General features: G+C 45.3%; 47 protein-coding genes and 1 tRNA gene (2 of these 48 cut by a window edge). 28 read left to right on the forward strand and 20 right to left on the reverse strand.

All coding sequences use genetic code 11. From position 1 onward, the window contains the following. The 3 genes from leuC to leuA form a co-directional block, all read right to left on the reverse strand. Nucleotides 1–551, reverse strand: partial view of a 3-isopropylmalate dehydratase large subunit gene (leuC, locus tag RH89_RS10805; protein WP_004401789.1) — the 5' portion only. 853 nt of this gene lie to the left of the window's left edge; 551 of the gene's 1,404 nt are visible here — the first part of the coding sequence; it begins with the start codon at nt 549–551; the stop codon falls past the left edge of the window. 116 nt (nt 552–667) lie between these two features. Then, on the reverse strand, nt 668–1,759 hold the full coding sequence (gene leuB, locus RH89_RS10810; RefSeq protein ID WP_004401790.1) for a 3-isopropylmalate dehydrogenase: 1,092 nt from the start codon (nt 1,757–1,759) through the stop codon (nt 668–670). 113 nt (nt 1,760–1,872) lie between these two features. Beyond that, nucleotides 1,873–3,426 carry a 2-isopropylmalate synthase gene (leuA, locus tag RH89_RS10815; RefSeq protein WP_004401791.1) on the reverse strand — a complete coding sequence of 518 codons (1,554 nt, stop codon included), beginning with the start codon at nt 3,424–3,426 and terminating at the stop codon, nt 1,873–1,875. Between the two features lie 446 nt (nt 3,427–3,872). On the opposite strand from leuA, the gene RH89_RS10820 reads away from it, so the two are divergent. The 4 genes from RH89_RS10820 (at nt 3,873) to RH89_RS10835 (ending at nt 10,052) form a co-directional block, all read left to right on the forward strand. After that, nucleotides 3,873–4,529, forward strand: coding sequence for a TetR/AcrR family transcriptional regulator (locus tag RH89_RS10820; RefSeq protein WP_004401792.1), 657 nt, complete (start codon nt 3,873–3,875; stop codon nt 4,527–4,529). Nucleotides 4,530–4,532: 3 nt separating this feature from the next. Then, nucleotides 4,533–5,843 (forward strand): efflux RND transporter periplasmic adaptor subunit, encoded by a 1,311-nt coding sequence (locus RH89_RS10825; RefSeq protein ID WP_004401793.1) that lies wholly within the window; start codon nt 4,533–4,535, stop codon nt 5,841–5,843. Beyond that, on the forward strand, nt 5,840–8,950 hold the full coding sequence (locus RH89_RS10830; RefSeq protein WP_004401794.1) for an efflux RND transporter permease subunit: 3,111 nt from the start codon (nt 5,840–5,842) through the stop codon (nt 8,948–8,950). The genes RH89_RS10825 and RH89_RS10830 overlap by 4 nt, the downstream gene beginning before the upstream one ends. A 301-nt stretch (nt 8,951–9,251) precedes the next feature. Further along, nucleotides 9,252–10,052, forward strand: coding sequence for an SH3 domain-containing protein (locus RH89_RS10835; RefSeq protein ID WP_004401795.1), 801 nt, complete (start codon nt 9,252–9,254; stop codon nt 10,050–10,052). Between the two features lie 42 nt (nt 10,053–10,094). Here RH89_RS10835 and RH89_RS10840 read toward each other — a convergent pair whose 3' ends face one another. Together RH89_RS10840 and RH89_RS10845 are read right to left on the reverse strand one after the other, a co-directional pair. Next, complete coding sequence (locus tag RH89_RS10840) at nt 10,095–11,612, reverse strand: ABC transporter transmembrane domain-containing protein (protein ID WP_004401796.1); 1,518 nt, start codon at nt 11,610–11,612, stop codon at nt 10,095–10,097. Then, nucleotides 11,609–12,667, reverse strand: coding sequence for a P-loop NTPase family protein (locus tag RH89_RS10845; protein ID WP_004401797.1), 1,059 nt, complete (start codon nt 12,665–12,667; stop codon nt 11,609–11,611). Before RH89_RS10845 ends, RH89_RS10840 begins: the two co-directional genes overlap by 4 nt. Nucleotides 12,668–12,934: 267 nt before the next feature. On the opposite strand from RH89_RS10845, the gene RH89_RS10850 reads away from it, so the two are divergent. The 12 genes from RH89_RS10850 (at nt 12,935) to RH89_RS10905 (ending at nt 27,211) form a co-directional block, all read left to right on the forward strand. Further along, complete coding sequence (locus tag RH89_RS10850; RefSeq protein ID WP_004401798.1) at nt 12,935–13,384, forward strand: hypothetical protein; 450 nt, start codon at nt 12,935–12,937, stop codon at nt 13,382–13,384. Next, nucleotides 13,385–14,047 carry a response regulator transcription factor gene (locus RH89_RS10855; protein WP_004401800.1) on the forward strand — a complete coding sequence of 221 codons (663 nt, stop codon included), beginning with the start codon at nt 13,385–13,387 and terminating at the stop codon, nt 14,045–14,047. Next, the gene (locus tag RH89_RS10860; protein WP_004401801.1) at nt 14,034–15,395 is read left to right on the forward strand and encodes an ATP-binding protein; all 1,362 of its coding nucleotides are present in this window, start codon (nt 14,034–14,036) and stop codon (nt 15,393–15,395) included. The genes RH89_RS10855 and RH89_RS10860 overlap by 14 nt, the downstream gene beginning before the upstream one ends. A 1-nt stretch (nt 15,396) precedes the next feature. Then, nucleotides 15,397–16,197: an SH3 domain-containing protein gene (locus tag RH89_RS10865; RefSeq protein WP_004401802.1), complete on the forward strand. Its 801-nt coding sequence runs from the start codon at nt 15,397–15,399 to the stop codon at nt 16,195–16,197. A 110-nt stretch (nt 16,198–16,307) separates the two neighbouring features. Continuing rightward, nucleotides 16,308–17,348, forward strand: a complete 1,041-nt coding sequence (locus RH89_RS10870; protein WP_004401803.1) for a porin — start codon at nt 16,308–16,310, stop codon at nt 17,346–17,348. A 136-nt stretch (nt 17,349–17,484) separates the two neighbouring features. After that, nucleotides 17,485–18,009 (forward strand): phosphatase PAP2 family protein, encoded by a 525-nt coding sequence (locus RH89_RS10875; RefSeq protein WP_004401804.1) that lies wholly within the window; start codon nt 17,485–17,487, stop codon nt 18,007–18,009. A 35-nt stretch (nt 18,010–18,044) separates the two neighbouring features. Further along, nucleotides 18,045–19,097 carry an MJ1255/VC2487 family glycosyltransferase gene (locus RH89_RS10880; protein WP_004401805.1) on the forward strand — a complete coding sequence of 351 codons (1,053 nt, stop codon included), beginning with the start codon at nt 18,045–18,047 and terminating at the stop codon, nt 19,095–19,097. Between the two features lie 344 nt (nt 19,098–19,441). Beyond that, entirely contained in the window at nt 19,442–20,401 is a 960-nt protein-coding gene (gene leuO / locus RH89_RS10885; protein ID WP_004401806.1) for a transcriptional regulator LeuO, read from the forward strand. A 311-nt stretch (nt 20,402–20,712) separates the two neighbouring features. Further along, the gene (locus RH89_RS10890; protein WP_004401808.1) at nt 20,713–22,521 is read left to right on the forward strand and encodes an AMP-dependent synthetase/ligase; all 1,809 of its coding nucleotides are present in this window, start codon (nt 20,713–20,715) and stop codon (nt 22,519–22,521) included. A 413-nt stretch (nt 22,522–22,934) separates the two neighbouring features. Further along, entirely contained in the window at nt 22,935–24,656 is a 1,722-nt protein-coding gene (locus RH89_RS10895; protein WP_004401811.1) for an acetolactate synthase 3 large subunit, read from the forward strand. Nucleotide 24,657: 1 nt separating this feature from the next. Continuing rightward, on the forward strand, nt 24,658–25,152 hold the full coding sequence (gene ilvN / locus RH89_RS10900; protein ID WP_004401813.1) for an acetolactate synthase small subunit: 495 nt from the start codon (nt 24,658–24,660) through the stop codon (nt 25,150–25,152). Nucleotides 25,153–25,336: 184 nt separating this feature from the next. After that, nucleotides 25,337–27,211 (forward strand): sensor domain-containing diguanylate cyclase, encoded by a 1,875-nt coding sequence (locus RH89_RS10905; protein ID WP_004401815.1) that lies wholly within the window; start codon nt 25,337–25,339, stop codon nt 27,209–27,211. Between the two features lie 57 nt (nt 27,212–27,268). Here the strand turns inward: RH89_RS10905 and RH89_RS10910 are convergent, their stop codons facing one another. Together RH89_RS10910 and pykF are read right to left on the reverse strand one after the other, a co-directional pair. Beyond that, complete coding sequence (locus RH89_RS10910) at nt 27,269–27,934, reverse strand: GntR family transcriptional regulator (protein WP_080563996.1); 666 nt, start codon at nt 27,932–27,934, stop codon at nt 27,269–27,271. 198 nt (nt 27,935–28,132) lie between these two features. After that, nucleotides 28,133–29,545 (reverse strand): pyruvate kinase PykF, encoded by a 1,413-nt coding sequence (pykF, locus tag RH89_RS10915; RefSeq protein WP_004401817.1) that lies wholly within the window; start codon nt 29,543–29,545, stop codon nt 28,133–28,135. A gap of 436 nt (nt 29,546–29,981) precedes the next feature. Here pykF and RH89_RS10920 point away from each other — a divergent pair, with 436 nt between their 5' ends. Continuing rightward, on the forward strand, nt 29,982–30,746 hold the full coding sequence (locus RH89_RS10920) for a DeoR/GlpR family DNA-binding transcription regulator (protein ID WP_004401818.1): 765 nt from the start codon (nt 29,982–29,984) through the stop codon (nt 30,744–30,746). Between the two features lie 54 nt (nt 30,747–30,800). After that, the gene (gene glmS / locus RH89_RS10925; RefSeq protein WP_004401819.1) at nt 30,801–32,636 is read left to right on the forward strand and encodes a glutamine--fructose-6-phosphate transaminase (isomerizing); all 1,836 of its coding nucleotides are present in this window, start codon (nt 30,801–30,803) and stop codon (nt 32,634–32,636) included. 66 nt (nt 32,637–32,702) lie between these two features. Here glmS and RH89_RS10930 read toward each other — a convergent pair whose 3' ends face one another. The 6 genes from RH89_RS10930 to RH89_RS10955 form a co-directional block, all read right to left on the reverse strand. Then, nucleotides 32,703–32,942: an HP1242/YdcH family protein gene (locus RH89_RS10930; protein ID WP_004401820.1), complete on the reverse strand. Its 240-nt coding sequence runs from the start codon at nt 32,940–32,942 to the stop codon at nt 32,703–32,705. A 72-nt stretch (nt 32,943–33,014) separates the two neighbouring features. Further along, entirely contained in the window at nt 33,015–33,983 is a 969-nt protein-coding gene (locus RH89_RS10935; protein WP_004401821.1) for an LLM class oxidoreductase, read from the reverse strand. Between the two features lie 148 nt (nt 33,984–34,131). Next, nucleotides 34,132–35,169, reverse strand: a complete 1,038-nt coding sequence (locus RH89_RS10940) for a TRAP transporter substrate-binding protein (RefSeq protein ID WP_050811521.1) — start codon at nt 35,167–35,169, stop codon at nt 34,132–34,134. 339 nt (nt 35,170–35,508) lie between these two features. Continuing rightward, on the reverse strand, nt 35,509–36,381 hold the full coding sequence (locus RH89_RS10945; protein ID WP_004401826.1) for a hypothetical protein: 873 nt from the start codon (nt 36,379–36,381) through the stop codon (nt 35,509–35,511). 116 nt (nt 36,382–36,497) lie between these two features. Beyond that, on the reverse strand, nt 36,498–37,652 hold the full coding sequence (locus RH89_RS10950) for a histidine decarboxylase (protein ID WP_004401828.1): 1,155 nt from the start codon (nt 37,650–37,652) through the stop codon (nt 36,498–36,500). A 167-nt stretch (nt 37,653–37,819) separates the two neighbouring features. Beyond that, a complete protein-coding gene (locus tag RH89_RS10955) occupies nt 37,820–39,592 on the reverse strand; it encodes a lysophospholipid acyltransferase family protein (protein WP_004401830.1) in 1,773 nt (590 codons plus the stop codon). 661 nt (nt 39,593–40,253) lie between these two features. Here RH89_RS10955 and RH89_RS10960 point away from each other — a divergent pair. The 4 genes from RH89_RS10960 to RH89_RS10975 all read left to right on the forward strand — a co-directional run bounded on the left by RH89_RS10960 (nt 40,254) and on the right by RH89_RS10975 (nt 47,228). Further along, nucleotides 40,254–43,046 (forward strand): methyl-accepting chemotaxis protein, encoded by a 2,793-nt coding sequence (locus RH89_RS10960; RefSeq protein ID WP_004401834.1) that lies wholly within the window; start codon nt 40,254–40,256, stop codon nt 43,044–43,046. 124 nt (nt 43,047–43,170) lie between these two features. Next, nucleotides 43,171–44,778 (forward strand): S1 family peptidase, encoded by a 1,608-nt coding sequence (locus RH89_RS10965; RefSeq protein WP_004401835.1) that lies wholly within the window; start codon nt 43,171–43,173, stop codon nt 44,776–44,778. Beyond that, entirely contained in the window at nt 44,775–45,140 is a 366-nt protein-coding gene (locus RH89_RS10970; RefSeq protein WP_004401837.1) for a hypothetical protein, read from the forward strand. Before RH89_RS10965 ends, RH89_RS10970 begins: the two co-directional genes overlap by 4 nt. A gap of 171 nt (nt 45,141–45,311) precedes the next feature. Continuing rightward, a complete protein-coding gene (locus RH89_RS10975) occupies nt 45,312–47,228 on the forward strand; it encodes a hypothetical protein (protein WP_004401839.1) in 1,917 nt (638 codons plus the stop codon). A gap of 56 nt (nt 47,229–47,284) precedes the next feature. On the opposite strand, the gene RH89_RS10980 is transcribed toward RH89_RS10975, so the two are convergent. The 5 genes from RH89_RS10980 to rpsU form a co-directional block, all read right to left on the reverse strand. Next, nucleotides 47,285–47,360 (reverse strand) — tRNA-Ile (locus tag RH89_RS10980). A gap of 143 nt (nt 47,361–47,503) precedes the next feature. After that, nucleotides 47,504–49,345 (reverse strand): RNA polymerase sigma factor RpoD, encoded by a 1,842-nt coding sequence (gene rpoD / locus RH89_RS10985; protein WP_004401840.1) that lies wholly within the window; start codon nt 49,343–49,345, stop codon nt 47,504–47,506. Nucleotides 49,346–49,474: 129 nt separating this feature from the next. After that, nucleotides 49,475–51,229, reverse strand: a complete 1,755-nt coding sequence (gene dnaG / locus RH89_RS10990; RefSeq protein WP_004401842.1) for a DNA primase — start codon at nt 51,227–51,229, stop codon at nt 49,475–49,477. Nucleotides 51,230–51,329: 100 nt separating this feature from the next. Further along, a complete protein-coding gene (locus RH89_RS10995; RefSeq protein ID WP_004401843.1) occupies nt 51,330–51,773 on the reverse strand; it encodes a GatB/YqeY domain-containing protein in 444 nt (147 codons plus the stop codon). Between the two features lie 24 nt (nt 51,774–51,797). Beyond that, entirely contained in the window at nt 51,798–52,013 is a 216-nt protein-coding gene (gene rpsU, locus RH89_RS11000) for a 30S ribosomal protein S21 (protein ID WP_001145625.1), read from the reverse strand. A 209-nt stretch (nt 52,014–52,222) separates the two neighbouring features. On the opposite strand from rpsU, the gene tsaD reads away from it, so the two are divergent. Further along, nucleotides 52,223–53,239, forward strand: coding sequence for a tRNA (adenosine(37)-N6)-threonylcarbamoyltransferase complex transferase subunit TsaD (tsaD, locus tag RH89_RS11005; protein ID WP_004401865.1), 1,017 nt, complete (start codon nt 52,223–52,225; stop codon nt 53,237–53,239). Between the two features lie 65 nt (nt 53,240–53,304). After that, the gene (locus tag RH89_RS11010; protein ID WP_004401867.1) at nt 53,305–54,120 is read left to right on the forward strand and encodes an alpha/beta fold hydrolase; all 816 of its coding nucleotides are present in this window, start codon (nt 53,305–53,307) and stop codon (nt 54,118–54,120) included. On the opposite strand, the gene plsY is transcribed toward RH89_RS11010, so the two are convergent. Then, nucleotides 54,117–54,722, reverse strand: a complete 606-nt coding sequence (plsY, locus tag RH89_RS11015) for a glycerol-3-phosphate 1-O-acyltransferase PlsY (RefSeq protein WP_004401868.1) — start codon at nt 54,720–54,722, stop codon at nt 54,117–54,119. The two genes, RH89_RS11010 and plsY, sit on opposite strands and share 4 nt — an antisense overlap. A 112-nt stretch (nt 54,723–54,834) precedes the next feature. On the opposite strand from plsY, the gene folB reads away from it, so the two are divergent. Genes folB through RH89_RS11030 form a run of 3 tightly spaced genes read left to right on the forward strand, consistent with a single transcriptional unit; the run spans nt 54,835 to nt 56,485 of the window. Next, complete coding sequence (gene folB / locus RH89_RS11020) at nt 54,835–55,194, forward strand: bifunctional dihydroneopterin aldolase/7,8-dihydroneopterin epimerase (RefSeq protein WP_004401869.1); 360 nt, start codon at nt 54,835–54,837, stop codon at nt 55,192–55,194. Then, nucleotides 55,191–55,685, forward strand: a complete 495-nt coding sequence (gene folK, locus RH89_RS11025; protein WP_004401870.1) for a 2-amino-4-hydroxy-6-hydroxymethyldihydropteridine diphosphokinase — start codon at nt 55,191–55,193, stop codon at nt 55,683–55,685. The genes folB and folK overlap by 4 nt, the downstream gene beginning before the upstream one ends. Then, nucleotides 55,682–56,485: an undecaprenyl-diphosphate phosphatase gene (locus tag RH89_RS11030; RefSeq protein WP_004401875.1), complete on the forward strand. Its 804-nt coding sequence runs from the start codon at nt 55,682–55,684 to the stop codon at nt 56,483–56,485. The genes folK and RH89_RS11030 overlap by 4 nt, the downstream gene beginning before the upstream one ends. A gap of 78 nt (nt 56,486–56,563) precedes the next feature. Here RH89_RS11030 and can read toward each other — a convergent pair whose 3' ends face one another. Then, nucleotides 56,564–57,217, reverse strand: coding sequence for a carbonate dehydratase (gene can / locus RH89_RS11035; RefSeq protein ID WP_004401877.1), 654 nt, complete (start codon nt 57,215–57,217; stop codon nt 56,564–56,566). Between the two features lie 290 nt (nt 57,218–57,507). Here can and RH89_RS11040 point away from each other — a divergent pair, with 290 nt between their 5' ends. Beyond that, a protein-coding gene (locus RH89_RS11040; protein ID WP_004401879.1) for a SulP family inorganic anion transporter crosses the window boundary here: on the forward strand, nt 57,508–57,671 show its start. 1,498 nt of this gene lie beyond the right edge of the window; 164 of the gene's 1,662 nt are visible here — the first part of the coding sequence; its start codon is at nt 57,508–57,510; its stop codon lies off the right edge, out of view.

The following is a 57,671-nucleotide window of genomic DNA, read 5'->3' on the forward strand; positions in this document are numbered from 1 at the left end:
ACGATATCTTTTGCGGTAATGCCTTCTGCAACTTTCCCTTTCACCTCAATCTTCATGGTTTTAGCACGAGCTTGCTTTAGGGTTTGAGTTGCCAGAACGTGCTCAACTTCAGAAGTCCCGATACCAAAAGCCAATGAACCAAAAGCACCGTGAGTCGCGGTATGAGAGTCACCACAAACGATGGTCATACCCGGCAAGGTAATCCCTAGCTCAGGACCCATAACGTGCACAATACCTTGGTATTTGTGGTTAATGTCATAAAGGGTGACACCAAACTCTTCACAGTTCTTAGACAGCGTTTCCATCTGAATACGCGCCATTTCACCAGAGGCATTGATGTCCTTGGTTTGAGTCGACACATTGTGATCCATTGTGGCAAACGTTTTGCCGACTTGACGAACCGGACGTCCCTTTTCACGCAGACCATCAAAAGCTTGCGGAGAGGTCACTTCGTGAACCAAATGGCGGTCAATGTATAAGATAGGGTTTTCGCCCTCTGCCGCAACTGCGACGTGGGCGTCATAAATTTTTTCGTATAATGTTTTCGACATTGCTTCTTCCTTGAGCGAAGCGCTCAGTATTTCAATTTGTACGTGAGCCCGATTCAGCGATGAACGGCTCATCGCTGTATTTTAAATTCAATCTGTACTCACGCTTTACCTGTCTGTTATGAGTTGATGATGTACTCGGCGATTTTGTCGCCCATTTCGGACGTTGAAAGTGCTGGCTTATCTCCTGCCAAATCACCTGTCAGTTCACCCGCTGCGAGCGCTTTTGAAACTGCAGCTTCAATATCTTGCGCGGCTGCTTCTTCATTCAGGCTGTAACGTAGCATCAGTGCAGCAGAAAGGATCTGAGCCACTGGGTTCGCAATGTTCTTACCTGCGATATCTGGTGCACTGCCGCCAGCAGGTTCGTATAAGCCAAACTTGCTTTCATTAAGGCTAGCAGATGGCAGCATACCCATGGAGCCAGTGATCATGGCACATTCATCAGAAATGATGTCGCCAAAGATGTTTGAACAAAGCATCACATCGAATTGAGAAGGATCTTTGATGAGCTGCATAGTCGCGTTGTCGATGTACATGTGTGAAAGCTCGACATCTGGGTAGTCTTTCGCAATTTCTTCAACCACTTCACGCCATAAAATAGAGCTTTGAAGTACGTTAGCTTTGTCGATAGAGCAGACTTTTTTGTCTCTAAGGCGAGCAGATTCAAAAGCAATCTTAGCGATTCTTTCAATCTCATAGCGATGATAGATCTCTGTATCGAACGCTTTTTCGTTTGGACCTTCACCTTCGCGACCTTTTGGCTGACCGAAGTAGATTCCACCAGTTAGTTCGCGAACCACAACAATGTCGAAACCACGTTCAGAAATATCCGCTCGAAGAGGAGAGAAGGCTTCTAGCCCTTGGTGAATTTGCGCTGGGCGTAAATTACAAAATAGTTGGAAGTGTTTACGCAGTGGAAGTAATGCACCACGCTCAGGTTGATCATTCGGTGGAAGATGTTCCCACTTTGGACCACCAACCGAGCCAAACAAAACGGCATCCGCATCTTCGCAGCCTTTTACCGTACTCTCTGGTAGCGGGCAACCATGGTTGTCAATCGCAATGCCGCCGACGTCATGCTCTTCACGTTGAAAGGTAATACCGTGTTTCTTTTCAATCGCATCCAGTACCTTGTGAGCCTGTTGCATGACTTCCGGACCAATTCCGTCGCCCGGTAATACGGCAATGTTGTAGCTTGAGCCTGCCATGGTTAAATATTCCTTGTTGGTTAAGTTGTGTTTGAATTTAAAATCGAGAGCGAACGGTCTGTTTATTCTGTGCTAAAAGCACTGTGCTTATTTATGTTGCTCTCGTTGTATTTTTATACTGTCTCTATCTTATCTTTTTTCTGCTTAATGTCAGCAATTTGGTCTGCACGATGAATACTATTAATTACATGCAATAGAGCCTGACCAGAGGCTTCAATAATATCGGTAGATACCCCAGTTCCGTGGTATTTTCTGCCTTTATAGTTAGCGATGATGTCTGCCTGACCTAAGCCATCTTCACCTTCACCTTTGGCAGTGAGATCGAATTTATCCAGAACGATGTCGTAACCCGTTACTCGGTAAATGCATTGGTAAAGCGCATCGACAGGACCATTACCAACCGCAGCTTCGCTCTTTTCTTCATCGCCACATTGCAGCTTGATGCTAGTGGTCGCCATGACACTGCCAGATTGCACGCTTAGGTAATTCAACTTGAAGTAGTCGTCTTCTTCGCGCAAGTTCGCAAAGTGCATCAATGCTTCCAGGTCGTAATCGAAAACCTGACCTTTGCGATCGGCAAGTTTTAGGAAATCGGCGTAAAGCGTGTCTAGGTTATATTCGTCTTCTTTGTACCCCATGGTATCCATGTGGTTCTTAACCGCGGCACGTCCGCTTCGGCTGGTTAGATTAAGCGCCTGATTCTTTAGACCGACAGATTCTGGAGTCATGATCTCGTAAGTGTTTTTACTTTTGATCATGCCATCCTGGTGGATACCTGAGGAGTGGCTGAATGCGTTCGCTCCTACCACCGCTTTGTTACTCTGGATTGGCATATTACAAAGCTGGCTCACCAACTTACTGGTGCGGTAAATTTCTTCGCTCTTAATATTGGTTGTGACATTCAACAAATCGGCGCGTGTTTTAAGGATCATCGCCACTTCTTCTAGCGCACAGTTACCCGCACGTTCACCAATACCGTTAATGGTACCTTCAATCTGGCGTGCGCCAGCCTGAACGGCCGCAATTGAGTTGGCCACTGACATACCTAAGTCGTCGTGACAATGCACTGAAATCACCGCTTTATCGATATTCGGAACTCGATTAAACAGGGTTTCAAAGATTGCACCAAACTCACCTGGAACCGTGTAGCCCACAGTGTCTGGGATATTGATGGTGCTTGCACCTGCATCAATGGCAGCTTCCACCATACGGCACAAGTTATCGATGGGTGTGCGTCCTGCATCTTCACAAGAAAACTCAACATCGTCGGTGTACTTACGAGCTCGCTTAACTGCTTGAACGCCCATTTCTATGACGTCTTCATAGTCACGACGCAATTTGTTCTGAACGTGAACGGTAGAAGTTGAGATAAAGGTGTGAATACGGAACGCTTCGGCGACTTTCAAAGCTTCGGCAGCTACATCAATGTCTTTCGCAACGGCACGCGAAAGACCACAAATACGGCTGTTTTTAACATTTTTAGCAATGGTCTGTACGGATTCGAAATCGCCAGGAGAAGATACTGGGAAGCCCGCTTCAATCACGTCGACACCCAATCTTTCGAGTGCATAAGCGATCTGCAGTTTTTCTTTCACAGTTAAACTTGCTGACAATGCCTGCTCGCCATCACGCAAAGTTGTATCGAAAATAATGACCTGATCGCTCATGTTTGCTGTCCTTTTCCTGTTGGTTAATCGTTTTCTGTCCGCAGATGCCGATTTTTTATTTTCTTAAGTTATAAAAAAACCCGCATTTGAATGCGGGTTTTAAGAATCTGTGTGGTTATTTTTCTTCCACTGCCTACCCGCGCGATCGAATCACGATAAGGAGGAGGCTAAGCAGGATAGAAAAACGAGATGTCATGTAAAAACATTTCCACAAAATTAAGTTAACAAATTAGTACCGTACTCCTGATGGTGCGTCAACCCTTTCGTTGATTTTTTCTTCATATCGGATCAGTTAGTAGGAGAAATCCTCAAAAAGAAGCATGTTGTATAAGTGAATCGCTCAAGGAGGAAATTAATCAAATGATTAAATACTGATTAATTATTCTGCTGTTTTGTTTAAATTTTGGCTCCTATAATTATTCGAATGATTAATTCTGGAGATAGAAATGAGCCGTAAAGTCGGGCGTCCTGCAGAAAAAACCAATGCAAGAGAAAAGCTTATTCTCAAAGCGCGTGAACTCTTTACTCAGCATCCTTATGAGAAAGTGTCCACTCGCCTGCTGGCAGAAAAAGCAGGCGTGAACATGGCGATGATTCGCTACTACTTCGGTAGCAAGGATGGATTGTTTGAAACCATGTTGCGAGAAACCTTAGCGCCAATGAAGGAACACATTGGACAAACCATCAAGGAAACAAGCAGTGACGAAGATTTCCTCGGCATCATGAAAACCTACTACGGCATGATGTCAAAAATCCCTGATTTTCCGAGGTTGGTCTGCAGAATCATGATGATGGAAGAAAGTGCAGTACAGCGAAAACTGATGGAAAAAGTATTTATGGAAATCGCTATGCCAGCGCAGCAACTGATATTTCATAAATTTCAAAGTAATGGTGTATTAAAACCGGACCTTGATCCTTTGCTTTGCAAAGTCAGTTACATCAGCTTAATGGTGTTCCCGTTTATTGCCCCTCCCCAATTGTTAAAAATTCACGAAGTGTCGTTGGACGAAGACTTTCTAGCGCGGCTGCTAGAGCACAACCTGCAGTTATTGTCCCGAGGCTTTTTAATTTCACCTTCTGAAAATCAAAATCACGAGGAGTAACTTATGGCTTTAAAACGCAAGTTGCTGTTTTTCCCAGTACTGGCTGTTGGCATTGTCATCCTTATTCTGGCGATTAACTTACGCCCAACACCTTCAACCAAGCCAGCAGGTGATCGCTCTCGTCTGGTTGAAACGATGCCACTGGAACTCAAATCAATGGCGCCTGCTGTTATCGGTTTCGGAACTGTCACACCGAAACTGGAGTGGAAAGCCATTGCAGAGGTGTCTGGAAAAGTGGTGTACCGTCATCCGCAGCTTGAAAACGGCAGAATGCTAAAAGCAGGAACCGAAATTTTGCGAATCGACCCTCTCGACTACGAGCTGAAACTTGCTCAGGCAGAGGCTGATCTCAGTTCCAGTCAGACAAAGTTAGCAAAACTCGATCTTGAACAGACCAATTTGACCAGCACTTTAAAGATCGAAGAAAACCGACTGGCGATCAGTAAGACTGAACTTGAACGTAAGAAAAATCTAAGAAAGAAAGGGCTGACTTCGCAATCTGATGTGGACCAGCAAAACCAATCTTATTTGTCTCAGCAAAAACTGGTTCAGGATATTCAAAACCAACTGGCATTGTTTCCTGATGAAAGAAAAGTCTCTCATGCACTGGTAAAAGTGAATCAATCCAAGTTGAAAGAAGCGCAACGCTCACTGGAAAAAACCTCGGTAATTCTGCCTCAGGATATGAGAATTTCCAAAGTCGATATTGAAGTGAACCAAGTGGTTAACTTACAGCAGACAATGGTTGTGGCTCACGGTGTGAAAACCATGGAAGTGGAAGCCCAGCTGGCAATTCACGACATGCGAACTTTGATTTACAGCTTGGGTGAATTTGAACGGGATGAAAATGGTGTTCCAAACCCGGATACGGATGCGGTTTCAGCCAGTATCGAGCTGACGAGCGGAAGCTTAGCCGCGAAATGGGACGCGAGACTAACGCGAGTCAGCGAAACCGTTGACCCAAATCAGGCTACCGTAGGCGTCATACTAGAAATCGAGCAAGACTATCGAGATCTCAAACCCCAAAATTCGCCCCCTCTGGTGAATGGCATGTTCGTCAAAGCAGAAATTATCGGGCAGGAAAACCCAAGCTGGGTGATCCCTGAACGTGCGCTTCATGGCTCTCGAATCTACCTCAAAGATCAAAACAGTACTCTCAGGATTCAACCTGTCACTGTATTGTACCGTCGTGATAATAAGGTGGTGATCGAAGGAGACATTGAACAGGGAGAGTTGCTCATTTTGAACGACTTGCTTCCCGCTATTGAAGGCATGCAACTGAAATCCAACAGTAATTCGGAGGCAAGAGAATGATTCGATTTTTTGCCAGACACCCGACTGCCGCTAACCTGTTGATGCTCGCTCTATTGATCATTGGGTTAACGTCACTGCCTAAATTGAAGCGAGAAACCTTTCCGGAATTTTCTCCTCCTTACATTATGGCGGGGGTGGTTTATCCCGGGGCTTCCCCTCAGGAAGTGGAAGAAAGTCTCTGTGTACGTATGGAAGATGCCGTTGACGGGCTTGCCAATATTGAAGAAACTCGGTGTGAAGCGATTGAGGGTTCTGCTCGCTTAATTCTAAAACTTGATGAGCGGGCAGACATTGGGCGCATGCTGGTGGACGTTCAGACTCAGATCAATTCCATTAACGATTTCCCAGACGAAATTGAATCGCCTGTCGTACGTGAAATGGACTGGAATGAGCCGGTGGTTGATGTGGCGATCACCGCAGACACGACCTGGCCAGAATTGAAAGCTTATGCAGAGCAGCTCAAACGCACTCTCAAACTGGATTACGGTGTGTCCTTAGTGGATGTCAGCGGTTTTTCAGACCACCAGTACCGAGTTGAACTGGATACGATTGCCATCAGGCAGTTGGGGTTGAGTGTTGGGGAAATTGCCGATCAAATTGGTCGACAAAACGTCAAGTTACCCAGCGGCAACATTGAAACGCCAGATAAAAACTTCCTGATTCGCTTTGACGAGCGCCGAGTCACCCCAGAGGAACTCAGCCAGATTGTGGTTGGTTCAGCCTCAAACGGCAGTGTGATTCGCTTGGCGGATATTGCCACTATTACAGATCGGTTCGAACTGGATGAGCAGAAGATCCTGTTTGATGGAAAGCCGTCCGCAGTGTTGAAAATCAGTAAAAACAAAGCCGACGATGCGTTAAGAATCAAAGATCAGGTAGTGAAGTTTGTTGAAGATCAGCGATTGATTGCGCCAGATGGCGTGACACTGGAACTGACGAATGACATGTCTTCCGTACTTTGGGATCGTCTTAGTATGATGCTGAATAATGGTTGGCAGGGGATCATTCTGGTGTTCGCGACCATGTGGCTGTTTTTCAGCTTTCGGTATTCTTTCTGGGTGGCAGCCGGTCTTCCGGTAGCATTCCTCGGCGGAATGTTCTTAATGGCAAACCTTGGTCTTTCCATCAATATTATGTCTTTGGTCGGGTTACTCATGGCAATCGGGATAATGATGGATGATGCTATTGTGATCGCAGAGTCAATAGCGTCTCACCTCGATCGCGGTCAAAGTGTCGATGAAGCCGTCTATAACGGTGTGCGCAAAGTTTTCCCTGGTGTATTGTCTTCCTTCCTGACCACGGTGTGCATCTTTGGTAGCCTCCTATTTTTGGAAGGCGAGATGGGAGCCGTACTACGAGCGGTTCCACAAGTCTTGATTCTGGTTCTTTGCCTGAGTTTGGTGGAAGCTTTCCTGATACTCCCCAATCATCTCTCTCATTCGTTGCACAAACAGAAAAACGATCGCCCGTCACTCAGATTCAAACGCGTTTTGCTGGAGCGATTTGAACATTTTCGCAATACAAAATTGGTGACCGCAGTTTCGAAAGTGGTGGAATGGCGATACGCTTTTCTTGGGGGAGTGTTGGCAACTTTACTTGCCTCCATCGCTCTGATAGCCGGTGGGGTAGTGAAATTTGTCCCGTTCCCGGATCTGGACGGAGACATCGCGGAAGCCCGAATTATTCTTCCTCCGGGTGCTTCACTGGGCCAGACAGAAGCAGTGGTCGATAAAATCGTACTTGCTGCTGAAAAGCTGAATGAAGACTGGAGCGAACGGGTGGAAGGCGGACGCACATTAGTTCAGCACATTACCAGCAGTTACAACATGAACGCCGATGCGGATGAATCCGGGCCGCATTTAGCAACCGTTCGTCTGGATCTTTTGGGAGCAGAGACCCGAAACGCGCTGATTGATGATTTTGTTGACGCCTGGCGTAACGAAGTTGGAGAACTGGCGCAGCCTGTTTCGCTTGTCTTTAAACAGCCAACAGTGGGACCGGGTGGTCGCGCCATCGAAATTCGCGCTAAGCATGACGATCTGGAAGCACTAAAAGCTGCGTCTGTCGAAATCCAGAATTACCTGAACGAATTTGATGGCGTTCACGGCGTGCTCGATGATATGAGGCTTGGCAAAGAAGAAGTGCTGGTGAAGCTTCGCCCCGGCGCTGAAACCTTTGGAATAAACGGGCAGATGATTGCGGGTCAGCTTCGCGCCGCTTTTTTCGGGCAGACTGCCGATGAAATCCAGATTGGTGTAGAAAACATCAAAATAGAAGTTCAGCTTGATAAGAAACAGGCTGGGGATTTGCAGCAGCTCGCGAATTTTCCGATCATAAAGTCGGATGGCTCCCAAATTCCGCTGGGTGCTATCGCAACGTTAAGTTTTCAGCGTAATTATGTTCGAATCCAGCGCATAGATGGGTTGAGAACCATCAGTGTGTATGGCGATGTCGATAACGCGAAAGCCAGCTCATCTGAAATTATTAATCAGTTCCGAGCGGATGAGGCTCCTTTGTTGATGAGTAAGTACCCAGGGTTGAGATTCGACTTTGAAGGGGAAGCAAAAGACGCAGCCAAAACCGGAAGCTCTATTGCGAGTGGCTTCTTGCTGGGACTTTTCGGTGTATTCGTGATTCTGAGTTATCAGTTCCGCAGTTACCTGGAGCCATTTGTGGTGATGATCGCGATCCCATTAGCTCTCATCGGTGTGATTTGGGGGCATTTCCTACTGGGTCACTCATTGAGCATGCCAAGCATTATGGGATTTGTCTCTTTAGCGGGCATTGTGGTGAACGACTCGATTCTTCTGGTTCAATACATACGGCATCATGTCGATGAAGGAGACAGCGTTCATGAGTCCGTCGTGAAAGCCAGCCGGGAAAGATTTCGAGCTGTATTCTTAACTTCGATGACAACGGCAGCTGGCTTACTTCCTTTGCTCACAGAGACCAGTTTACAGGCACAGGTAATCCAGCCACTGGTGATATCAATCGTGTTTGGTATATTTGCGTCTACCTTATTGGTTTTATTTATGATTCCAGCCGCGTATGCCGTTTTAGCAGACTTCGGTCTTGTGCATAAACATGATGAGATACATTCGTCATAATACTGCCAAATGTAAATGAGAAAGTAATAAGGGGGACATCGTCCCCCTTCCTCGTGATTTGACTCTAAAAAAAAATATTTTGATGTTTGTTGCACTTGAATATCAATAGTATGTAAATACACCATATGCATATGTTACGATGGCTGATTTAATGCATATCAAACCTGTTGCTCACTGGCTTTGCGGTATTTCTTTTGCTGGGCTGGCGAAGAAAATCGCATAGAGCATGGATCGGATGAAATGCGTATTGACGCAAGTAACACACCGCTTGCCGAACAGAAAATATAAGGACCCCATATCAATGTCATGGCAGAACCGAAAATTTCAATTACGCCCACTTTCAATTAAAAGTCTTATCGGGTGCGCAGGGTTGATCCTGCTGACAGGATGTCAGAGCACTGGTAAAGGCTCAGAAGCATCACAGACAAGTAATGTTTCAGGTAGCTCCAGTTCTGGTCTTATTAGCACTCAGCTTGATGAATTCTTCAGCCAGCAAGCGCGTGACCAGTTCCTTAAGCAATCTATCGAAGCTTTAGAATCTCAGGGAACAAGCGAATGGCAAGGCATCGACTCTGCGACTGCTGCGAAATGGCTCATTAAAGTTGCTTCGCCGGAAGTTCAATCTGTTCAGGTGGAATACCCTGTAGAAAATTCTGTTGATACCACCCAAAGCTTGGTGTTTGTAGGCGTCTCATACGAAACCACCACTGCGCTAAATCTGCGTTCTGGTCCTCGCCAATCCAGCCAGAAGATTGGTCAGCTTATCAAAGGTGAGGAATTTAATGTTTTAGCTCAGGCTAGTGGTAAACCATGGGTGTTGGTAGAGCAGGAAGGTAACGTACGTGGCTACGTTCATCATGATTACATCCAGCCAGCGGGTCCGCAGCAAGATTTAATTGTGTCTAAGGTTGGTGTAACAACGTTTGAAAGCTCTGATGTCGAGACAACAACACTGGAAGGCACATATGTCTGCCGTGATTTACAGTACTCATTTTCTCGTGAAGAGAAAGCGCAGCAAGGTGAGTTTACGGCATGTCAGAAGCAACAAGGTACATGGTACATCGAAGAAGGCAGTGCCCGAATCGTTAAAGTATCGGAATAACTTCTACCGAATTTTAAAAGGGAAGCCAGTGGCTTCCCTTTTTCATGTTTCGGAAACAAAATGTGTAATAAACAAAGTGAATGTTTCCTGACTAGCGAAACTCGACAAGGTGTCAATCAGAGGTTTGTTCTGGCATATCGATAACCGGTCTATGATGAGTAATCTTGGCTCTAGCAAAAGCGCTCTCGCAACCAATATCTTATCTTTCATTTCAGGCTCCAGACCTAAGCCGAACTCCCGTACAGGCTGACTGAGTTTCTCTGTATCAATATCGACCAAGTGACATGCTCGGCGAATTTCTTTATCTGTGGCTTTTCGTCTGCCGTATCGAACATTAGTTAAAATCGTTCCGCGAAACAGCTGACTTCTTTCTTGGATATGAATGATGCTCTTAGATAGGCTTTCTGGGCTTAACCAGTCCAGTCTTCGACCTGATATCACTATATTTCCGTCAAATGGCAAACTGTGTCGGGTTATCACTTCACTTAACTGAGATCGTTTGTTTTGCTTCCAGTCTGTTAGGTGAATGACTTCCCCTTGAGAAAAGTCCACATTAACAGCTTCATCATGTTCACATAATCTAAGATTCTTCAGTTTAATGCTGTGGGCTTCTCTGTGACTCAATCGATTGTTTCGATGAGGTGAAATTTTTACGGCTTCTGACATGGCGGCTTCAAGCCGACGTTTCGCAACGATATAGGTAATCGCATACCCCCAACTGAGCAGAACTTCCCGCAATGAGTGGAACAGCAATCCGAGGATCAGGAGTAGTGTAGCCAGGTCTTCTGCCTGAATCTTGTCTTGCCACACAGAGGTAAGTAGTAGACACGCTAAAGTGACAGGCAGCCAGACAGAAGTTTGTTGGGTTAGGGCGGTTTGAACAACGGTTTCGTGAATAGAGGTCAGAGCTAACTTGTCGCTGGCTCGATTCAGCCGACTGCCTTCTCGTTTGATCTGACGGAATTGATTGACGCACCGATAGGAAACTATGCGTTCGCACAGGTGACCGCTTAGCCGACCGCGATCTCGGCGAAGCTCGCGAGCCAGCTCAAAAAGACTGGGGCTTAACAATAGTCCTACTAGCAGGGCGCAGAGAGTAACCCCAGCAATCAATATGCCCGAATTCCCCCACAATGTGACGAGCAGGCCTAAATACCCAATGATGGAACAGCCATGCGTAACCAGCTTCGCCGCTCCCTGACTAGCCCAGTCTTTAATATTGCTACTGTCTGTGATAAGTCGGGTCATCATCACCCCGAGTCTTTTAGGAGCCCGGTATTCAGGGGCGGACATCAACACGGTGTAAAGTTGATGTCGTACCTCTTTCACATAATGCTGACCGAGCTTCTCTGCCCAAAAAGCTTCCACAAGACTAAATGCCAATATGCCTAATGCGATGCCAAGGAACATGAGCAACAGCGTGATGTCCCAGTTACTTTGCCACAATTGCTTGAGCATCAACATGCTAGACACATTCATTGAGGCGATGATGATCCCGATAAATATCAAAGAAAAAAGCCAGCGAACACGTATTCCCTGGCTTAGTGGCACTAATTTCATGCCGTCAGTTTCTCTTCAGATTGAGCGGGCATGTTGAGTAATGACTGTGCGATTTGAGGTTCGACAAGTTGCACAAGGTTATACACAGGGACGTCGATTTGCTTAGCGGCTTCTCGGTGTGCAAGCGGAGACGCGCAAATCATGCCGCTTATTGCTGGAACATAATAACCCTGGTCTGTTAGCCATTGAGCTCCGGATGTTGCACCTAAAGATTCACGAGCGGTGAATACTATGTTTCTGTAGTTCGCTTTAAAATCAGGATTTTGCAATAAGGCGCGAGTTTCACGTTGATACACACCATCCGCTATTTCAACTACGATGGCATTGCAGCCACGGTCGATGAGTTCAGCAGATAATGTATCGACGATCTGATTGAGTTCATTCAATTCCACTTTAAAGGAAGTTGGGTAGCCTGCATCAGTGAAGTCGATAGCAGAATGCGCACCTGCGTCTTGCATAAGCCATAAATCGCCACCTGCTCCGGTGCCAGTAACTTTCATTGCACCAACTTGATAGCCCGCTTTGCTCAAACCGTGAATGATGTGTGCTGCTGAAGTGGTTTTACCAGCATTCATAGACGTGCCGACGACAACTACATTTGGCACTTTGTGATTAGTTATCTGAGGCTCAACTTTGAAATCAGCTAAGTTGATGACTTTGCCTTCCGCAGTGCCAACCAAGCCAATAGGGCGGATCTCGGTCGGGAAATCAATTTTGTCGTGCCAGCTAAGTGCAGTGCCTGCGATACCACCTGCCGCGACCATGTGGCAGGCTTGCAATGAATCAGGTACTACCGCTTCAAACTGGTCAGGTGCGTAGCGGTTACCATAAGCCAGAATAACCTCGTCGCCTTCAAATAATGAAGCTCGACGTCCATCTACACGTTCACTGCGTTTGTGATGCCCAAGTAATGTAACTTTAGCTAATACCAAGTCGCCTGCTTTTGGCGTTTGAATGCCCGTGACCAAAGTCTGCATGAGTTTTTCAGGAACACGACGAGTAACAAAAGAACGCTTAGCAGCAAGGATACGTTGAGATTGGTTTAGTGAAATCATGGTTCTCTCCAGGAATAAATTCGATGTGTTGCTTCAACGGGGAGCCATTCTAGAAGGGGCTAACTGACGATTAGCTGATAAGTGATGTAAGGTTTTGGTAAGCTTTGAGAATCAAGCTTTAACTTTATGATTTTATGAGTTAATTTTTTCTTACTCTTTCTTTTTTCTGCTATAACAGAAGCATGATTTAATGGTCGCTGTAAGCTCTTCGTAAGGTTACAGTGGGTAAGTTGAACGCTGAAAAATCTCACCATACAGGTAAATGAATTGAAAAAACGGTCTGCCACGCTCTGCATTCTTCTTTTGCTTTCTACTGGGTTTCACAACTCAGTAGCGGCGAATTGTAATGCAAAGCCTTCTGCAAGCTCGTTTTTCAAATTCATGAAGAGTAAGAAAGCAGAAGCGAAAGAAGCAGGGGAAACCTTGTTAAAAGCTTCTGCAAGCACTAACGAATGCCAGCCATCATTTGAATTAAAAGTACTGGATTCACGAGGGCGTGTGGTCACTCGTATATACGATGCCGATACGTTTGAGCTGATCGCCGAAGATAAACCTTCTTTCGCCAGTGGGGGTAGTTCAGACAAAAGCCACTCCGGCAGCAGCGGTGGCTCTGGCAATGGTGGGAATGGCAGTGGTGGATCATCAGGCGGAAGCAGTGATCGTGATGACGACGATGATGATGACAACGATGACGACAATGACAGCGACGACGATTAAATGAGAGCACTAGTAGTAGAAGACAACATCCAGGCGGCAGAGCAGATTTCAGAGGCTTTGACGGGGCATGGTTTTATTGTTGACGTGACTCATGACGGTAACGATGCATGGTTTCAGGGCGATACCGAAGAGTATGACATTGCGATTCTTGATTTGGGGTTGCCTGGTAAAGATGGATTAAGTGTGTTGACGGAATGGCGCAGGGCGGGAAATAAAATGCCAGTCATCATTCTGACGGCACGTGATACTTGGCGTGAAAAAGTCACGGGTCTCAGAGCGGGTGCAGACGATTACCTGGTTAAGCCATTTGAAATGGAAGAGCTGCTTGCCCGGATAGAAGCATTGGTTCGTCGTTCAAATGGGCATGCCAGCTCTGTACTGAAATGTGGAGACATTGAGGTCGATACCGCTACTCAACGCGCTACTCTTAAAGGCGCTCATCTGGACCTAAGCTCATTAGAGTACCGACTGCTGGCTTATCTGATTAATCATCAGGGTGAAGTGGTATCTAAAGCCACGCTCACAGAACACCTATACCAGATGGATTTTGAGCACAACTCTAACGTAATTGAAGTACTGGTGAATCGGGTCCGTAAAAAAATGGGCACGCAACACATTCAGACACGTCGTGGACTGGGATACCAACTGAATGAGCAAGGCTAACGTCTCATTAACCCGCACAGTATTAAAAACGGCGCTGAGCTGGTATCTGGTTGCGTTAGCGCTAGTAGGTGCGCTTCTGTTAGTGGTCTTTGAGTACTACATTCAAAAGCGCTTTGATGACGCAGTTCAGTCTCAGCTGCATGATCTGGTTGCAGCGGCAGAGGTTTCACCTTCTGGCAAACTTGAGCTGTTATGGCAACCTAACAGCCCGAGGTTTAATCAGCCTTTGTCCGGGTGGTACTGGCAAATTTTAGGCTCGGACAATCAGGTACTTCATCAGTCTTTGTCACTGTATAGCGACCTTCCCACTCCGCTCACAACGTTTGACGGAGAGCAGAAATACCACTGGAGCGAGTTTGAAGGACCACTGCAGGATCTTCGGGCGGGCATTCAGACAATTCAGTTTTCTCATGCTAATCAGAGATTACAGTTCATTGTGGCGGGACCTATATCTAACATAAATGAGGATGTACTTGCATTTGCCAAGCCTCTGGTCGGGATATTGCTATTGCTCGCTGCTGTTATGGGATATTCCGTCTTTCGGCAGGTACGGATCATTCTGAGCCCGGTCAGAGAACTCAGTGAAGAAATCGCTCAAATTCGTCAGGGCAAACAAAGCGAAATTGACCGCGAGCTACCAACAGAATTGCAAGATGTGGTGAACGAACTGAATAGCCTGCTCAAGCACAACAGTTCCATTTTGGAACGCTCACGCCTGCAGGCTTCAAACCTCGCCCATGCGCTTAAAAATCCGCTGTCTGTATTGCGTAACGAACTTCAGCGACTGGATGCGAATTCCGCTGAAGTCATGGCGGAGCAATTAGATAAACTCTCTCAGAATGCTCAGACGCATCTTTCACGTGCGCGTCTTGCTGGTTCAATGAATCACCTTGCCTCTCAGACAAATATTGCGGAAAGCCTGAGTGACATTTTGTTCTCGATGGAGCTTCTCTATAAGACCAAACCGTTGGATTTGAGCTTCCGTTGTCATTCTGATTTGTACTTCAAAGGCGATCAACACGATCTGGAGGAAGTGCTGGGAAACATCATTGATAACGCGTGCAAATGGTCGTCAAACAAGGTGTTTGTTGATGTCAGCGCCTTTGAGTATGAAGTGACGATTCAGGTCGATGATGACGGTCCTGGTATCTCCGATGAGAATAAAAACTCCGTGTTCAAGCCGGGTCAGCGTTTGGATGAAACGACGGAAGGGACAGGGCTGGGTCTTCATATTGTTCAAGATGTTGTGATGTTATATGGCGGATCCGTGTCTTTGCATGATTCGCATCTGGGAGGTGCGCGTTTCCAGATCAAACTTCCAGGAGGGTATCCTGATGAAAAGGAATAGAATGAAGTTAACAGTATTTAAAGCCGTTTCCTTATTTGCGGTGGGCACCCTAATGTCTGGGTGCCAGTTATTGTCTTCTCAATCCAAAATCGAAAAAGTGGCGAGTAACGTAAAGCAATCTCATGCCAAAAGCGTTACGGAGATAAGTGATCACCTGGACCTGTATTTAAGCCAGTCCAGCCGTGATCAGTTTCTCAGTCAGGTCACTCAAGCTCTTGAGTCCGATTCAAGTCAGCCATTAACCGGGCGTGACCGGAACACTTACGCCCGGTGGAGTATTCAGGCTGAAGTTCAGGACTGGCAGGCTATCGAAGTAAAACGACCAACCGAAGACGGTGTGGAAACCGAATCGGATCTGGTGTTTATGGACATTCCTTACCGCTCCAAAACCAAATTAAACCTCAGAGCGCAGCCGGGGACTCACGGTGAGAAATTGGGGCTGTTGAGCAAAGGCGAAGTGTTTAATGCGATGGCTCAGGTGCTTGATGAACCTTGGTATCTGGTTGAGCAAAAAGGCGTTATTCGGGGCTATGTTCATAAAGATTACGTTAAAAGTAACGTTTCTAAGCGCAGTATTCTCGCGACTCAGCCGAACCCACTTTTGTACCCTTATCATGAGAAAGAATCGGAAGCCGTTGCTAACGTACCCGTTGAAGGCGTTTTAGGTATCTACATTTGCCGAAACCTTGTATACGAACTCGCAAAGAACGAGGACGTGACAGAGGGGGGCTTTAAAGCCTGCCGTAAGCAGCGTAATGTCTGGTACATAGAAACACCGGAAGTGAGAGGTGGCGCTATTTAGCTCCGAACACACCCTAGCTGACAGAAAGCTTACAGCGCCAATCAGCTTTCTGTCAGGCATGCTTGATTAGGATGTCGTCAGGTTAAGTTATCTGACAAGGCAATATCTTCATGAAAGCACTTTCTCTTTTCTCAAATCGCATTCTTCTCAGTTCTGTACTATTTGGCTTCAGTTTCTCTGCAACGGCTGATATTTCATTAGTTGATGAAAAAGACTACCAAGCCGATTTTTACGGTAAGGCAAAAGTCATTGGGCGTTACCAGAGTCATACCTCTGAATTCAAAGTGGCTGATGACAGTTCCAGGTTTGGGGTCAAAGGGCATTGGGATACTGAACTTGCCCGCGTTTATTCCAAAATAGAAATTGGTACGCATTTAAATACTGGTGCAGATGACTTATTGTCTGTTCGGCTTTTGTATGCGGGTTTGAAAAATGAAGCTGGTCGAGTGGATTTCGGCAAGCAGGAGGCGCTGGTTCATGATCTCGATAACTATGACTTTTCAAATAAGTTAGGCGGGGCGGCACACATCACTAGGGAATCATTAGGAAATCAACGTAACCCTAGCACGCTGTCGGTGCGTACAGACTCAGGGAACTGGAGACTGATGGCGCAATATAACTTTTCTCGGAGTATCGACAAATCTATTCGTTTACGAGTTGGCAGCCAGTCCGTAGGGGCGAAACATCAGGCAATTGATAATGGTTGGTCAGTGGGGGCGCGTTATCGTGACAAAGAGACAGGTATTGCCCTCCGTGGCGCTGTGCAGATGACGTCTTTTAAAGAAAACGCCAATGCGACCAGCATGGGGTTGACGGCAGTAAAAAAAGCCGAGTTGGGAGGCAATCCTGTTCGATTCTCAGGGATGATCAGCCATTACGAGCTAAAAGACCACACTGAAACCGGGCAGGCTGTCGGTATCGGAGGCAGCGTAAAATGGGAAGCGGCAGATCACTTTCATGCGTATTCCGTCATAGAGAATCTTCAAGGGTCAAAAGACTTGTCTGAAGGAAAGGAAACATCGGCGACCTTAGGGGTAGAATACAAAGGCTTTGAAAACATTAAGTTGTATACCGAATCTCAACGTTCCTGGTTTGATGCTGCTAAGCCTGACCAATGGCAGTTCGCACTAGGCGCCCATTACGAGTTTTAAAATAATGCCCGAGTTCTGAATTCTGGATCAGGAGTTCACTCGGGCGTTTTGTCATTGAACTTCAAACATCCCGTCACCTTGTTGTCACCTTACTCGCCTAATTTTTGTGCATGAAACGGTAAAACAGGGGCGGGCTATGAGACCTATTCAACCCATTGCCAGATTCGATCTGGCGTTTTCAAACTTTTGTCTACAACACCGCTTTAATCTTCAAGTCGCGAAAATCAGCAAAGCGGTATCGAAAAGTGGCGATGGTCATCTTTACGCCATTTTAGGGCTGGCTCTCTGGCTGCTTGAGCCAAACTTCGGTGCTCTTTTTCTCGCAGTTGGGCTTATAGCATTCGCGATTGAGCTTCCCATCTACTGGATATTGAAAAACAGCTTTAAGCGCCGCCGACCCGAAGAATTAAGCGACCTGCTGACCGCATTTATAACACCTTCTGATCGTTACAGTTTGCCTTCTGGGCATACAACCGCCGCATTCCTTATGGCGACATTGGTTGGGCAGTTTTATCCAGAGTTCTATTTATTTTCCGTGTGCTGGGCTGCGCTGATTGGGTTGTCTCGAATTTTGTTAGGTGTGCATTTTATTACAGATGTCGTTATAGGCGCAGGCTTAGGTATCGCCTGTGCAAAAGCTGCAATTGTGGCTTACATCTGATTTTACCAGACGCCTTGATTTGGAGAGAAACAGGAATGAAAATATTGTATGGCGTGCAGGGCACTGGAAATGGTCATATCGCGCGTGCCAGAGCCATGGCTCACGCTTTTAAAGATCGCGGTGTAGAAGTGGATTTTCTTTTTTCAGGCAGGGACAAAGACAAATACTTTTCCATGGATGCATTCGGTGATTACCAAACTCGCAAGGGGATGAGCTTTGTCACTCAAAATGGAAAAGTAAACCTCACTCAGACGATTGTACGAAACAGCCTGCTGAATCTGAAAAAAGAGATCGAAGAATTAGATCTAAGCCACTACGACCTGGTGATCAATGACTTTGAACCTGTATCGGCATGGGCAGCGAAACAGCAGAAGGTCCCTTGCATTGGTCTGAGCCATCAAAATGCCTTCCGTTATCAGGTGCCGATAAAAGACACTCGCTGGTTTGATCACTGGATCATTCGTTACTTTGCCCCGACCAATATTCCAATCGGGCTTCATTGGTATCATTTTGATCAGCAGATCCTGCCTCCCATTGTGCACACCACATCTGGGTTGTCTGAGGAGAGCGGAATGTCGATTCTGGTTTATCTGCCATTTGAATCTCTGGTTGATATTCGGGAGCTCCTTGATCGTTTCAGCCACCATCATTTTGAGTGCTATCACCCAGAAATCAAGCACACTCATATGATTGAAAACATCACCTTTCACCCGTTATCTCATGACAATTTTCAACAGAGCCTGAAATCTTGTGTTGGTGTAATCGCCAATGGAGGATTTGAACTGCCGTCAGAGGCGTTAACGCTAGGGAAGAAGTTGCTGCTTAAACCACTTAAAGGACAATTTGAGCAACAAAGCAATGTTGCAACATTAGAGTATCTTGGGCTGGCTTCGGCCATGGATTACCTCGATCCAACAGCAGTGAGAAACTGGCTGGATGAACAAAGCGCAGAAAAAGTCACTTACCCTGATGTAGCGACCTCTATCGTGAACTGGATTATTCAGGGGCGCTGGGACAATGTTCAGGAATTGTGGTCTTCACTTTGGGATCAAGTCGATTATCCAAGCTACGCTACCATTCAAGGGTAATGTCCTTTCATTTTGTGACCCTACAACAAAACGCAAACGTTTTCCTTTTTCAGGTTATCTCTTTGTTAAAGGAGAGCGTTTTGTCTCACTTTTGCAATTTCTTTTGTCAAAATAAGTGAAGTTCTTAGTTTTAGCTTTTTTTAGATATCTCCTATCTATTTGATTATTTATGAAAATTATTTAGTCAGGCTAAAAAATGATAATTTAATATTAAACTACTTGTCGTGTGCATGGTATTTCGAGATATTCTCAAACAAAGCGCAAGCATTAGTGCAGTAAATGCTTTCGATTAACCGAGGCTGATGCCTATTTTTAATCATTATTGAGAAGTAAGGGGCGACCCAATGTCGAATAGGAATGAAGCGATTCAAGCTGTTGCAGGTTATCGAATGGAATCGACATTACGCGGTGTGGATCTGAATTTATTAACCGTTTTTGATGCAGTAATGCAGGAACAAAACATTACACGAGCAGCACACAATTTAGGTATGTCGCAGCCAGCAGTAAGTAATGCAGTGGCACGTTTAAAAAACATGTTTGATGATGAGCTGTTCATGCGACATGGGCGTGGTATTCAGCCAACTCAGCGCGCTCGTCAATTGTTTGGTCCTGTCCGTCAGGCTCTTCAACTGATTCGCAATGAATTACCGGGTTCGGTATTCAACCCTTCTACTTCTTCACGTTTGTTCCGTTTAGCTATCAGCAGCCCTTGTGATGTGCGTTTTGCTCCGGCAATCATGAGCAGCATCGCCCAACAGGCTCCAGGTATCCAACTGCAAATGGAGTCAGATGTCGATGCGGGACTGGCAGAAAAAATGCGCTTCCAGGAAGTCGACTTTGTGATTAACTATGAGAAATTTGAAGAGGCGGGTTACGCCAGCACAGAAATCTTTAGCGATGAGCTGGTGGTTGTTGCATCTTCTTCTCACCCTCGCATTGGAGAGAGTATAACGATTGAAGAGCTACAGGCAGAAATGCATGCCACGCTATCAAAAGTGAATGGTGTCCGCTGTTTTTCAGAGCAGGCATATAAAGACTTAGACTGTCGCTCTGCCTATCAGGGCACCAGTCTCAGTAATATTTTGTATGTAGTCAGCCAGTCTGAATTGATTTCGATTGCACCAAAGTGGTTGGTTGAGAACGGGGTTAACCTGTCGAACGTTAAAATCCTGGATCTGCCCGTTGCGAACAAGCATATTTCTGGCTATCTAAGCTGGCATGAATCCAGTGAAAAAGATAAAGCACACATCTGGATGCGTGACCAACTCATGATGATTTGTGGCGAAGCGGTTGCCGCGAACTAACTTACTTTATAGCGTCGGCTTAGCCCGACGCTTTTTCTTTCAGCTCAACTCTTTTCGCTCCTCTCCTCCTTATTAATAGTTTTTACAATTAAATGTAGTAAAGCTTGCGCCGCATCAGTTGCCTTTTCCTGTCGTGCTTGTACACTTGTGCGGCTTATTCAGCTTACATGTGTATCCCCAAATGAGGTTCTGTAAACCAAGGGAAACATGCACCGTCGAACTGAGTTCAGTACAGTCGACAAGATGGCAAATGGACATGCCATTCATCCGAGCCTGATATGGAAGCAGAGGCGCTGTCAGAGGTAAAAGACATGTTCAATAAAGACTTACACATTGTTAAGTGTATTCGTGAGCGCATAGCTCAAGGCGGAGCCAAAACCGCTCTCAAACACAAAGTCTCGGATGTCTGGGAAAGCATCAGTTGGAAATCGTTTGGTGAACAGGTTGATGCAGTATCACTTGCGTTACTCTCACGTGGGATCGATGTTCAGGACAAAGTAGGCATCTACTCCAATAACATGCCTGAATGGACTATTGCAGACATTGCGACCCTTCAGTTACGCGGTGTAACTGTGCCTATTTACCCAACCAATACAGCAGCTCAGGCGGCTTACATCATCGATAATGCAGACGTAAAAGTTCTGTTTGTAGGTGAGCAGGAGCAGTACGACGCTGCGATGTCTGTGTTCCATGAATGTCCGAAACTAGAGCTGGTGGTCGCGATGACCGACGATATCGTTCTGGAAGACGGTGAGCGAAGCTTGAGCTGGGCATCTTTTATTGAATTGGCTGCTACATCTCCAACCGACGAGTTAGGTAAACGCCTCGAAGAAGTGGAACTGGATGATCTGCTCACGCTGATTTACACCTCTGGAACCACAGGGCAACCAAAAGGCGTCATGCTGACTTACGCCAATATTGCCTCTCAGCTAGAAGGGCACGATCGCCGTTTGGGGCTGACCAATCAAGATGTTTCACTGTGTTTTCTTCCTCTGTCACACGTCTTCGAGCGTGCATGGACTTTCTACGTACTCTACAAAGGTGCAACCAACTGCTACTTGAAAGACACGATGCAGGTGCGTGAAGCTCTGGGAGACATTCGCCCGACAGTTATGTGTGCGGTTCCTCGGTTCTACGAAAAGATCTTCTCTGCCATTCACGAAAAAGTCTCGAAAGCGCCATTTATTCGCAAGATTCTATTCACTTGGGCGGTGAATATGGGGGCGAAGATGGCAGAGTGTAAGCGCACGAATTCCAGGCCCTCATTTATGCTTCAGCGCTGCCATAAACTGGCAGACAAGCTGGTATTGAGCAAGCTACGCGCATTGCTTGGTGGAAGAATAAACTTCATGCCATGTGGCGGTGCAAAGCTGGACGAAACCATTGGTCGCTTTTTCCACGCTATCGGCATCAATGTAAAGCTGGGTTACGGTATGACAGAAACCACAGCAACCATTTCATGCTGGGATGACGGAACGTTCAATCCGGATTCTATCGGTACATCAATGCCTGGGGCACAGGTAAAAATAGGTGAGAACAACGAAATTCTGGTTCGTGGTCCTATGGTGATGAAGGGGTACTACAAGCTACCGGAAGAGACGGCGAAAACGTTCGATGAGCACGGTTTTCTGAAAACAGGAGACGCTGGTAAGTTTGATGACCAAGGTAACCTGTTTATTACTGATAGAATCAAAGAGCTGATGAAAACCTCGGGTGGTAAATACATTGCTCCTCAAATGATTGAAGGCGCCATTGGTAAAGATCACTTTATTGAACAAATTGCGGTCATTGCAGATACGCGTAAGTTTGTATCTGCGCTGATTGTCCCATGCTTCGATGCGCTGGAAGAGCACGCTAAAGAGCTGAATATTAAGTATCACGATCGAATGGACCTCATCAAACATTCACAAGTGGTCGAAATGTTTGAGAGCCGACTTGAAGGGCTGCAGAAAGAGCTAGCTAAATTTGAACAGGTGAAAAAATTCACTCTGCTTCCACAGGCTTTTTCTATGGACTCTGGGGAATTGACCCCAACACAGAAACTTCGTCGAAAGGTCATTAACGACCGATATCAGGACGAAATCGAAGAAATGTACACTGAAATATCCAATAAAAAGTAATACTGCCTACCTTTTCTATCAAAAATAGCCTGCAAATTTGCAGGCTTTTTTGATTTTCCCGTTTGCACATCTCAGTCACGAGAAACATAAAATGTTACATCTGTAAAAAATTTTCGTTCGAATTTGGTTTTTAGGCTAGATAAACCTGCTGTTCTATGTGGGTCTTGCCGTTCGGTAAACTGATAAATGGGGTCGATATAACATATTGGCAAAAATGGGGTGTATGCCTCATTAGACAGCCCGCTTCAATCAGTTGTAAAGTTCGAATGTAACCTTTTTGTTAGTTATGACTGGCAAAGAGTACATAGATGAAGAATTGGAAGTATTTCGAATAGGCTAAAAATAAGCCCTAGACTATGTGACACCAGAGCAGAGAATTGACCTTATTCTACTGATACTGGTAAGGAGAAAATATGGCAATGTTGTCCGGCGCAGAGATGGTTGTGCAATCTCTGATTGAAGAGCAGGTAGAACAAATTTTCGGTTATCCAGGCGGTTCCGTTTTGGATATCTACGATGCACTCCACGCAAAAACCGACCAAATCAAACACGTATTAGTACGCCACGAGCAAGCGGCCACCCATATGGCAGACGGTTATGCCCGCGCCACAGGTAAGCCCGGTGTAGTACTGGTATGTTCAGGTCCAGGTGCCACCAATACAGTGACTGGTATTGCAACGGCATACATGGACTCCATTCCAATGATCGTGATTTCCGGAAACGTACCCAATAACCTGATTGGTAATGATGCGTTCCAGGAATGTGACATTGTTGGGGTATCTCGTCCGATCGTTAAGCACAGCTTTCTGGTGAAAAAAGCGGAAGACATACCCGAAACCATCAAAAAAGCTTTCTATATCGCGACCACAGGTCGACCCGGTCCCGTAGTGATTGATTTGCCTAAAGATGTAATGAATCCGCAGATCAAGCTTCCTTACAGCTACCCAGAAACGATTGGCATGCGCTCATACAAGCCAACGACCTCCGGTCACAAGGGACAAATCAAGAAAGCGCTGAAATCCTTGTTAGAAGCGAAAAAGCCCGTGTTGTACATTGGCGGTGGCGCTGTGATTTCTGAAGCGCATGAGCATATCTTCAAACTGACCGAAGCATTAAACCTCCCTGTAGTCAGTACTCTTATGGGACTTGGCGCGTTTCCGGGAACACACAAAAATGCCCTCGGAATGCTCGGTATGCATGGTCAGTATGAAGCCAACATGGCAATGCACAACGCGGATCTTATTTTTGGTGTGGGGGTACGATTTGATGATCGTACAACCAACAACCTGGAAAAGTACTGCCCAAATGCCAAAGTAATGCACATTGATATCGATCCTTCTTCGATCTCTAAAAACGTTAAAGTAGATCTCCCCATCGTTGGCTCGGCAGAAAAGGTGCTGGCAACCATGGTGAAGCTGCTTGATGAGCATGGTGGCAGCAACGATGAAGCGGCGCTCAATGAATGGTGGGAAGAAATCAAAGTCTGGCAGGACAGAAAGTGTCTGGCGTACGAAACATCATCAGAATGCATTAAGCCGCAGCAAGTGATTGAAACACTTCACAAGCTAACGAATGGCGACGCTTACGTGGCTTCGGATGTCGGTCAGCATCAGATGTTTGCTGCGCTTTACTACCCGTTCAACAAGCCTCGCCGTTGGATCAACTCTGGTGGGCTGGGGACGATGGGCTTTGGTTTGCCTGCTGGAATGGGCGTGAAGTTTGCGATGCCCGATGAAGAAGTTGTCGTTGTCACCGGTGATGGCAGTATCCAGATGAATATTCAGGAACTGTCCACGGCGTTGCAATATGATATTCCGGTTAAAATCATCAACCTGAACAACCGATTTCTAGGCATGGTAAAACAATGGCAAGACATTATTTATCAAGGTCGTCATTCTAACTCATACATGAGCTCTGTCCCTGATTTTGCAGCGATTGCGGAAGCTTATGGTCACGTCGGTATTCGTATCTCCACTCCTGATGAACTGGAGTCGGGCTTACAAAAAGCATTGGATATGAAAGATCGCTTGGTATTCGTTGACATCAATGTCGATGAAACCGAACACGTTTACCCTATGCAAATCAAAGGCGAGGGTATGGACAAGATGTGGCTAAGCAAAACGGAGAGAACTTAATATGAGACACATTATTTCATTGCTGCTGGAAAACCAGCCGGGTGCATTGTCACGTGTTGTTGGTCTGTTCTCTCAACGCGGATACAACATCGAGTCTTTGACCGTATCTCCAACCGATGATGAAACGCTTTCACGTTTGAATATCACCACGACATCCAGTGAAATGCAGTTGGAGCAAATTCAAAAACAACTGCACAAGCTGATTGATGTTCTGAAAGTGCAAGAAGTGACAGAGTTAGAGCACGTTGAACGCGAGCTGATGCTGATTAAAGTGAAAGCGGATGGATTTGCTCGTGCAGAAGTGAAGCGCACAGCTGACATCTTCCGTGGTCAAATAGTCGATGTGACCGCTTCTCAATACACAGTGCAGATGGCGGGAACGAGTGAAAAACTTGACGCGTTCATTAGTGCACTTGAAGAGGTGACAGAAGTCATCGAGGTTGCGAGAAGTGGAGTGGTGGGCATTGCCCGAGGAAAACACGCCCTAAAAGCGTAACCAATTGTATCTTTGAGATTAAGCCACTTCTATTGAGAAGTGGCTTTTTTGATATATTAGTAATTGTTAACAGGATTCTCATTAACCTTATGATATTTGGGTATATGCTGCCTTATAATTATACTTAAGTTTGCGAATGTAATTGATATTTAAGGTCATCAGACCCCATACACAGAGGCCATCAGTGAAAGTAAAAAACCTGATCTTTTATATTGCTCTCACCTGCCTCGTGCTTTCTACTGGCGCCGCGCTGATGTACCACAAGCGCCACAGCCAACTCGTCGACCGACACATTGAACAAATCATCGCTCAGTCACAGCACCAAATGGCGTTTTCAGAACGTGAATTAAGTGAAATCGAAATTCAACTGAGAGCCACAATGGAGCTGCTCCGTGGAAATCGATTTTTGTATGATTACGTCGACAAGCCCATACAGTCAAACCGCGTACTGGTGGAAGAGTTGTGGATGTCGATAGCATCCAGTCAACAATGGTTCAAAACCATCTATTTCATGGATTTGAAGGGCAAAGAATCGGTTGCCGTAGATTATTCCTTCCAAGCAGGAACCGCTTTGGCTCGCCATCATTTACTGAGCCATCAAGACAGCCAACTGTTTGAATTCGCAAACAACTTAATCGCCAATGAAATCGCTTCCTATGGATTAACCATTAAACCCAATGATGTGGCAGGTGAAACGCACTTTAGCCCAGTACTGGAAATCGTCACGCCGATTTATTCGGGCGGCGAGCGTCAGGGGTATCTGGTTTTTGTTCTGGATGTCTGGTTCTTGATGTCGGTGATTGAGTATTCACCCAATTCACAGTTGATGCCTGAAGTAGTCACCAAAGAAGGGGATTACCTAGTCAGCAAAGACAGAGAAAAACTGTTTGGCTTCCTTTTGCCCGAGAGACAGAAATTTAACCTGTCCAACACACACCCAGAAGCCTGGCAGCAAATTAAAGAGCAACAGCGCGGTTATGTTCTGGATGACGGAAATCTGTTGGTGTTCTATCAGGTAGAGTTTTTCAAAGACGGAAACGTAAAGCTGCTGATAGAGATCAGTGAAGCGGAGTTGAATGAAGGCATTGCCATTCAGGCTTCAAGCTTACTTCGTCAGTTTACGTACGTCTTGGTCTGGATATTTTTATTTGCCATTCCAACTGCTTACTTCATTTACCTCTACAAAAAACGAAACTTGGAAAGCAAGCTTGCCATTGCGGCGCTGCACGGTATGTCTGCCGTGATCATCGCAGACAAACGCCATCGGATCATTCAGGTGAACCGCGAGTTTGAAAGTTTATCTGGGTTTGATAACGACGAAGTTGTTGGTCGAAATGCGTTGAAGCTTTTGTGTGGTAAACACAGTAACGACAAGGTACTTGAGATTGCAGAAGGGCTTAAAGACGATGGTGTCTGGGAGGGAGAGCTTATCAATGCGAAATCCAGTGGCGATCAGTTTGTCAGCCTGACCAGGATTCAGTCCATTGACTCCGAGACAGCCCGCTCCAAGTACTTCATTCTTTCCCTGTTTGATATTACGGAAAGAAAGCGTCTGGAGCAGCAGTTAAGGCAACTGAGTGAACGAGACGCTTTAACGGGTTGCTGGAACCGCCGTAAGTTCGATCAGGAGCTATTTATGCAGACTCGGCTGGTGGAGCGTTATTCTTCTAATGCCTGCCTGGCGCTACTCGATATAGACCACTTTAAGCGAATCAATGATGAGTTTGGTCATGATGAAGGTGATAGAGTTATTTGCGCAGTGGCAACAACGTTGGAAGGGCAATTGCGAGAGACGGATTTTCTGGCGCGAATTGGTGGTGAAGAATTTGCGATAATCCTACCGAATACGCAGGTTGAGCAAGCTGAAATCCTATTGAATCGTCTGAGAATTGCCATCGAGCTAGATGCATCAAATCGGGTCACTGTCAGTGCGGGAATTACAGATATCTGCAATGACACAAAACGCTCGTACAAATGTGCAGACATTGCTTTGTATGAGTCGAAAACTCAGGGACGAAATCAGGTATCGGTGTGCATGAGCGATGATGACGTTGCTTAACCAATAAAAAAACGCTGAGCCATGCTCAGCGTTTTTGTTTATACAGCTCGCTAAATATTACTCTTCTTCTGGCAAAATAGATTCTATCTTGCGCTGAGTATTATCCAGGTGTTTCTCAAGCACTTGAAGTGCCTGATCTTCGTTTTTCGCTAACACCAGTTTCATTAGACTTTCGTGCTCATCCACATTGATGAATGTCTTTGTATCGAATGAATCTGAGTTCAATGCGAGGTAACGGTAACGTTTAACTTGGTTATCCAGCTCAAGGAAAAAACCATACATAGTATGAGCGTCAGATCCTTCTAAAAGCGCAGTATGGAAACGTTGGTGGCGCTCTTCCCATTCTGAATTATCGAATGCGTCTTCAGTATGTTGAATACGAGACAATTTATGGAAAGCAGAAAGCACTTCCAGTTCCCAATTTTCGTCACCTTGCTGAATGGCTTTCTTCAATAGATGTGATGCGGCAATTTTCAAACTCTCGAATAAGTCAGACAGTTCGCTGTGTGTCACTGAAGAAACCCAACAACCTTTCTGAGGTTCAAGTCGAACATACTTTTTCCAAGAAAGCTGAACCAATGCCTCACGAATTGGAGACGCCCCCACTGCATATTTTTCTTTGAGTTCTGCTACGACCAATTTCTGGCCAGGCTTCAGATCGCCATTCAAGATATCTTGGCGAATCATTTTTGACACTTTGTCAGTAAGAGTAGGACTAGACACGATATCCCCATTAGTACTTCAATTGCATAATTATTGTAGTCGGCTTTTCCCTTTGAGCTCACATTTATTTGTGTCTCACTTTTAACCACATACAGTTCAGTATGCTGAATAATACGCCATGCGGATTAATGGAGCAAGCTAGTTTCATAAAAAAAGAGGGCTGACGCCCTCTTTTTATTATATGTTAACTAATTGATCTTACAGAACGTGTACAGATGCTGTGTTGGTTGTACCAGATGCAACCAGTGCACCAGAAACCATAACCACGATGTCACCTTTCTTACCAAGACCAGACTCAAGTGCCAGTTCTTTACCGTTCACATAGAAGTCATCAGTGCTGTTGATCGAGTCTACAACAACTGGCGTTACACCTTTAGTAAGAACAAGCTGTGCTGCTGTCTTAGTGTTAGTAGTAAGAGCAAGAATGTTTGCTGTTGGGAAATACTTACGTACTGAACGAGCAGATTTACCGCCTTCAGTTGCAACAACGATAAGTGGCGCAGCCAGTTTTTCAGCTGTGTCTACTGCACCTTTACATACTGCTTCAGTGATACGTAGGCGAGGGCTGTCCAGACGAGAACCTAGCTCTGCTTCTAGTGCGGCATCAGTGCGGTTCGCGATTTGAGCCATGATAGTTACCGCTTCAACAGGGTACTTACCTTTCGCTGTTTCACCAGAAAGCATGACTGCATCAGTGCCGTCCATGATTGCGTTCGCAACATCACCCGCTTCTGCGCGAGTTGGACGTGGGTTCTTGATCATAGAATCAAGCATCTGAGTTGCTGTGATAACCATCTTACGAGCACGGTTACACTTCTCGATCATCATTTTCTGAGCGAAGATAACTTCTTCTGCTGGGATTTCTACACCCAGGTCACCACGAGCAACCATGATGCCGTCAGAAAGCTCTAGGATCTCGTCGAAGTTATCTACACCTTCTTGGTTTTCGATCTTAGAGATGATGTGGATGTGCTCGCCGCCGTTTGCGTTTAGAAGTTCACGGATTTCACGAACGTCTTCTGCTTTACGGATGAAAGAAGCAGCAACGAAGTCAACGCCTTGCTCACAACCAAACTTAAGGTCAGCTTTATCTTTTTCTGAAAGCGCAGGAAGCTTCACAGATACGCCAGGAAGGTTAACACCTTTGTTTTCGCCAAGTGCGCCATTGTTTAGCACTTTACACTTAACTTCAGTTTCAGTAGTGGCTACTACTTCCATCTCGATCAGACCGTCGTCAACCAGAATCGTGTTGCCAGCGGTTAGGTCGTTTGCGAAACCTAGGTACGTTACTGCTACTTTGTCTTTATTACCAACAACAGTTGCGTCTGTTGTGAAAGTGAATTCTTGACCAGCTACTAGATCAACGTCATCGCCGTTCTCTAGTTTGATAGTACGAATTTCAGGACCTTTGGTGTCCAGAAGAATAGCAAGTTGCTTACCAGTGTCTTTCATTACCTGGCGGAAGTTAGCAATACGGTTGCCGTGTTCTTCGAAGTCACCGTGAGAGAAGTTCAGACGCATTACATTCATGCCTGCATCTACTAGTTCGCGTAGCTTCTCTACTGGTTCAGTTTTAGGGCCAATCGTACAAACGATTTTGGTCTTTTTCATGGAAAATACTCTCCGGTACGTATAGTTGCAATTTTAATTCGGGTGAACCACAGGAAACGCTCATAAGAAAGAAAATGACAACATTTTTGAAAGTTGTGATTTTCACTGACTTTAGACGTCAACGTCCTCTGGTATCGCAAAATCTTTCAACTAGTTTAGTGTGTAGCTACCTAAACGATATTGATGTAAGTAAATTTTTGCTTATTTAAATCAGCCTAACTGAAATCGGTTGCAAAAAAATAACGTGAATTTCTGTAATTTTTTTCTTTTAGGGTGCGGATTCTACCACCGAATTTCATCAATATCACGACTCTGGATTGTCTTAGAACAAGGTTTTGATGCAAATTAATTTATTTTTTGCTGTGAAAAAAATAGACAGGTATGTTTCGAATCGATTATATTTCTTTCAAACCGAAATTTAAAATGTCGATTCGAAATGTCAAAGCGAAACACGCAACTGAGAAGACACGCAATTTCTAAACTCGTAGAAGAGTGTGGCGAAGTCAGTGTTGAAGAACTCTCCCATCAGTTTGAAACCTCCGAAGTAACGATTAGAAAAGATCTTGCCACTCTAGAACAAGGCGGACTGTTATTGCGCCGATATGGTGGAGCTGTCGCCTTGCCAAAGGAAACACTTCATGACGACTTTCATACTAAAGTTTCAGTTCGAAAGGTTAAGTTAGCGCAAGCTGCAGCGAAATTGATACGCGATCACAACCGTATCGTCGTTGATAGTGGAAGTACCACTGGAGCATTAATTCAGCAGTTAAATGAGAAAAAAGGTCTGGTGGTCATGACCAACTCTTTGAATGTGGCGAATGCATTAAATGAGCTGGAAAACGAACCCACTTTACTGATGACTGGTGGCACCTGGGATACACATTCGGAGTCGTTTCAGGGACAGGTTGCTGAGTCTGTATTAAGAGCGTACGACTTTGATCAGCTATTTATTGGTGCTGATGGTATCGATCTTGAGCGAGGCACTACAAGTTTCAATGAGTTACTTGGTTTAAGCAAAGTGATGGCAGATGTCTCTCGTGAAGTCATAGTGATGGTCGAATCTGACAAAATTGGACGAAAAATACCGAATCTTGAGCTACCTTGGAAAGAGGTGGATGTGTTAGTAACAGACGGTCAGGTCGATCCTGAATCTGTTGCTGTCATTGAATCTCACGGCGTCAAAGTCATTCAGGTTAGCTAAACCGCTTGCTAGGTCGATAGACCCCAAAATATTACTAATAAAATTGGAGTTTTTATGTGTGGAATCGTAGGCGCAGTTGCGCAGCGTGACGTTGCTGAAATTTTGTTACAGGGATTACAAAGGCTAGAGTATCGGGGCTACGATTCCGCAGGGATTGCAGTTATCGATGGTCAGTCTAATATTCAACGGGTGCGTAAAGTCGGTAAGGTTCAAAACCTAACAGACAGCATCGATTTACCTACTTTTTCCGGTGGAACAGGGCTTGCACATACTCGATGGGCAACTCACGGTGAACCATCAGAAGCAAATGCACATCCGCATATGTCAGATGATCGCATCGCTGTTGTTCACAATGGCATCATCGAAAACCATCAGATATTACGTGAAAGACTTCAGAATGAAGGGTATCAGTTCAGTTCACAAACAGACACTGAAGTGATCGCGCATTTGGTGGATCTCGAACTGAAAAATTCTGACTCTCTGCTCAAAGCCGTTCAGTCAGCTGTCAGTCAGCTGGAAGGGGCTTACGGTATGGTGGTAGCTGATCGAGAGCAGCCAGAGAAGCTTATCGTTGCGCGCTCTGGTAGCCCGTTGGTGATTGGGCTCGGGGTTGGCGAGAACTTTCTGGCATCGGATCAGTTGGCGCTTCTCAATGTTACGCGTCGCTTTATCTTTTTAGAAGAAGGTGATGTGGCGGAAATCACTCGTCGCGAAGTGAATATCTTTGATGTAGACGGTGAACCTGTTGAAAGAGAAGCAAAAGAGTCGACGGTTGAGCAAGACGCGGCAGACAAAGGTCAGTATCGACACTACATGCAGAAGGAAGTGTACGAGCAGCCTGTTGTGCTGAAAGATACACTGGAAGGTCGAGTAACCAGTAACTCGATTTTGCTTGAATCCTTTGGTGCGAACAGCGCGGAAATGTTTGGGCAGGTTGAGCATGTTCAAATCGTAGCTTGTGGTACCTCTTTCAATGCGGGTATGGTCGCGAAATACTGGTGTGAGTCTTTGGCACAAGTCAGTTGTGACGTAGAAATCGCCTCAGAATTCCGCTATCGCCCGTTTGTGACCAGACCAAACAGCCTGCTGATTACGATTTCCCAGTCAGGTGAAACTGCAGACACTCTCGCAGCGCTGCGCCTCGCAAAAGAAAAAGGTTACATGGCGGCGATGACGATCTGTAACGTGCCAGGGTCGTCTCTGGTTCGTGAATCAGATTTCGCCTTTATGACCCGCGCAGGGGCAGAAGTTGGGGTTGCATCCACCAAAGCCTTTACCACCCAGTTAGCGTCGTTACTGATGTTTGTGACCGCATTGGGTAAGCAAAAAGGCACCATTGATGTGGCGAAAGAAAACAGCATTGTGAAATCGTTGAATGAGCTGCCAGTTCAGCTAGAAAACGCGCTCACCAGTAATGCTGTGATTGAGTCGCTGGCGGAAGACTTTGCTGACAAACATCATTCTCTGTTCTTAGGTCGAGGTGAGTTTTTCCCGATTGCGGTTGAAGCAGCACTGAAGCTAAAAGAGATCTCATACATCCACGCAGAAGCATACGCTGCGGGTGAGCTAAAGCACGGTCCATTGGCGTTAATCGATGCTGAAATGCCGGTTATCGTAGTGGCACCAAGCAATGATTTGCTTGAAAAAGTAAAATCCAACATTGAAGAAGTGCGTGCGCGTGGAGGTCAACTGTATGTCTTTGCGGATGCAGAAGCTGGCTTTGAAGAGAGTGACGGACTGAAAATTGTCACCATGCCACATGTCGATGAAGTCATTGCTCCGATTTTTTACACAGTGCCAATGCAGTTATTGTCTTACCATGTTGCATTGATCAAAGGCACCGATGTCGATCAGCCACGTAATCTGGCGAAATCTGTAACGGTCGAATAACCTGACGTTCTGAACTTCAGAGCCATCTTAAATAAGATGGCTCTTTTTTGTCTGAGTACAGGTCAGTTAGCTGCTGGTCAGTTTTTTGTAGAGTGCGTCTTTGAGAAAAGCGCGTTCGCTTTTCATGCGATGCATTTCGTCGTCATCGATCGGGGCGTTACGCAGTTCAAGGCTCCGTATTTCTTTATCCAGTTGTGTGTATTTTTTGTTTTCTTGCGCAAACTCTGTATCAGACTGCATGAGTTTCTGGATCTCGGTTTCCAGTTCAGGAAAATCGACGATCAAACTGTGATCTTCACCTAGCATATTTATCACCTCTCGGTTCGTGGTAACGCGTAAAGCGGGTAGCGACAAGCTGCTCAAATAATCCCTGGTAACTTATACCTGAAATTCGGGCAGTAATTCCGCTGAAATGCGCTCTAAAGTCTCTGGAATATCGGCTTGATTGAAGCGTAAGTTTAACGCCACATGATTTATTCCGATTTCTTCCAGAGATCTCAGGTAGGAACGTAAGTAATGAACCCCAGAGCGGAAACCTAAATGGATCGGTTCTGGCTCCTTATTTGGATCATTAACCAGGTCGATATATAACGACTGCATGGCTGGCTTATTACTTCCTCCAAGAGCGAAAATGCGTTCCCGCCATTCCTTCACTATCTTAGCCTGAACAGAAACATTTCTGGGGTAAGTCATCCATCCGTCTCCATTTTGAGCCAGCCAGTCTGGATCTTGCTGGCTCGCTCCGGTAACCAGCATAGGCAACTGGTGCCCCGCAGGTTTTGGAAGCATATCGATGGCACCAGTCAACTCACCATGCTGATTGGAGAACCGAGGGTTTGTTGTTGCCATTTCACGGATGTATTCAAAGCTTTCTCGAAAACGTGTGCCTCTGTCTGGGTAGCTCATATTGAGGGCAGGGTACTCTTCTGGACGGTCACCAGAGGCTATACCGAGAAGAAGCCTGCCTTCAGACAGCGAATCAATGCTGGCTGCTGCTTTGGCGACATGCGCTGGGTGGCGAAGCGGAAGAATAATACTGGCGACCCCAAGTGCGATGCTGCGTGTTTGTCCTGCCAGCATTCCCAGATACACAAAGGGATCGTGTATTTGCCCCACATCGCCAAACGCTGGCACATTGAAAGGCACATCCCGTAGCCAGATAGCAGAAAACCCCAGTTGTTCAGCGAGTTGAATTCGAGAGATATGATCAGTCAAAGAGGGTTCATTTCCTACTGGGTAGGATTCTAACGGTGCTACGAGACCGATGCTGAGCTTTCCCGCTTTAAAAACAGAATTGTATGCCTGGTTGATGGGAGGAAATTCGTGCTGTGTTTTTGCTTCGTTCATCTTGATACTCACCCGTTTAGTTTCTGACAGGTGAAATAGTAGCAATCAATGAAAATCAAGATAATCTAGGTGAACTGATAATCAGTTTATAGTTTTTGTTGATAATGGAAGTTTAATAAGGAGCAACGAGTGTTGCTCCTTATATGTGCTATTCGTAATTTAGATAAGCTTTGAGAGAAATGTCCGTCCAGCCTCGTATCTTCTTAAGATAGTCTGCCTGAGACTGAATGATCTCTTTGGCTAACTCATCGTTGCTGGCTTGTTCCTGTAATAGTTCATCAGTGGCTTGGCGCATAGCGGCTAAGACAGAAGGTGGGAAATCCCGAACTTTGATGTCTGGAAATTCGCTTTTCATGGTTGCCCAGCTATTGGCGTTTGCATCCAGTGCTTGGTTATACATATCAAACGCCGTTACTCGAAATGCGGTTTCCAAGATCACTTGCAGGTCTTTAGGTAACTTCTCCCAAACTCTTTTGTTCACCAAGAACTGAGTTTCACTGCCCGGCTCATGCCACGCAGAGTAGTAATAAGGGGCAATTTTTTGGAATCCCATTCGTAAATCGAAAGCAGGTCCGACCCACTCAAGTGCATCGATAGTGCCTCGCTCAAGAGAAGTATAAAGCTCGCCTGGTGCGATGTTGGTTGGCTTGGCTCCGATTTTTGCCATCACTTCTCCGGCAAATCCCGGAATACGGATTTTTAAACCTTTTAAATCTTCAACAGAGTTGATTTCTTTTTTGAACCATCCGCCCATCTGAATATCGGAATTACCGCCGGGGAAAGAGAGCATGTTATGGGGAGCATATACCTGTTGCATCAATTCCATACCACCACCACGATAGAACCACGCGTATTGTTCTGTCGACATCATGCCAAATGGCATTGAAGAGAAGTACAGCGTGTTGGGGACTTTTCCTTTCCAGTAATAGGAACTGGAATGCCCCAGATCGTACTGACCCGATTTGACCATATCAAATATGCCCAGCGGCGCTTTATGCTTATTGGCGGAATCAATTCGGATCTCCAATCGCCCGTTCGACATTTCTTTGGCAAGCTTTGCCATGTTTTTTGTTGCGTCGCCAAGAATAGGGGTGTTCGGTCCCCAGGTTTCTGCGAGTTTCAGTCGGTAAACTTTCTCTGATGCACTCACACCTGGCGATACCGCTATGGCTGTCAGCGCTAACATAGCTATAGAAAAGCAACGTTTTATTGTCATTGTTATTCATCCTGTTCCATGGTTTCTGCCCAGCTTAATGGCAAACATGAAAGACCAGAAATCAGCATTGAACGTCTTGTCTGACCGATTCTTACAGTCACTGGTATAGCGAAAGGAGATAAATGGAAAGCACACGAAAGAATTGGAATAACTCTCTAAAAATAGTAATAACAGCAATATGTTATACGGAGTGTAAAAGTGATACGAGTATCACTTTTCTTTGGGGAAAAGTACTTCTATGAGCTTATATTCTTGGTTCACTAAATGGCTCAGCTAATCGACTAGCTGAGCCATTTCTACCGATAAAACTCAGTATTCCACTTTGCTGATTTGAAAAACGAAGTCTTGATTTTGTTCTCTCGTTACGCTGCCTGAGATGTAGGCAGGAAAGTAATTCCCTTTATTATCTGGCACACCCACTTTTGCATTAGTAAATGTGCAGTTAACCGGGGATTTCTCTGAGGTTGGAGCGGCAGATAAACATTGTCTTGCGACATCTGGTCCATTAATTGTGGTGATGTTATATGGATCGCTACAGAATTGGGTATCAATATTTGCGGCAAGAATGTCGTTTACTGGTTTTTCAGTTGTTGTAATTGATAGTGTGTTTGGCAAAGGCGTGGAACATGTCAAAGGCAATTCTACCAAGTGCATCTCGGAGTGACTGGTTGGCTTAAATTCCTGATAGCTAACGCCATAACCTACGGCAGCCACTGAATAAAGCTCTACTTTCTTAATATTTGCCGTGGATTGAGTTGGTGAAGCGTCGTCGAACCATTTTTGATAGGACCCTATATTAGGGTGGTCATATTGAACACGCAGGTAAGGTCTGAAGTAAAATTGCTCTCCAGTGGCTAAGTCGCCCTGAGTAGTGCCTTCCCATGTGTGAACAGTAAATCCAGTATAAGCATCCAGCGTTTGCTTACATTTTGAGTCAGTAGAGGTCAATGTGGTATCCACAGAACCAAGGGTTACTTCTGGGTAGATTTCGGTATAAATGCCGGATCTAAGTGCCGTTGTACTCCAAAATGAGCTGGAAGAGACGGTTTTGCTGTAACCTCTCTTCAGGTGAATTTCTCCACAGCTGCTTCGTGCAGTAGGCTGGTGAGAGGAATCGCTACCACCCCCACAGCCGAGTAACACTATACTTGAGAAAGATACCGCCAAGATTCCTTTATTCACTCTAATCCCTTAACTACTTGAATATAATAAGTTTTGGGATGATATCATTTGTATGTGTCTGGTTTTATATAAAAGAGAAGCCTGATGCTTCCCTTTTTCTAAATATCAAACCAGTTTCAAATCTCGTTGTAATTAACAACCATCTCATTTCTGTCTTCGGCAACGTCATCAATCAGTTGGTCTAGTAGAGCCGTATTCTCGATCATATGACCTGTGATAATAAGGTGGGCATGTTTGGCAGAATTCGCCAGACCGTATTTTCTCCACACCGCTTCTGTCGGGGTAGGAAAAACCACAATAACGGAATTTGGGTTGAGCCAGGCGGGTACACCTTTCGATTTGAGCTTTTCGACTGCGTACTCTGCCAGACGCAGACAGCGTTTTACTCGGAGTTCTTTTTCTTGTTCGGTACTGCTCTTAATAGCGTGCCACATCATCAGAGGAGTAAGACCATTGCGAGAGCCCGTTATGGTTTTGTCGATGGCAGCAATGTAGTCCACGGCTACACTGATGTTGTCTACGTAAGTCTTTTTCGTTAACACGATGCCACACGGAATCGGTGCCCCAATCATTTTGTGCCCGGAGACCGAGATAGAGTCGATGTCGTCAGAAAATGAAAACTGCTGAGGGGCATCAACAAAAGGAAGGATCATTCCGTGGAAAGCCGCATCGGCGTGGAGGTAATATTCCTCACGCTTGAAACCGGCATTACCTAGCACTTCTTTGATCTTTCCAAGGTCATCTATTGCGCCGTAAAGCGTGGTTCCGATATTGGCAAAAACAATGGGGTTGGCTCGTCCATTCGACTCAATGTGCTGCTGTAAGTCGTCATAATCCATTTCACCATTTGGCAGGCTTTTGACCACGCGGTGCTCAATTCTCAGTAAGCGTACAATTTTGGCGACTGAGTAATGAGTATCTTCTGAGAAATATAGGATTCCGTTTGGAAAAAGTTCGCGAGCCAGATAGCAACTGTACATGTTGCCTTCTGTTCCACCATTGGTTACGTATCCCCAAGATTCTGAAAAAGGAATGTTGAACTTATCCGCAAAATACGCCATGACTTCTTTTTCAAACTGAAAGGTATTGAGCCGGTAGTTTGATGTTTCTGCCCAGTCACCGCAGTTATTGAAAGAAAATTGCCAGAATTTTTCTAGTTCCTGGTAATTGAAATCGGCGGCTGTTGGGTAACCGATATTGTCGTACTGATGAGTTTTGCAGAATTCAAAGAAGGCTTGAAGTGTCTGTTGATCTTGAGGTGATAATGCCATTTATATACATCCATATTCATATTTGTGGCAGAAACTATTTGGATGCTATCAACTCAAAATCCGTCGAACAATAAATGTAACTCAAATGACATACTTGGTTTTTTATAAAGTTTGTAAAGAATTTTTTACGAGGCTCACAGGAGAACCTCGCAAGATATGAGGTGTTATTAAAACTCGCATTGGTGCAGTTTCAGGTATTGTTCGGCGTTATCTACACTCATGTACCTTGCCAGTGTTTTCACGGGTACATCACGTAGATCAACGACAATTAAGCCATCCAAAGCATTGTTGAAGGCGGGGTCGACGTTAAAGCTCACCAGCTTGCCGTTAAGACCAAGATATTGTCTCAGCAAAACGGGGACGGTTTTACCATCGTCAATGCGTGCTATAACGCGAGACAAGAGTTGAAGATCTCCAAGCGATGCCAGCAGGGTTGGGTTCCAAGGTTTAGCGTCGTTGCGAAGTGGGTTAGTGGCTTTTACATAGTGTGAGCGTTCACCGTCGTAGTGATGAAGAGTCATTGTATCTGCGAGCAATTGCCTCGCCTGTTCACTGTAATCGTTGCTAATGCTGACCGGACCAAACAAGTGGGTGTATTCTGGGTTGCGGTGAATGTATTCAGCAATCCCTTTCCAAAGTAACAAGAGCGCGCTCATACTGCGTTGGTAGTCCTTGGCGATAACTGAGCGTCCCATTTCAATGCACTTGCTCTCTTGGCTCATTTTCTGGATAAAGTTGCGCTTATACTTAAACAGCGTCCGGGAATACAAAGCGTTGAGACCTTTTTTCTCCAGTAGCTTATCGACCACACCTAGTCGGTATGCGCCGACCAAACACTGATTATCGTTATCCCAAATAAAAAGATGCAGGTATTCCTGATCGAATTTATCGAGATCCAATGCCTGACCTGTCCCTTCCCCTACATCACGGAAATTCTCTTCTCGAACTCGCCCAATTTCATGAAGAAAGGTAGGAATTGCCTCTGCTTTACAGCAGTACACCGAGAATTGGTTACTTTCCAGCATAAGCGCTTCTGGAGGAAGACCATTCAGATCTTCCATCAACTCTTCTAGAGGGAGACGTTTCGCAACGGGAATAAAATGCTCACCAGAAATGGGGGAGTGGGAAGACTTTTTCTCGGAGGGTTTAAGTAAATAGGTATTGAGGCGTAAATAATTAATCAATTGCGAATCACACAGCGAATGTACTTCTTTGTATTTGATTGGCTCACCGATTCGAATACCAATTTTGCTGGCTCGCTTGTTGAGAAGTTCTCGCCCAAGCATCAGCGTTCGCAGTAGTGGATGGATTTTTCCCGCCATATAGAAACGACGAGAGTTCTGACCGTCAATAAAACATGGAACCGCAGTGGCTTTGTTTTTCTTAATAAGTGAGCTGACGGAGCGACTCCATTCTTTGTCCTGAAGCTGCGCCTTTGCGCGTTTTCCTTCAATTCGAGAGACTTCTCCTGCTGGGAATACCAATAAAAGCCCACCTTCTGCAAGGTGCCGGTGCGCCTGTCGAAGAGCTTTGAGATTGGCTTTGTGCGCCTGGCTGGTTTCAAAAACATCGACACCGATAAAGAGCTTATCAAGTTCTGGTACGGTTTTGAGGTACTGATTGGCAAGAATCTGAACATCTGGTCGAATCATCAGAAGCAGTTCAGCGAGGATCACACCCTCCACACATCCTAAGGGGTGATTGGCAACTACTACTGTCGGTCCTGCTTTGGGTACACTTTCAAGCTTTCCATGCGCCAGATGGTAATCGATACCCAATGTTTCCAACGTAAAGCGTAAAAAGCTTGCTGTATCGCTACCAACTGGTCTCTGCGCGTAAAACTTGTCCAGTTGGGACAATCCTGTTGCCCATTCCGCAACAGTTTCACCAATTCCGAATGGTGTTTTTCTTGGGATCTTGAAAGGGCTACCCACTGTCATACGAACCTCGAATCCAATTTTCGTTCGTGATTATCCTATGACCGATAAGTGACAGTTTCGCTTCGATTCAGAGTCGGATGTATGACAATTAACCACAACCTATCGAAGTTCAAATAAAAATCTCGAACAAGGATCTAACCCTTTATATTTATAAAAATGTAATACTGATAAATTTTGAAACACTAAAAAATATGTGAGTCGCAAAAAAATGAATAATTGATACTGATTATATTTGCATATGCTAATTTATTCATGTGGCTCAGAGATAAGCCCATTTCCACTAGTACAACATAATGATATCTCGCTTACTGCTGACTGGATGGCGAGCATGTTTCGGTTTCTTGCTCGCCTAATCTCGGTTTTTACGTATGACTTTTGACCACTTCTTTCTCTGTCTATTTACCCCTTGATACTCCCACATGATTATTTTAATTCTCAGGTTTTGATTTAAAGCTCATTTCTGTAAACATTAATTCAACTTCATTTAGGATGATAAAGTGTTTCAACATATGTCTAGTTGTTGAAAATCAAGTGATATTTGGGTCTTATGCTACTGATATTATTATTTTTTACCGCACGGTAGTACTTTGGCTTTACCTTCGGAAAGTGCTGCCGCCATTCCAAAAATAGCACCTTTAAAGGTGAATATAGCGGGGTCAGCATGGGACGATTTATTAATCAATTTAAGCTATCACAGGTCATTATTGGCGCACTTTTGTTTATGGGGCTCATTCCAGCCCTTATTCTCGGGCTCTGGTCTTCTTCGCTAGCGGAGAAGGCACTTAGAGAGCGTTCTTACAATCAGCTTGATACCGTTCGTAGTATTAAGCAGTCACAAATCGAAGCGTTTTTTCAGGAACGTGAAGGTGATATGGATGTGCTTACTGAAGTTGCTAACACATTGCAACTCGAAGCATTTCGTAAATTGAGCGCAGTAAACCAATCACAAAAGCAGCAGATAGAAGATTATCTGGCTCAGCTTAAAGCGGGCCTTTCACTACTGGCTGAATCTAAGGTAGCTGAAGAGGCATTGCAGATGTTTTCCCATGCCAACTTTGGTGACGGTATGTGGGAATACAACGCCATTATGTTCCAGGAAGAGTTAGATGCGTACGTGAAACACTTCGGTTGGTACGATGCATTTCTGATTACTCCTGAAGGTCAGATTATGTATACCACGGCACGTGAGTCTGATCTTGGACAAAATCTGGATTCAGACACGCTTGAACAATCGGGTCTTGCCCGAGCCTACCGTCAAGCCGTTAGCTCAGATATTACAGAGGGAGAGATTGTTGTTGGAGATTTTACTCTCTATCAGCCTTCTAACAATGAACCAGCAGGTTTCTTTCTGTCTGCGGTGAGAGATGTTTCCGGAAAGATAGCGGGTTATGTGGCACTGCAATTTCCTATCGACAAAATCAATCATATTGTGTCCCAGTCACAAGGCATGGGGGAAACAGGAGAAACTTACTTAATTGGTCCGGATAAGCGAATGCGCTCTGACTCAAAGTTGGATCCAGTAGGGCATTCGGTCATCGCTTCATTCAAAAACGATACCTTGGTTGAAACTAAACCTGTGAGTTATGCATTAGACGGAGATTCAGGACAGGGGATTTACCAGGACTATAACGGCAACTTAGTGCTTTCCGTCTGGGATGCTGTAGAAATTTCTCCGGGTCTTGAGTGGGCGATTATTACAGAGAAGGATGTCGCTGAATCGTTCGTTCCCAAAAATGAAAATGGTGTCGAATTCTATAGCCAGTACATAGAAAAGTACGGCTATCACGACCTGTTTCTCATTGAGCCAAACGGCGAGGTTTTCTACACGGTCGCCAAGGAATCGGACTATCAAACCAATATGCTGAATGGTGAGTTTTCTAGCTCAAATTTAGGTGAACTCACTCGTCAGGTATTGGCGAAAAAAAGCTATCAGATGGTGGACTTTGCTCCTTATGCACCATCGAATAATGATCCTGCCGCATTCATCGGGCAGCCGATTCTGGATGCTAAAGGCAATGCCATTATGGTTGTGGCGCTACAGCTGTCGCTAGAAGCGATTAATGAGGTGATGCAACTTCGAACCGGAATGGGCGAAAGCGGTGAATCATATTTGGTGGGTGAAGATTTTCGAATGCGATCAGATTCTTATCTGGACCCGGTAGGTCGCACTGTCAGCGCATCATTTTCAGGCAGCGTTGAAAATAACGGTGTCAAAACTGAAGCTTCAATTCAGGCTTTAAGTGGTGTTACCGATGACAAGCTTATTGAAGACTATAACGGCAATCGCGTTCTCTCTTCCTTTTCGCCTGTAGACATCGGGGAGCTTCGCTGGGCACTCATCGCAGAGATCGATGAATCTGAAGCTTTCGCCATGGTTACCGCCATTCGCCAAAGTATATGGACTCTGTTAGCCATCACCTTGATTGTTACTGTAGGCTTTGCTGTTTACTTAGCCCGAACCATTAAGCGACCGCTTGGTGGTGAACCGAAGGAAATGATTCAATTGGCTCGGCAGATTGCAAATGGTGACCTTACATATCAATTCGACGATAAAGCGCACTCAGAAACCTTATATGGCGCATTACGAGACATGTCAGAAAAGCTGACGGCTCTGATTGCGCATATTCAGCAAGCATCTAATACGTTAGCGTCGACCGCAGAGGAAACCTCGGTTGCCTCTGAGCAAACAACCACGGCGGTTACTCATCAGCATCAGGACACAGAAATGGTTGCAACAGCCATTAATCAGATGTCGAGTACCATCGCTGATGTTTCGAGAAGTACAACAGGTGCGGCAAGCGCGGCTCAGGAAGCTCACGCCAAGAGTAATTCAGGTCAGCAGGTTCTTCGAGACAGTGAAAGTGCACTTTGTCAGCTAGTGAAAGATGTGAAATCAACCAATGAAAACATGCTGACCCTGAAAAGTAAGAGTGGCGAAATTGGTCATGTGCTCACTGTTATTCAGGAAATTGCGGAGCAAACTAATCTGCTAGCTTTGAACGCAGCCATAGAGGCGGCCAGGGCAGGGGAGGCAGGAAGAGGCTTTGCCGTTGTTGCGGATGAAGTCAGAACACTTGCCCAGCGAACTCAAACCTCAGCTTCGGATATTCAGACCATGATCACTGCTGTTCAAAGTGCTGCGGAATCTGCCACGGCAAACATGGCAAAGAGCGAGGAACAGGCAACGTTAACGGCTGAGCTGTCTGAACGAACTCGCCAAGCTTTTATCGAGATAACAGATTCGATAGAGCAAATAGACGATATGATGACGCAGGTTTCCGCTGCCTCAGAACAACAGTCCCAAGTTACGGAAGAAGTGAATCAAAGCGTGCTTCGAATCAACGAGGCATCCATGCAAACAGCCGCCAGCGCAGAACAGCTTTCAGGCGCAAGCCAGGAAGTCGCTCAATCGGCAGAAAGTCTAAGTGAGTATACCAGGCAGTTTAAGGTCTGATGTGATAAATCAGCTTGTTTTTTATAAATGTGTTGTGATAGTTATATGCCTCTAAAATATAAAGGTTTCTAAGTGTCAGTTGAGTGAATACTATGAAACAACAAGTAAGACAGGAATGAATAGTTTGAAAGTTAAAAACGCAGTTTTAGCGCTAGGAATAATCAGTGCATGTAGTGCAGCTTCTGCATCTGAACAGCCAGTAAGGATCTCCTCTCAATCAGAGAGAATTATTGGAGGAAATAAATCAGCCAATGGTGACTGGCCATTTATGACTGCTTTGGTAGCCAAAGGAAAAGATGCATTTGCTACACAATCTTGTGGTGGTAGCTTTCTTGGGGATCGCTATGTATTGACGGCTGCGCATTGTGTCAATGGCGTAAACCCTGAGGAGCTGGATGCCATAGTTGGGGTTTATGATTTAAAGAAAGCAAGCACAGAAGGTGTACGTCTTGGTGTGCAAAGTATTTACACACATGAGCTTTTTGACACCCAAAACCTCAATTATGATATCGCAGTATTAGAGTTAGAAAGAGCAATCAATTCAGATAAAGTAGCGCTGGCTACGACAAGTCAAGAGCCTACTGGTGGAGACTCTGTAACGGTTATCGGTTGGGGAAATCAGCAGCCTAATTCAAACTTAAGAAGCATTTATCCATCAGAGTTGTTTGAAGTGGATTTGCCTATTGTTACCCGCTCAATTTGCCAAACTTCTGGCGGGCGATATCAAAATATCAATGATGCAGCTATTTGCGCTGGTTTTTCGAGTGGCGGAAAAGATTCATGCCAGGGCGACAGTGGTGGTCCATTAATTCAGGACCTTAATGGTATTCCTACCCAAGTAGGGGTTGTCAGTTGGGGCGAGGGGTGTGCAAAACCAGGGAAATATGGTGTGTATGCCAATGTTGCTCACCTAAATAGCTGGATTAACGATCAAATGACTGGCGTGAGTTACCGTCAAAATGTTTATTTCGGGTTTAACCAAGCGGGTACTAAGCTTTCAAAGACTGTCACAGTAAAGAACCATGAGCTGACGCCTTTTAATGTTTCAAGCGTTGTTTCATCAGACTCAAACAAACTGAAGATCACCAATAACCAATGCGCTACTGCGGGCGATTTACAGCAAGGTGAGAGTTGTGATGTGACCGTTGAATTGACGGTTCCTCTTGGTAGAGGTGAAGCCGAGATCGTTGTAAACACCAATCATGCAACTAAAAGCCAGCTAAAAACCAAATTGCATTCATATGGTCTAATCGCCGTCAACAATGATGTGAAAAGCGCAGTAGGGTTGGGAGACGCCGTATACTCAAATGCTACTCCATGGGAAGTTTATTTAGCTGATACTTTAAAAGCGGGCGATACTCCTCGAGGACAAAGTTCACTCCTTCGAATCGAAAACCTTAAGCAAGGCGAACTTACTTTTGATGCCAGAGTGAATACACAATCCAAATCAGGGTATTTTAAAGTGCTAGTCAATGGTCGTTTAGTATTTGAATACACGGGGTATGAGACGAACTACTTTTCTTATCGCGCAAAGCTGAGTGGAGCCAGCAATGACGTTATGTTTATATATGAACGAGGCGTGACCAGCTATTCTGATAACGATACTGTTTACCTCAAAAACATTAAGGTAAAACAAACGGAGTCCGGTTCATCTGGCGGAAGTTTGTCGCTAGGCTGGTTAATGCTTCTATTGCCTCTAGCGCTACTTAGAAAAAGGAAGAGTAAACAATGAAGCTGATAAAAACACTTCTTGGAATATTGGCTCTTTCGGGCATTGTTGGGTGCGCTAATGAGCGCATGCCACAAATATCTGAGAATACGATTGAAGGTACAGTAGAGCCTTTGGTGTCTTCAAAACGCTGGGAGCACTTAGTGATTTTTGTTGCTCAATCCACTGGATGTACTGATGACAAAAGCTTCGAGCTGCAAATTGATAAAGTGGAAGCAAATAAAGTGAGTGTCAGTATTATTCGTACCAGACCGGATTATTGCCGACGCTCACCAATGTTTGAAGAGTTTCAGTTAACTTTACCTCAAGAGCTTAATGAAGTGGAGCTGGTGGTAAATAACCCGTTAGCTAAACCTCTTGATTGATAACACTGCATTAAAGCTATCATACTTAAAGCCATGCTTTTGCATGGCTTTTCTTTATTTATAAAATCTAAAATCATTTTGGAACAATGTATTACGTTGGTTAACAATTGAACTGATGATTTAATTATCAGCTCATATACTCTTTCTCTTTTACAACAGAGAGGTGAATATATGAAAGCTGGAAATGTTTTATTCAGTCTGATGCTATTAGTGCCGACGTACGCTTATTCCTATCAGTGCGCCATTGAAATTCCTCCCATTTCTTGTGATGGGCGAAGTGGGATTTTCATGAAAAATCCTGGAAGTACACTGGTTAAGTGGGACGAAAAATCACCCTATACGGTTAAGGGCGGTGAGCAACTCTCTGTTGCGGTGTGTAACTACAAAAATTCAAAAGTCACTAACCAGGTAATTTCCGATTACTCCTTGATTCCGACTATTATCGGCAGCGTTGGCAAGAATGCTTCTTTGCGAATTGATATTACAAACAGTGCCAATATCGAAGTCAGTCATAAACTGGTCATGGGAGAAGAATTACCGGAAGGTTTACCTAACAACAACCCTCCTTCGGTTCCTCCCGTACCGGAACCAGACATCGCTACTCCCGCACTCATTTCAGACATTATCCATGGTGATGTAAAAGAAGGGGCACAGATTCAAGTTAATGTTGAGTCTTCAGCAAACGTTCGCTTAACAGGAGCCAATTCAGAGCTTCACATAGGTAAAGCCAGTTTGTTTGAAGAAGTCATTAACAAGCCTAGAGATGGTCAGCATTCTCATATTCACTTTGGGTGTCTACAGCTAGATTTGGAAGACACAGCCAACGTTTATGGCACTAAAACCAGTTACGTTTACATTCGGGATGGGCAGCTTGAAGATGAGAACATTGATTATACTCTCGGTATCTCAAGCATCTTGATTGAGAAAGAAAACGTCGCCAATGTTCGAGCGAAAGAACTCCACATTTTTGATGGCGAACTGTCTGACGAGAGCGTAGATACGCAAAATTTTTCCAGTTCTAACATTAACTTGATTTTCGATAACGTCGGTAATGCTCGTGTGGATAGCTTACGCATTGTGGATGGAGAGCTGGTGGATGAAGTTCTGGATACATCAAATGTCCGCCACAGCTTAGTGTCTATATCTCTTGATGATGTGGCGAACGCCACAGGCTCAAAACTTCATATCCATGAAGGGGAATTGTTGGATGAGGTCTTGGATGCCCAAAACATAGCGCACTCGAATATTGCTATTTCCCTAGAAGAGGCTGGTAACAGCGCAACAGTGAACAATGTTTACATTCTGGAAGGAGAACTGATTGATGAAGTAATGGACATTGGAAAACTGGATCACTCACTGGTGTCTATCGATATAGAAGAAAGTGCCAATTCCAGCGGATTCAATACCACTATTCATCATGGTGAGCTTCTTGATGAAACCCTTGATGCTATAGAAGTGAACCATTCAGGGGTTTCTATTGAACTTGAAGAAACAGGCAATGTTTTTGGCGGTGGGAAAACCTACATAGAATGGGGAGAATTAGTTGATGAAGTCCTTGATGTTGAGAGTAGTTTTAAGTTTTCCAGAGCTAACATCGAGATTTTAGATACGGCTAACAGCAACGCAAAAGATGTGGAAATTATACGCGGGGAATTGCTGGACGAAACCTTTGATGTGCAAGACGTAACGAATGCTAACATCGCCATTGATGTACGCCATACTGGCAATGTTAGAGCCGTTAACCAACTGAAAATTACCTATGGTGAGCTGGTTGATGAGGTATTTGATCATCGTTCCATTGCAGGCTCAACTGTGCATGTAGATCTAAACTCTGTGGCAATTGCTGGTTCATCAAAAAACAAAGCTCAAAGTGTAACCCTAAAGCACGCCGAACTGCTGGATGAAGTCGTAGACACTGAACTTACAATGACCAGCACATCTGGAACCGTCAAAGTGAAAAAGTCCGCGAATGCATTCTCAAACACGCTAAATCTCGAAATGGGTTCACTTGCTGACCGGTTTGTTGATGTACCAGTAGAAGCGCCCATCAGCTTTCAGAAAGTAAATTCTGGTGAGTGGAAGAAATAGCACTCGGTGAAAAAGTAAAAAGCCTGATGAGTTTCCTCATCAGGCTTTCAGAAATATGGTGGCCCCTCGCAGACTTGAACTGCGGACCAATCGATTATGAGTCGACTGCTCTAACCACTGAGCTAAGGGGCCAGTAGGTGGATGATTATAGGGGAAGCCTTGGGGTGTGTCTAGATAGGTGGGGGGCAATTTATGTCTAGTTTTTGCGCACTTAGAACGCAGAAAACAAAAAAGGTGAGCAAGTGCTCACCTTTTGTACATCTTAGGTATCGTAATTACTCGTCTAAGAAGCTGCGCAGTGTTTCTGAGCGGCTTGGGTGACGAAGTTTACGAAGTGCTTTTGCTTCGATCTGACGAATACGTTCACGAGTAACGTCGAACTGCTTACCTACTTCTTCAAGCGTGTGGTCAGTGTTCATATCAATACCAAAACGCATGCGCAGTACTTTCGCTTCACGAGGTGTCAAACCGGCAAGCACGTCTTTGGTTGCAACACGCAAGCTAGTTGAGGTTGCAGAATCCAGAGGCAGTTCCAGCGTGGTATCCTCGATAAAATCACCCAGATGCGAATCTTCATCATCACCGATAGGGGTTTCCATCGAGATTGGCTCTTTCGCAATCTTAAGGACTTTACGAATCTTGTCTTCAGGCATCTGCATACGCTCTGCCAATTCTTCTGGAAGCGGTTCACGACCCATTTCCTGAAGCATTTGACGTGAGATACGGTTCAGCTTGTTGATCGTTTCAATCATGTGAACAGGGATACGAATGGTACGTGCCTGGTCTGCAATTGAACGAGTGATCGCCTGACGGATCCACCATGTTGCGTAAGTCGAGAACTTGTAACCACGACGGTATTCGAACTTGTCTACCGCTTTCATCAGACCGATGTTACCTTCCTGAATCAGATCCAGGAATTGTAGACCACGGTTGGTGTATTTCTTCGCGATAGAAATAACAAGACGCAAGTTTGCTTCAACCATCTCTTTCTTAGCACGGCGAGCTTTCGCTTCGCCAATAGACATGCGACGGCTGATGTCTTTGATGCTTTGAACTGGAAGAGAAGTCTCTTCTTCAATAGTCTTCAGCTTAAGAATACTACGACGAATTTCTTCTTCGTTACGCTTGATCTTATCAGCGTATGGTTTGCCTGAAGCAAGTACTTCATCCAACCACGCTTCAGAAGATTCATTACCTGTGAACAGTGCAACGAATGACTTCTTAGGCATGTCGCCGTATTCAACACATGAACGCATAATGAGACGTTCTTGTGTACGAACACGATCCATTGAAGTACGAAGCTCGTTTACAAGGTAATCAAACTGTTTTGGAATCAGGCGGAACTGACGGAAAACATCAAGCAATTCAGTTGCAGATTCGCTTGCCAGAGCTGTCTCGCGACCTTTCTCATTAATGGCTAGCTGCAGGTTTTGATACGCTGTGCGTAGCTCGTTGAATTTCTCAGCGGCTAGCTCAGGGTCAATACCTGTATCTTCTTCTTCGTCATCGTCATCGTCTGAATCCGAGTCATCGTCGTCTTCATCGTCAAGATCTTGTTCTGCTAGCTCTGAGCCGATGTGTGTTGCAGTCGGTGCTGCGGTCTCTTCATCGTTCGGATCAACAAAACCAGAAATGATGTCTGTTAAGCGAAGTTCTTCAGCCTGAACTTTATCAAACTGCTCAAGAATGTAAGAAATGGTGCCAGGGTATTCGGCAACAGAACACTGAACTTGGTTAATACCATCTTCAATGCGTTTTGCGATATCGATCTCGCCTTCACGAGTCAACAGTTCAACAGTACCCATTTCACGCATATACATACGTACAGGGTCTGTGGTGCGGCCAATTTCACTTTCTACTGTAGAAAGTGCAGCTGCGGCTGCTTCAGCAGCATCTTCGTCGGCTACTGCCTCATTCATCATGAGGTCATCGGCGTCAGGAGCCGTTTCAACAACTTGGATACCCATGTCGTTGATCATCTGAATGATGTCTTCTACCTGTTCAGAATCGACGATTTCTTGTGGTAGGTGGTCGTTTACTTCGGCATAGGTCAGATAGCCTTGTTCCTTACCTTTTGCGACAAGTAACTTTAGCTGTGACTGCGGATTTTGATCCATAGACGATATCCAACTTCAGGTCTGGTGATGAGTTTAGTTTTGCGAAATGCAAACCGCCAATTTTATCAAAAAAAATTGCTGATGACTATGACAACTTAGCACATAATTTCACCGCTACTTGGTGGGTATTTATGCCTTTAAGTCCAGCATTAGAGCGACGAGCTCTCTCTTTTCGTCGGGTGTTAGGCCGACACTTCTGTCTTTCGCTTGTAGCGATTCAATTTGTTTTTCAACGCACTGGGCAAGAATGTTGTCCAGTGAATCGAGGAAAATGTCTTCCTGATTATCTTCTTCGAGAGGTACTTCCCAACCTGCGAGGCGTGATAATAGTGTTCCGTTTTTCTCGTTGCGCCAATGCTCTAGTAGCTGGCCAGTGTTTATATTGGGATGGGCTCGGCATTTATCAAGTACTTCCCCAAATAAACTTAACCCGGGAAGATTAATATGGCGGATACTGGATAAATCCGGCACCATTTCCACGTAATGCGGGTTTTGCAACAGTAAAGCGATAACTTCGCGCATCGGAGTGCGCTTAATGTCACTGTGTGGTTTTGGTATTGATTCTGACTGTCGCTTTTTCGGTTTTCTCAGCTGATTGTCAAACCCGGTTTTTTCATCCAGTAGCTTTTCGAGCAGCTCCTGAAAATAGGGATCTGGAATCTTATTGATAAGCTCTGAAGCGTACGCCCGAAGTGCAGATTTCCCCTCATTGGTGCCTAGATTGAGTTGGTGCAATTCAATCAGGTTTTCAAACAGGTAAGACGATAATGGAGTGGCGTTTTTTACCTGTTCTTCAAATGCTTCTTTACCGTGTTGACGAATGTAGCTGTCTGGGTCTTCACCGTCGGGTAAGAACAGGAATTTCAATGTATTGCCCGTCTTTAGGTAAGACAGAGAGTTTTCCAAAGCTCGCCATGCGGCTTCTTTACCTGCACGGTCACCGTCATAACAGCAAACTACCGTATTGGTTTGTCTGAACAAGACTTGCAGATGATCGCCAGTGGTAGAGGTGCCCAGCGATGCAACGGAGTAGTCCACTCCGTATTGCGCTAAAGCTACTACATCCATATAGCCTTCAACGACGAGAACCTGTGGGGGTTCGCGATAAGCTTGAAGCACTTCGTAAAGACCGTAAAGTTCTTTACCTTTATGGAAAATCGGGGTTTCTGGGGAGTTTAGGTACTTGGGAGTCCCATCTCCAATGACTCGACCACCAAAACCGATAACCCGACCACGACGGTCGCGAATTGGAAACATGACCCGACCACGGAAGCGGTCGTAACGGTTGCCCTTGTCATTTTCAATCAGCATACCGCCAGAGACTAGCATCTCCTGAGCATTGGGAGACTGACCGAAGTTCTTACGAACTAAGTCCCATTCATCAGCAACAAAACCGATACCGAATTTTTGAACCACTTCTTTCGATAGTCCACGATCTTTTAAATAATCGATGGCATGTTTGCTGCTCGAAAGTTTCAGTTGAGAACGGTAGAACTGGGCAATGCTGCCCATCATGTCATACAGGTTACGTTTTTGTTCAGTATTGGCTTTTGGTGCTGTGCTGAAGCCACCTCCGCTTCGTTGTTCTCTTGGCACTTCTAAGCCAAGATAGGAAGCGAGTTCTTCAATGGTTTCAACAAACTCTAAGCGTTCGTACTCCATAAGGAAATCGATAGCATTGCCGTGAGCACCACAGCCAAAACAGTGATAGAACTGTTTTTCCTGGCTGACACTGAACGAAGGGGTTTTTTCATTATGGAAAGGGCAGCAAGCACTGTAGTTCTTACCTTTCTTTTTGAGCTTCACTCGTGCATCAATGATATCGACAATATCAAGGCGTGCTAAGAGGTCATCAATAAAGGAACGAGGGATCTGTCCTGCCATAAAAACCAGAATGTTGAATTAGAAGAAAATAGAGGCTTGCAGATACAAACAAGCCGCGCATTCCAGAGGATAGCACGGCTTGTTGCAATTTGATTTAGGTTTAAGCCAATTTAGCGCGAACGAGTCCGCTGACTTTACCCATATCTGCGCGCCCTTGAATTTGCGGTTTAAGTACGCCCATCACTTTGCCCATGTCTTGCATGCCCGCTGGGTTTGCTTCAGAGATTGCGGCATCAATTAATGCAGCAACTTCGTCATCTGTAAGCGGTTGAGGCATAAAGTCCTCTAGCACAGTGATTTCAGCTTTTTCCGCATCTGCTAAGTCCTGACGACTTGCAGCTTCGTATTGAGCGACTGAATCGCGACGTTGTTTAACCATTTTGGTCAGCACACCTAAGATGTCTTCGTCGGTCAGAGTGATCCGCTCGTCGACTTCTCTTTGCTTAATGGCTGACAGGGCTAAACGAATAGTGCCAAGGCGCGCTTTGTCCTTGGCTTTCATCGCTAATTTTTGCTCATCTTTGAGTTTATCAATGAGAGCCATAACTTAGTCCTTTTGGATAAGTTATTAGTACAGACGAACGCGACGTGCGTTTTCGCGAGCTAGCTTCTTAGCGTGACGCTTTTGAGCTGCTGCTTTAGCGCGTTTGCGAACTGTAGTTGGTTTCTCGTAGTGCTCGCGACGACGCACTTCAGAAAGAATACCTGCTTTTTCGCAAGAGCGCTTGAAACGACGTAGAGCAACGTCGAACGGTTCGTTTTCACGTACTTTAACTACTGGCATATGCCTTTCACCTCAGGGGTTATTCGTTAATGCTGGTACCTTACCAACCAATCAGGGCTCCTGAATGGTCTTTAACCAGCTTGATCAAAAATGGTGCGGAATTTTAATCTGAACAGTCACCCTTTGTAAAGTATTATCGCAGTCAGAACTGGTTAATTTTTTTCCGTAGCGGTAAACTTGCGCCAATTCTAGCTACAACTGAGAACGTAATGCGCATTTTAGGTATAGAGACGTCCTGTGACGAAACAGGCATCGCCATCTACGACGACCAAGAAGGGCTACTGAGCCATAAGCTCTATAGCCAGGTTAAGCTTCACGCAGATTACGGTGGCGTCGTGCCAGAACTGGCTTCTCGCGACCACGTGAAGAAGACCATCCCCCTCATTAAAGAAGCATTAAAAGACGCAGGTCTGACTTCCAAAGATATTGACGGTGTGGCTTATACCGCCGGTCCTGGTTTGGTTGGTGCTTTGCTTGTGGGAGCGACGATAGGCCGAAGTGTCGCCTACGCCTGGAATGTGCCAGCAGTACCGGTTCACCACATGGAAGGGCATTTACTTGCTCCAATGTTGGAAGATAACCCACCTCCTTTTCCATTTGTCGCGCTTTTAGTGTCTGGTGGCCACACCATGATGGTGGAAGTAAAAGGAATTGGTGAATACCGAATTCTTGGTGAGTCTATTGATGACGCAGCGGGCGAAGCGTTTGATAAAACGGCCAAACTGATGGGGTTGGATTACCCGGGGGGGCCTCTGCTTTCTCGTTTAGCGGAGAAAGGCACGCCTGGTCGTTTTAAGTTTCCTCGCCCAATGACGGATCGTCCAGGGCTGGACATGAGTTTCTCGGGTTTAAAAACCTTTGCAGCCAATACCATTGCCGCCAATGGCGATGATGAACAAACGCGAGCCGATATTGCGTATGCTTTTCAGGAAGCGGTTTGTGCAACTTTGACGATTAAGTGTAAGCGAGCCCTAGACCAGACTGGGATGAAACGCATTGTTATTGCTGGTGGTGTAGGTGCAAACAAACAGTTGCGTGCCGATTTAGAAGCATTAGCGAAAAAGATTGGCGGAGAAGTGTATTATCCACGAATCGAATTCTGTACTGATAACGGTGCAATGATTGCGTACGCAGGAATGCAGCGTCTGAAAAATAATGAAGTTGCAGACCTATCAGTGTCGGCAAAGCCTCGCTGGCCTATCGATCAGCTAGAACCTATCAAATAAACATGAAAAGCCACCTTATAAGGTGGCTTTTAACTCTCAATTGAATTTTCCTCGAAAGGAATTATATGGCTACTTTTACGCGTCATGGTCAAACCATGCATTATCAAGATGTCGGTCAAGGTCCTGTGCTTTTATTGGGTCACAGCTATTTGTGGAGCAGCGAAATGTGGCAACCACAGATTGAGGTGTTGAGTCAGAATTACCGTTGTATCGTTCCGGATTTATGGGCTCATGGGCAATCAGATGCCTTACCGCAAGAAACGTCTACTCTACAAGATTATGCTGGCGACCTACTGGCATTAATGGATCATCTTGAAATTCAGGAGTTCAGCATTATTGGGTTATCCGTTGGTGGTATGTGGGGAACTGAAGTCGTGACCCTTGCTCCATCGCGAGTGAAATCCATAGTGATAATGGATTCTTTTGTTGGGTTAGAACCTGAAATCACTCATGCGAAATACTTCGGTATGTTGGATGCGATTTCACAAGCCCAGTCAGTACCAGCTCCTATCCTTGATGCAGTCGTTCCACTATTTTTTGCCGATAATGCGGAAACCAGCAGCCCTGAGTTAGTCGCCAATTTCCGTGAATCTCTCGGTCAGTTGCAAGGCGATGCGGCAGTCAATATCGCTCAGGTAGGGCGCGTGGTATTTGGTCGTCGAGACCAGTTTGAAGACATCGAGAAGTTTGCGCTGCCAGTAATGATTATGGTTGGCGATCAAGACAAACCAAGACCTGTATTTGAATCTCATTTAATGCAAGATGCGATAACAGGAAGTGAGTTAGTGGTTATCCCGAACGCGGGTCATATCAGTAACCTGGAGCAACCAGAATTTGTAAATGAAAAGCTGACTGGTTTCCTGGAGAAGGTTTACGCCTAAGCTTTTGAAGAGGAGGTGCGGTCGCCTACTTTGGGCTCCGTGCCTTCAAATAAGCGCTTAATGTTTTGGTGGTGGCGCAGAATAATCAGGCAGCACAACATGGAAACAGGAAGTGTGTACTCTGGGCGGAACCACCAAGTATAAAGAGGCGCAACCAGTGTTGTTAATATAGAAGCAACCGAAGAATAGCGGGTAACAAAGACAATCGTCACCCAGGTTGCCATCATCATTCCTACCAGACTCAGTCCCATTGGGGCCATAGACCCCAACGCTGTTGCGACACCTTTACCACCTCTGAAATGAAAAAACAGCGGGTACATATGTCCCAGACATGCCGCTATGGCGACGACTCCCAAAATCACGTCTTCCACACCTAAATACCAACTCAGCCATACCGGAATAGTGCCTTTGAGCATGTCGAACAGCAGCACGGAAACTGCGGCAATTTTAGATCCACTACGCAACACATTGGTTGCACCAGGGTTATGAGAGCCAGTTGTACGAGGATCAGGGATGCGGAACAGTCGGCAAATCAGAACCGCACTCGAGATCGAACCTAGCAGGTAGGCTGAGATGATCATGATCAGTGCAGTAGGCGTCATATTAGTCCTTAATTCACCAAAAGTTATGCTGATTAGGTGGTTAAAATCGAGTATATTCTACGGGTTTTTGCCTCAAATGGGTATCCGACCTGTAAACGATAAAGGAAGAATAATGGCTTTAGATAAAGTATTCATCGAACAATTGGAAGTGATTACCACGATTGGGGTTTACGACTGGGAACAAGAAATAAAGCAAAAGCTGGTTCTGGATATCGAAATGGCTCATGACAATCAGCCTGCTGGTAAAAGTGATGATGTTGCTGATGCTCTGGATTATGCGCAGGTCAGCGAAGCCGTATTATCCCATATCGAAAATGGTCGTTTCCTATTGGTAGAACGAGTTGCCGAAGAAGTCGCAGAACTCATCATGTCACGTTTTTCTGTGCCATGGGTTAAGATTCGACTGGCTAAGCCGGGTGCTGTTCCTCAAGCCAGAAGCGTAGGCGTGATCATCGAGCGAGGTCAGGCATGATCACCACCTACATTGGTGTAGGGTCAAATATTGAACGCAAAAAGCACGTTCAAGCTGCGTTGTCAGAGTTACGTAAACTGGGTGAACAAATTCGGATCTCGACTGTCTACGAATGTGCTTCGGTTGGGTTTGAGAGTCGTCCTTTTTATAACCTGGTAGTAGAGATGAAAACCTCGCTTAGCTTATCCAGTTTATCGAGTACTTTAAGAGAGATCGAAATTCGATGGGGGCGCGACCCGGACGCACAGAAGATGCAGGATCGGACTTTAGACCTCGATATCGTGCTTTATGGCGATGTGGTTTCCAGTAAGCCTTCTCTCCCACGCGAAGACATCTATAAATACGCGTTTGTCATTCAGCCTATGTACGAGCTTTGCCCTGAATTGGTCATTCCCAATGATGGCAGAACGGTCACGCAGATACGGCAAACTATGAATAATTTTGATTCGCTGATCGCGGTGAATCCTTTTGATAGTGACGTAAGTAAATGAGTTATTTTGAAGCCTTTATGCTTGCTCTGATTCAGGGGCTGACAGAGTTTCTTCCTATTTCCAGTTCCGCTCACCTAATTCTGCCTTCAGCCATTCTTGGCTGGGAAGATCAAGGCTTGGCGTTTGATGTCGCCGTACATGTTGGTACATTGCTCGCCGTCGTAATTTACTTCCGGAAAGAAGTGGTCACCTTATTTGCTGCTCTGTTCGGTTCCATCTTCAAAGGTGATCGAAGTAAAGAAGCCAAGCTAGCGTGGATGATTGTAATTGCGACTATTCCAGCCTGTCTGTTCGGCTTGTTCATGAAAGACATTATTGAACTTTACCTACGGAGTGCTTGGGTGATAGCGACCACGACGATTGTGTTTGCACTGCTGCTCTGGTGGGTAGACAAGAACTCTCCATTAAAAGACGACGAATATCAGGCAGACTGGAAAAAGGCGGTCTTTATCGGCATTTCTCAAGCATTAGCAATGATTCCGGGTACTTCACGTTCAGGCGCAACCATCACAGCGGCGCTCTACCTAGGCTTTACTCGTGAAGCCGCAGCGCGATTCTCTTTCCTGATGTCCATCCCAATCATTACTCTGGCTGGTAGCTACTTAGGTTTAAAACTGGTGACAAGTGGTGAACCAGTGCACGTTGGCTTCTTATTGACGGGCATTGTCACGTCATTCATCAGTGCTTATCTGTGTATCCACTTCTTCCTGAAGCTAATTTCTAAGATGGGAATGACGCCATTCGTCATCTATCGATTGGTGTTAGGTTTCGGCTTGATAGCATTTTTGATGATGAATTAATCGGATTCTGAACCAAAGAAGAAAGCGGTCGACAATGTCGACCGCTTTTGTTTTGTCTTGTGATTACTCTGATTCAAGTCAGCTACCTACATTCATGATCTTCGCCATTGAAGCTTGGTAGGAGACTTCCAGTGATTCTCGGCTGTGGCAGCGAACACCAAGATCATTGAGTACACCATCGCCTATGCCGTAGATCCAGCCGTGGATCTGTACCTGCTGACCTCGCTCCCACGCAGATTGCATGATGGTGGAGTTACCTAAGTTGTAGACCTGTTCTGCAACGTTGATTTCGCAGAGTTTGTTTGACCACTCTTCACGGGGCAGGCTACCAAGCCAGTTTCTGTGTTTGAGATAAAGATCTCGGATATGCAAAAGCCAGTTGTTGATCAACCCGAGCTGAGGGTTCTCAATCGCCGCATTGACACCGCCACAGCCATAATGCCCGCAGACTATGATGTGTTTTACTTCAAGAACGTCGACGGCGTACTGAACGACGGAAAGGCAGTTGAGATCGGTATGAATGACCTGGTTGGCGACATTCCGGTGTACAAACAGCTCACCCGATGCAAGCCCAGTTAGTTGCTCAGCAGGGACACGGCTATCTGAGCAGCCAATCCATAGGTATTCTGGGTGCTGGGCTTCGGCGAGCTGAGCGAAAAACTCAGGCTTTTCAGACTTAATGGTCTGCGCCCAAGTCGAGTTATTATTAAATAACTGTTTGATATCCGGCATGCTTACATTTCCTTTTTATTTCCGGACACTATACACAAGCTTGACTTGCTGTACCGCTTTCAAATCAATGTTCTTGACGATTTTATGACTGGTCAGAGTAGCATTTTGTTAAATTTAGAAACGTTTTATTACTCTTTTTTCATATCTCGCAAGTATTGCTGTTAAACGTTTGCATTTGCTTTATAAATTATTCACGACCTCTTTCGTAACAATCGTGTGAATTGATAGTGTGATTCCAATCACTCAATGGTAAAATTCGCCCGCATTTCTATTCATGCAGGAGCAATATTTTGACTGGAAATCGATTCTCGGACTGGAATCTGAAGGGTGATCTATTTGGTGGTGTAACAACTGCGATCATCTCATTGCCTTTGGCACTGGCATTTGGTGTGGCATCCGGAGCGGGTGCGGAAGCGGGCTTGTGGGGCGCCATCATGGTTGGTTTATTTGCCGC

The organism is Vibrio nigripulchritudo ATCC 27043 (assembly GCF_000222685.1).
Classification (GTDB): domain Bacteria; phylum Pseudomonadota; class Gammaproteobacteria; order Enterobacterales; family Vibrionaceae; genus Vibrio; species Vibrio nigripulchritudo.

Excerpts from the sequence above, each read along its gene's own strand:
- leuB (WP_004401790.1), bottom strand. The coding sequence starts at position 1,759 with ATGGCAGGCTCAAGCTACAACATTGCCGTATTACCGGGCGACGGAATT.
- leuA (WP_004401791.1), bottom strand. The coding sequence starts at position 3,426 with ATGAGCGATCAGGTCATTATTTTCGATACAACTTTGCGTGATGGCGAG.
- RH89_RS10820 (WP_004401792.1), top strand. The coding sequence starts at position 3,873 with ATGAGCCGTAAAGTCGGGCGTCCTGCAGAAAAAACCAATGCAAGAGAA.
- RH89_RS10825 (WP_004401793.1), top strand. The coding sequence starts at position 4,533 with ATGGCTTTAAAACGCAAGTTGCTGTTTTTCCCAGTACTGGCTGTTGGC.
- RH89_RS10830 (WP_004401794.1), top strand. The coding sequence starts at position 5,840 with ATGATTCGATTTTTTGCCAGACACCCGACTGCCGCTAACCTGTTGATG.
- RH89_RS10835 (WP_004401795.1), top strand. The coding sequence starts at position 9,252 with ATGTCATGGCAGAACCGAAAATTTCAATTACGCCCACTTTCAATTAAA.
- RH89_RS10840 (WP_004401796.1), bottom strand. The coding sequence starts at position 11,612 with ATGAAATTAGTGCCACTAAGCCAGGGAATACGTGTTCGCTGGCTTTTT.
- RH89_RS10845 (WP_004401797.1), bottom strand. The coding sequence starts at position 12,667 with ATGATTTCACTAAACCAATCTCAACGTATCCTTGCTGCTAAGCGTTCT.
- RH89_RS10855 (WP_004401800.1), top strand. The coding sequence starts at position 13,385 with ATGAGAGCACTAGTAGTAGAAGACAACATCCAGGCGGCAGAGCAGATT.
- RH89_RS10860 (WP_004401801.1), top strand. The coding sequence starts at position 14,034 with ATGAGCAAGGCTAACGTCTCATTAACCCGCACAGTATTAAAAACGGCG.
- RH89_RS10865 (WP_004401802.1), top strand. The coding sequence starts at position 15,397 with ATGAAGTTAACAGTATTTAAAGCCGTTTCCTTATTTGCGGTGGGCACC.
- RH89_RS10870 (WP_004401803.1), top strand. The coding sequence starts at position 16,308 with ATGAAAGCACTTTCTCTTTTCTCAAATCGCATTCTTCTCAGTTCTGTA.
- RH89_RS10875 (WP_004401804.1), top strand. The coding sequence starts at position 17,485 with ATGAGACCTATTCAACCCATTGCCAGATTCGATCTGGCGTTTTCAAAC.
- RH89_RS10880 (WP_004401805.1), top strand. The coding sequence starts at position 18,045 with ATGAAAATATTGTATGGCGTGCAGGGCACTGGAAATGGTCATATCGCG.
- leuO (WP_004401806.1), top strand. The coding sequence starts at position 19,442 with ATGTCGAATAGGAATGAAGCGATTCAAGCTGTTGCAGGTTATCGAATG.
- RH89_RS10890 (WP_004401808.1), top strand. The coding sequence starts at position 20,713 with ATGTTCAATAAAGACTTACACATTGTTAAGTGTATTCGTGAGCGCATA.
- RH89_RS10895 (WP_004401811.1), top strand. The coding sequence starts at position 22,935 with ATGGCAATGTTGTCCGGCGCAGAGATGGTTGTGCAATCTCTGATTGAA.
- ilvN (WP_004401813.1), top strand. The coding sequence starts at position 24,658 with ATGAGACACATTATTTCATTGCTGCTGGAAAACCAGCCGGGTGCATTG.
- pykF (WP_004401817.1), bottom strand. The coding sequence starts at position 29,545 with ATGAAAAAGACCAAAATCGTTTGTACGATTGGCCCTAAAACTGAACCA.
- RH89_RS10920 (WP_004401818.1), top strand. The coding sequence starts at position 29,982 with ATGTCAAAGCGAAACACGCAACTGAGAAGACACGCAATTTCTAAACTC.
- glmS (WP_004401819.1), top strand. The coding sequence starts at position 30,801 with ATGTGTGGAATCGTAGGCGCAGTTGCGCAGCGTGACGTTGCTGAAATT.
- RH89_RS10930 (WP_004401820.1), bottom strand. The coding sequence starts at position 32,942 with ATGCTAGGTGAAGATCACAGTTTGATCGTCGATTTTCCTGAACTGGAA.
- RH89_RS10935 (WP_004401821.1), bottom strand. The coding sequence starts at position 33,983 with ATGAACGAAGCAAAAACACAGCACGAATTTCCTCCCATCAACCAGGCA.
- RH89_RS10940 (WP_050811521.1), bottom strand. The coding sequence starts at position 35,169 with ATGTTAGCGCTGACAGCCATAGCGGTATCGCCAGGTGTGAGTGCATCA.
- RH89_RS10950 (WP_004401828.1), bottom strand. The coding sequence starts at position 37,652 with ATGGCATTATCACCTCAAGATCAACAGACACTTCAAGCCTTCTTTGAA.
- RH89_RS10955 (WP_004401830.1), bottom strand. The coding sequence starts at position 39,592 with ATGACAGTGGGTAGCCCTTTCAAGATCCCAAGAAAAACACCATTCGGA.
- RH89_RS10960 (WP_004401834.1), top strand. The coding sequence starts at position 40,254 with ATGGGACGATTTATTAATCAATTTAAGCTATCACAGGTCATTATTGGC.
- RH89_RS10970 (WP_004401837.1), top strand. The coding sequence starts at position 44,775 with ATGAAGCTGATAAAAACACTTCTTGGAATATTGGCTCTTTCGGGCATT.
- RH89_RS10975 (WP_004401839.1), top strand. The coding sequence starts at position 45,312 with ATGAAAGCTGGAAATGTTTTATTCAGTCTGATGCTATTAGTGCCGACG.
- rpoD (WP_004401840.1), bottom strand. The coding sequence starts at position 49,345 with ATGGATCAAAATCCGCAGTCACAGCTAAAGTTACTTGTCGCAAAAGGT.
- dnaG (WP_004401842.1), bottom strand. The coding sequence starts at position 51,229 with ATGGCAGGACAGATCCCTCGTTCCTTTATTGATGACCTCTTAGCACGC.
- RH89_RS10995 (WP_004401843.1), bottom strand. The coding sequence starts at position 51,773 with ATGGCTCTCATTGATAAACTCAAAGATGAGCAAAAATTAGCGATGAAA.
- rpsU (WP_001145625.1), bottom strand. The coding sequence starts at position 52,013 with ATGCCAGTAGTTAAAGTACGTGAAAACGAACCGTTCGACGTTGCTCTA.
- tsaD (WP_004401865.1), top strand. The coding sequence starts at position 52,223 with ATGCGCATTTTAGGTATAGAGACGTCCTGTGACGAAACAGGCATCGCC.
- RH89_RS11010 (WP_004401867.1), top strand. The coding sequence starts at position 53,305 with ATGGCTACTTTTACGCGTCATGGTCAAACCATGCATTATCAAGATGTC.
- plsY (WP_004401868.1), bottom strand. The coding sequence starts at position 54,722 with ATGACGCCTACTGCACTGATCATGATCATCTCAGCCTACCTGCTAGGT.
- folB (WP_004401869.1), top strand. The coding sequence starts at position 54,835 with ATGGCTTTAGATAAAGTATTCATCGAACAATTGGAAGTGATTACCACG.
- folK (WP_004401870.1), top strand. The coding sequence starts at position 55,191 with ATGATCACCACCTACATTGGTGTAGGGTCAAATATTGAACGCAAAAAG.
- RH89_RS11030 (WP_004401875.1), top strand. The coding sequence starts at position 55,682 with ATGAGTTATTTTGAAGCCTTTATGCTTGCTCTGATTCAGGGGCTGACA.
- can (WP_004401877.1), bottom strand. The coding sequence starts at position 57,217 with ATGCCGGATATCAAACAGTTATTTAATAATAACTCGACTTGGGCGCAG.